Here is a 53,410-nt window from a genome sequence, read left to right as displayed (position 1 = left end):
AGACAAGACCTCTTGTGCAGCCTTTTCTCTCTGTGCGGACATTTTTCCCATTAAGCTCATCCTCCTCCATGTATTAAGTCTACATTTTCGTGGGGAGGGCTCCAACTTAATTAGGGGGCTGTGGAGACACCAGGCCCGTCTACCCTCGCACTAGCTCATTGTGGTCAGTTTTTCGCCTACATTTAGCCCTTTTACCCTCGCGGTGGCCCATTATGGTCGGTTTTTCACCTACATTTAGCCCTTTTACCCTCGCGGTGGCCCATTATGGTCGGTTTTTCACCTACATTTGGCCCTTTTACCCTCGCGCCAGCCCATTGTGGTCGGTTTTTCGCCTACATTTAGTAACGGTCGGCCGGTACTGTGTTGTCTATCGCCCTGTTCGCGTTATTAACGCCCTCATCGCACCGCACATAGCAGTAACGAACGGACGGCTACCGCTGGAAGCCCGCAACTTGATTGGAGCCACCTTCCCGCCTCATGCGGGTAACTCATAAGTTCAGCTTATCTTAGTTAATAGTTGCCGATTAGCTTAACAGGCCCGGCAGCGGCCAAGCCGTGTCTCAGTGTCTGGCAACTGCGCACCCTAGCGGCATGCATCAAGGTATATTATCCCGGATAATATGCCTGTGCAGCTCTCAGCTATCATCCCCGCCGCTCCAGCGGCAGGCGCACCCTTACCGCCGTACCCTCGCCGGGGCGGCTTAAGGCGCTGATCGTGCCGCCGTGAATGTCGACGATCTTCTTGGCGAGAGACAGGCCCAGCCCGCTGCCGCCGCCGCTGGCGCTGCGGGCCTTGTCGGCCTTGTAGAAACGCTCGAAGATGCGCGGCAGATCTTCCTCCGCGATGCCGATGCCGGTATCGCAGACCTCCGCTTCGGCGGAGTCTCCGTCCCGCCGCAGCCGTACCGTAATGTGTCCGCCCGGCGGCGTGAACTTGATGCTGTTATGCAGCAGGTTCGTCCAGACCTGGCTCAGCAAATCCTGCACAGCGGGTACCGCAAGCTCCTCCAGCTCCGCCTCCACCTCGATGTCCTTGCCGAGCCATTGCGGCTCGCAGGCCAGAATCATATCCCGCAGCTGCCGGTCAAGCCGGTAGGTCTTTATTTCGAGCGGGGCGCTTTCCGCCTCCAGTGCCGACAGCTTGAGCAGGTTATCGCCAAGGCCCGACAAGCGGCTTCCCTCCGCTTCGATAATGTCGAGGTAATGGCGCTTGGTCTCCGGGCTTAGATCCTCCCTGCGCAGCGCACGGGCAAAGCCGCGGATCGAGGTCAGGGGCGACTGGATTTCATGCGAGACATTCGAGATGAAATCCTGGCGCATGGTCTCCATCCGGCTCAGCTCGCTGGCCATCTCGTTGATGCCCTCCACAATTTCGCCGAACTGGCCGTAGCGCTTATCATTTTGGAGGGCGACCTGGAAATCCCCCTTGGATATTTGCCGGATCGCCGTAATGATCGGGATATAGAAGGCGCGTTCTTTGCCGCGCGTAGCAAAGGCGATAATTCCGGCGCCAACAATCAGCAGCACGAAGTGTCCCACCATCACCAGCAAATACGCATTATATGCCGAGAGCTGCCAATGATAATGCTGAATCAGCCACTCCACACCGAAATAAGAGCCGTTCCACAATAGATATAAAAGGGCGCTCCAGGCCATTACACCCAAGGTCGCTTTGATTACCATCTGCAGTCTGGTCATTCCGTGTTGCCCTCCAGCCGGTAGCCCAGTCCGCGGATTGTGCGGATGCTGAAGCCGTATTTCTCCTTCGGAAAACGCTCGCGCAAGCGCCCAACATGCACGTCCAGCGTTCGCTCGTTCCCCTCGTAATCATAGCCCCAGATTTCCTCGATCAGCCGGTCACGGGTCAGCGTCTGGCCGGGGTAGCTCGCCAGCTTGAACAGCAGCTCGTATTCCTTCAGCGGAAGCGTCATTTCGCCATATTCCGAGGAAATCTCGTAGGTCTGCCGGTTCATGCGCAGCCTGCCGACAGTGACGCTCTGTGCAGCCGAAATCCGGTACCGCTTCAGCAGGGCCTTGACCCTTGCCATCAGCACCGGAGGTTCAAAGGGCTTGACGAGATAATCGTCTGCCCCCAGCTCAAAGCCCTTCACAATTTGCGTGGTCTCGCCTTTGGCTGTCAGCATAAGAAGGGGAAGATCATATTTCTGCCGCAGCGCCCGGCACAGCTCCCAGCCGTCCATCTTCGGCATCATGATGTCGATAATCGCCAGATCCGCCCCCTTCTCCTCCATCAGCGCCAGCGCTTCTCTTCCATCGGCTGCGGCAAGCACTTCATCCATGCCCTCCGCCTTCAGGAACACCTCCACCAGCTCGCGGATATGCGGATCATCGTCCACTACGAGTATTCTAGCCATCTTCTGTCCCCTCTTCTCACCGACTTCTCAGGATAATCCTGCAGTTAGTATACTTCCGCCATTTAAACGGAAGTTAAACTGCCGGACGGGCTCCCGCTTCAATTCCCCGGCCCTTCTAACCTCATGCGCACCAGCTCTAAATCCTCCGGTCTGTTCACATTCAGCAGCGCCTCGGCAAAAGCCTGCCGCTCACCCGGATATTCGCTCTCCCGGAGGTAATGGACTGCAAGCTCCGCCAGCCAGTCCATTACCCGCAGCCGGCCGCTCTCCAGCGCCGCCGTAAGGCCGGGGAGCACGCTGCGGTGATATAGCCCGATGAGCGGCTGCACCCGTCCGTCTTCGCCGGCCGGAACGACTGCCTGGAGCCCGGCCCGGCCGCGGGCCAGCTCCAGCATGCAGTGCAGCAGCTCCTCCGGCACAAGCGGGAGATCGCAGGCCAGTACAGCGATCCATTCGGCGGATGCGGGCGCGGCAGTGAGCGCAGCCTGGAGTCCGGCCAGCGGTCCAAGTCCCGGGTAGCGGTCCGGAACCTGCGGAAGTCCCAGGAAACGGTAGCCCTCCCGGACCTCCGGCCCGCAGGCGATCACGACCGGCCCGGCAACCCGCGACAGAACGGACACGCAGACGGCTAACAGCGGGCGGCCTCCGGCCTCCAGCAGCGCTTTGTCTGTCCCCATGCGCCGGGAGGCGCCGCCGGCCAGAATTACACCTGTTATCTTCATCTTTGCCCACCTCTTTCCCATTGATTTGTAAATCTCCACAAAAGTTGGTTTGTATCCCTTTACAACAAATGATACAGTGAAGGAAGCAGGCATGTTTAGCGGCAGACATATAATATGAAATGCACGGCATCTGGCAGAAAGGAGTGCCTAATTTGCGGGCGAACCTTGATAAGCAGCCTTCTCTTCCTTCACTGAAATGGTTCAACTTCTTCGTCTATGGAACTGTCGTACTCTTTACCAGCTTCTTTCCGCTGTACCTGCAGGATGTCGGAATGAACAAGCTTGAGATCGGAAGCGTCATGTCGGTCGGGGCGCTTGTGTCGATTATCGCCAACCCGTTCTGGGGTATCTGGAGCGACCGCTACCAGAATCTCCCGCGGATCGTTCTGATGATGCTCACAGGCACGCTGGTCTTGTCGCAGCTGGTGTTCCAGGCCCATACATATGAGATGGTGTACGTTTCCATCCTCTTTTTTTATTTCTTTCAGGGACCGTTGTTCGCACAGAGCAACACTCTGATTCTAAGCTATATTGAAGGGACCCGCCACGGCTTTAATTCCTTCCGGGTCTGGGGCTCGCTCGGCTGGGCGCTCACGGCGATCACCGCCGGTCCCATTATCGAATGGGCGGGCGTATCCGTGCTCTCCTATCTGTTCGCGGCGCTGCTCTGCGCGGCCATGCTGGCACTGGTGGCATTGCCGAAGCTGAAGGCCTCAATTGGAACCGCACCGCTGCCCTTCCGGGGACTGCAGCAGCATTTCCGCCACCCGTTCTTTCTGGGCTTCATCTTCTTCGGGATGCTTGTGGCCTTGCCCAACACGATGAACAATACCTTCGTTTCACTGTATATTACGGAGCTTGGCGGCAGCAAATCAATTATCGGTCTAGCTGTCTTCCTCTCCTCGATTCTGGAGTACGGCGTGCTGCTCCTCTGCGGACGGTATTTGAAGCGCCGGATTTCTGTGCTGCTCGGCTGGCTGGCGCTGGTCAGTGCGCTGTTCGTCCTCCGCTGGTGGCTGATGGCCGGGGCGACCACGCCGCTTAGCGTCGCTTTCATTCAGATTTTGCACTGCATTACCTTCGGCGGCTTCTTCTATGTCGGTACCCAGCTGACCATGCTGCTCGTTCCCCGGCCGTACCGTTCCTCGGGACAAGCCCTGTACACCCTGTGCTGGAGCGGCGTGTCCGGCATTCTCGGCGGCATTCTCGGCGGCTGGCTGTATCAGTATCTGGGGGCACAGAATATGTACCTCTCCGCCGGCTTCCTCACCCTGATCGGGACCCTGGGCTTTGCCTTTATGTGGCTGTTCGTCAGCCGCGGCAGCTACCATCCGCCGGCCGAGACGGAGGAAGATGCCCTGCTGCAGCACCCGGCTTCCAGCAACTAAGCACCTCAAATAACACAGGCTTGGCTCCATCCGTAAGGAAAGAGCCAAGCCTGTTGTTTTTGTTGCTTTCTTATTCCGCAGAGGTTTCCCGGGGTCCCCGCAAAGTATTTGGAATAATCCTCAGAGGTTCACTTCACTTTGTGGGGTTATTTACGGGGTTTATTTCCCGGGCTGAAACGAGCTTTTGAGAGACACGACCAGATTGAACACCGGCTGTCCCGGCGTCGAGTACTTGCTGTCCACATTGAAATATCCGTGGCGGAAGAACTGGAACTTGTCCTGCGGCACGCTGTCCTTCAGGCCCGGCTCCACGAAGCCGTGCAGAATCTGCAGCGAATTCGGATTGAGCTGGTCGAGGAAGCTAGGCTCCGGCTTGCCCTCGGCAGTCTCCAGACCCTCAACCTCGGCGTCGCTGTCGGCCTCTTCGGCCGAGATCAGCGGCTCATAGAGACGGAATTCAGCCGGTACAGCCTGGCTGGCGTCCACCCAGTGGATGGTCCCCTTTACCTTGCGGCCGGTAAATCCGCTGCCGCTGCGCGTCTCGGGATCATAGGTGCAGTGCAGCTCCACGACTTCGCCGTTCTCGTCCTTCACAAAGTCGGTGCATTTAATGAAATAGGCGTTCTTCAGGCGCACTTCATTGCCGGGGAAGAGCCGGAAATATTTGTTCGGCGGATTCTCCATGAAGTCGTCACGTTCAATATAAATTTCACGCGAGAACGGAATCTGCCGGTTGCCCATCTCCGGATTCTCCACGTTGTTCTCGATTTCGAAATATTCGGTCTGCCCTTCCGGGTAATTGGTGATGACGACCTTCAGCGGCCGCAGCACGGCCATCGTCCGTGGCACTGTCAGCTTGAGGTCTTCACGGATGAAATGCTCCAGCATTTGCAGATCGACCAGGCCCTGGCTCTTGGAAATCCCCGTCTCATGCACGAAGCTGCGGATTGCTTCCGGCGTATAACCGCGGCGGCGCAGTCCGGAGATCGTCGGCATGCGCGGATCATCCCAGCCGTCCACATGGCCTTCATCGACGAGCAGCTTGAGCTTGCGCTTGCTGGTCACCGTCTGGGCCAGATTGAGGCGGCCGAATTCATATTGATGCGGCTCGGCTTGCATGTCGCATTCGGCGATGACCCAGTCGTAGAACGGACGCTGATCCTCGAACTCCAGCGAACAGAGGGAATGGGTGACATGCTCGATTGCATCCTCCAGCGGATGCGCGAAGGTGTACATCGGATAGATGCACCAGGCATCTCCCGTATTATGATGATGCGAATGCGTAATGCGGTAGATGACCGGATCACGCAGGTTGATATTCGGGGAGGACATGTCGATTTTGGCGCGGAGCACCTTCTCGCCGTCCTTGAACTCGCCTGCCCGCATCCGGCGGAACAGGTCCAGATTCTCCTCGATGCTGCGCTCACGGTAAGGACTGTTTTGGCCCGGCTGGGTCAGGGTGCCGCGGTATTCACGGATCTGATCAGCGGTAAGGTCATCGACATAAGCCTTGCCCTTCTGAATCAGCAGCTCGGCGCGCTCATACATCTCTGCGAAATAATCGGAGGCGAACCGCAGCTCTTCCCATTCGTAGCCGAGCCACTTCACATCCTCCTTGATGGAATTTACGTATTCCGTATCTTCCTTCAGCGGATTGGTGTCATCGAAGCGCAAATTCGTCTTGCCGCCGAACTCATCGGCGAGTGTGAAGTTGATCCAGATCGCTTTGGCATGTCCGATATGTAAATAACCGTTGGGCTCCGGCGGGAAGCGGGTAACAACTTCCTTGACTTTGCCCGAGCGGAGATCTTCGGTGATGATATTCTTGATGAAATTGGAGGGGGTAACACGGTTCTCCACAGTGATCAACCTTTCCTTCTGTAATATTATTGCCCCTAACGTGTGAGCATGCTTCCTATTAATATACCCGTTAAGCGTGGAATGTTCAATAAAATGGCAGGGGCGATGTCGCCGCAGCTTCCCTTTGACTTCGCTCCGGGCGATGGAGTAGCATGGGAATCATACAGGCTTGACGTATCATTCGTATCATCCGCATCATCCAACAGGATTGTAAAGGGGAGATTGGCATGAAGCCCATGAAGCTGCCCAGAGAGCAGCGCGAGCGGATTACGGAGAATATCCGCGCTTATTTTGAAACCGAGCGGGGAGAAGAAATCGGCGCACTTGCGGCCGATAATCTGCTGGAATTCTTCCTGCAGGAGCTTGGACCGCATATTTACAATGGAGCGCTGGGCGATTGCCGCACCATGGTGCAGCAGCGGATGCAGGGCCTGGAGGAAGACCTCTACGCCCTGGAATGGCGCAAGCGTTAAGCACTGCCGGACTGACCCTGAGGAGAGGAGACAGACCGCCTTGTTCTATTATGCCATTGATGATGATCTGGCACTCAAGCTGCTCATGCCGGATCATGCCCGCCCCATGTTCGCCTTGGTGGAGCGCTCGCGGCCACGGCTTAGACGCTGGCTCCCCTGGGTAGACGGCGTGACTGAAGAGTCGCATATCGCCGTCTTTGTCAAGAATGCCATCAAGCAGGGGACGGATAACGGCGGCTTCACCGCCGGCCTGTGGGTCCGGGGTGAGCTGGCCGGCATTATCGGCTTCCATGAGATCGACTGGCACAACCGGTCGGTAGGCATCGGCTACTGGCTTGGCGAAGGCTATGAAGGCAACGGCTATATGACCAGTGCCTGCCGGGTCTTCATTGATTACGCCTTGCTTGAGATGGAGCTGAACCGGGTCGAAATCCGCTGCGCCACCGCCAACAGGTTCAGCCGGGCGATTCCCGAGCGCCTGGGCTTTATCTTCGAGGGCGTCATCCGTGAGGCGGAGAAGCTGCCGGACGGATATGTGAACCATGCCGTCTATGGCCTTCTCCGCAGTGAATGGAAGAGGATCGGCTGATAGCAGCTTAAACAGCAGCACAAACCCCCGGCATACCCGTGCCGGGGGTTCTGGCGTTTGCCGGCCTGACTTTGCCGGATGAGCGGCATCTGCCCGCTTCCTATTCCCGCTCCAGCCAGCTCTTGAAATCGTCGCGCGTGCTTTGCGCAAGTGTGTCCAGTTCGGCCAGCTCCGCCAAGCCCTCTTTCTCCCGGCGTCCGTGCTGCATCATATGCAGCACGCGTCTGACCTTGTGGCTGCCCGCACCGCTCTCCTGCTTAACTATTGTGTCTCCGGCAGCAATGGCCCCTTCCCGCAGCACGCGAAAATAGAAGCCGCTGTAGCCCGTAGACAGCACTTTGGCCGGCATATCGGCTGCACCGTGCTTTTGCGAGAGCTTGAAGCAGGGGAACCTGGGCTGGCTTACCTGCAGCAGCGCCGTGCCGATCTCGTATACGTCGCCGATACATACCTCGGTCTCCAGCAGCCCGCTGACCGTAATATTCTCGCCAAAGGCGGAGTATTCCAGTTTTTTGCCCAGCTGCTCTTCCCAGTAAGCATAATGCTCGATTGGATACACACAGACAGCCTTGTCCGGCCCTCCGTGGTTGACCAGATCAGCCTGCCCGTCGCCAGCAAAGCCTTCCGCACCAAGAGATACCGCGCCTTCTACGGGCTGTTTATAAATTCCGGTCTCCAGCGGCTTCCCCCGGTAGTCCACGGTGATAGGCTTTCCTACATTAAGCGAGATCACTTCCATCTTCATTGCCTCCTGTCAGCATACAGTACATGAACACCTCATCGACATATTGGCCGCCGAGATAAAATTCCTCCCGCAGCCGCCCCTCCTCGGCAAATCCGCATTTACGGTAAAATGCCATGGCGGGCGCATTGCTCGACAGCACCCGCAGCCGCAGCTTGCGGATGCCGTTCTCCGCCGCATGCCGCTTGATCGCGGAGATCAACGCCCTGCCCACACCCCTGCGCTGATAGCGCGGATGCACGGCGATATTGATCTCGCAGACATGCCGGTGGCTCTCCATTCCGGTCGGGCAGCCGAACCCGACATACCCGCACAGCTCACCGTCCTGCAGGGCCACCAGCTGCGACCCCGGCGGCGCATGCAGCAGATAATCCTCCCGCGACCGCCACATCAGCGGTCCCGGCGTCGTCTCTTCGGTCCAAATCATATGATCAAGCATGATCAGCTCCCGGACATCTTTCATTTCCGAGGGGCGGATCGTAAGCGAGCCCTTATTGATCTGTTGCATTTCTTTACACTCCTTGCCTTGCCTCTTCATCGTCTCCGTACAGGCCGCTGCTGCGCAGTGTGTGCCCGACTGTCAGGCTGCACGCTGCTCCAGTACGCGGGATGAACGATTGATATAGGCATGAATCAGGAAAAAGCCGACGGACAGCACAGCCATCCCGCAAGCCAGCCAGCCGGTCGGAGCAAGGCCGCCCCGGTCAAACTGGATGCCCATGAGGTAAGGCCCGATAACCCGGCCCACGGCACCAATGCCCCCGCTTAACCCCAGATAGAACGGCGCGCTGCGCCCCGCATGATCAGAGATAAAGGCCGGCGTCGCGGGCGAGATCAGCATTTCGCCGAGCGTGGCCAGCAGCATGGCCAGGAACAGGCCGGCATAACTTGGCATCAGCAGAATAACGGCATAACCGCTTAAGTAGAAGACCGCACTGGCCGTCATCTGCGAGGTAGCCGTCGCGGCGAACCAGCGTTTGATGAGGCTGATAACCGGCTGTGCGGCAAAGATCAGAATCCCGTTCAGCGTCCACAGGAAGCCGTAAGTCTGCTTCGGCCAGCCTTCCGAGATGATATACGGCGATACTCCCGTATTCCAGATGGAGTTCCCGACAAGCAGGAACATCGACCCGATGGACATGTACAGATAGATACGCGTGTGCCCCATCAGTTTCCAGCCTGAAGGGCCGGGCTGCGGAGCTTTCTTCGCCGCCGACTGTTCCTGTGGAGCGGACGTCCCGACCTTCCGCAGGTAGAACAGGAAGAAGACCGCAAATACCGCTGACGTCACGCCATTCAGCACAAAGCTCAGCATGTAGTTGCCGAGGAAGCCGCTAAGGGAGGTGCCCAGTGCAACCCCGATGTTGTTGGCGACATAGATTATATTAAATAACTCTCCGCGCCTTTCGGCAAACCGGAAGCCGACAAACCCCTGGATCGCCGGCAGCGACAGTGAGTTGAACAATCCCACCAGCCCCATAGCGGCGATGAACAGATGCCAGTTCCCGCTCGCCGCCGGAAGGGAGAACAGCGCCAGCGCATTGAGAGCCAGGGCGCCGACAATCAGCCGCTGGACGCCTACCTTATGGTACAGCGAGCCGCCAAGCAGCTGTCCGGCAATTCCGCCAAGGGACTGGATGAGCAGTACAATGCCGGCATCCTTCATGCTGCGGCCGAGTTCATCGAATACGTACATGGTTACGAGGGGCCACATCAGCGCACTGCCGGTGGCATTAATAAGGCTGGCAATCAGGAATACCTTGATTTCCCTTGGATAAGCTTGTAAAAAACGCATGACTCCTCTTTCATCCCCTGTTAATTGTATGTCATTAATTCCATCCAGTATCCGTCTTAAGCAGGGCCAAGAGCAAGCATATGCACTAACGCATTATCGCGTTGCAAGAATATATACTTCTGATTCTAGCACTGATCCGCCGTGATGTCTTGTCCGCCGGTTAGCCGGACCTCCACGGTAGTGGAGAAGAAGGTCGCGCCGCTGCCCATATCGCTGAGCCGGTCCGGTGTCAGTACGTTCACCCGCCGTCTGAGGCCCTCGTCCTCCCACCACAGCCCCTGGCTGATAACGGTGCCGGGCAGCATACTCTCGGTGACCGACGCCGTCAATGAGATGGAACCCCGGCCGTTATAAACGGCCACCTCAGCGCCGTCAGTTATCCCGCGCGTCTGCGCATCCGCCGGATGAATCTGCAGCAGCGGACGCTTCTCCAGCTTCTGGTGCCTCTCCACATTGGCGAAGGTGGAGTTGAGGAAGTTGTGGTTCGGCGGCGACAGGAACATCAGCGGATAATCCGCCCCGGCCTTCGGCCGCCGAACTCCGTCGTACCCCTCCGTTAGAGGGGTGTAGGCTGGCAGCGGCGGCAACCCATCCTTCTCCATGGCTCTGGAGTAGAGCTCGATTCTGCCCGAAGGCGTGGGCAGCGACTGCAGGAACGACGCCTGCGGCGCCATATCCAGCTTCACGAACCGCTCCTTCTGCAGCCGCTCCAGGGAGACGCCGTTCAGATAAGGATTGTCCCTATAGTCGAGTGCCTCCCGGATCATTTCCTCTTCGGTTTGTCCGAACACCGCCGGATCGAAGCCCATCGCCTGTCCGAGCATCCGGAATACCCCGGCATTGCTGCGGCACTCCCCCGGCGCTTCCAGCACCGGCTCCTGCAGCTGTATATAATGATGCCAATAGGAGCTGTACAGGTCCGTATTCTCAAAGCTGGAGGTTGCCGGCAGTACAATATCGGCGTAGCGGGCAGTGTCGGTCATGAACAGATCGTGGACAACCGTGAACAGATCCTCCCGTGCAAAGCCCTGCCGCACCCTCTCCGCATCCGGAGCAACAACCAGCGGATTGCTGTTGTAGACGAATATACTCTTGACCGGATTCTCCTTCCATCCCAACGCCTCGCCGATCCGGTTCATGTTCACCGTGCGTATGCCTTCAAGCGGCTTAAGATCGGGCCGTCTCAGCGCTTCTGCATCGGTGGCCGAATAACCGCTGTTCGATTTGTAGGCGCCGCCGCCCTGCTTGCTCCAGGCGCCGACCAGCGCCGGCAGGCAGACAATGGTACGCACATTCATGCCGCCGTTATCATGGTGCTGCAGCCCGTTGCCGATATGAATATACGGTGCCCGTGCTTCCCCGTACATGCGCGCGAGCCGCTCAATATCGTCCACGGCCAGCCCCGTAATCTCTGCCACCCGCCCGGGCGGATATTCCCGCACATGCTCTCTCAGCTGCTCATGGCCGGTCGTATATGCTGCAAGGAAGTCCTCGTCGGCCAGCCCGTCGCGGAACAGAATGTGCATCAGACCAAGCGCCAGCGCGGCGTCCGTTCCGGGATACAGCGGCAGGAACCAGTCTCCCCACCGGGCCGTCCGGTTACGGTGAACATCAATAACCACAACCTTGGCACCGCGTTTGCGCGCTTCTTCCGCATAGATGACCTGATGCATATTTGTGCTGACAATATTGCCGCCCCAGACAATAATCAGGTCAGCATGCACGGTGTCCTCCGGGCTTGTCCCTCCGTTGAACCCCATGGTATACTCCCAGCCGGCCGTTCCGGCTGCGCTGCAGATGGTCCGTTCCAGTCCGCTAGCTCCGAGTGCATGAAAGAACCGGCGGTCCATTCCTTCTGCGGACAACAGGCCCATATTGCCGTAGAAGCTGTACGGCAGGATGCTCTCGGCACCATATTCAGCTATGAGCTGGCGAAACCTGCCGGTGATCTCCGCCACCGCTTCCTCCCAGCTGATCCTCTCAAATGTCCCTGCACCTTTAGGGCCGGTGCGCCGGAGCGGGTAGAGCAGGCGCTCCGGATGATGAACCCGGCCGGCCATATTCCGCACCTTGTTGCAAATGGCGCCCCGGGTCACCGGATGCCCGGGATTGCCCTCGACCTTGCTGATTGTACCGTCCTGAATATGCAGCAGCAGGCCGCAGGTATCCGGGCAATCCAGCGGGCACACCGCCGGAAATATGCCGTCTTTGTTCTGGATCATGGCGCTGTCCCTCCTTGGCTCTCTTCAATAATTCCATTGTATAACCCCCGGCGGAAGCCGTAAAGAAAACTGCCGGCTCCAGGCTGTTTCGCTTCTGTAAAGCCCGGGTAATAGAGCATATGAAACACTCCCTATTAAATTCGCCGTGAATCCGATTTCGTTCCCCCGAACCGGATATGCACGGCGAATTTTGTGTTACAGCGCTTATCTTCAGCGCTCTCCATAACGCCAAGAACCCCGAATCCCCTCCGGTCCGCAGGCCGGGGAAGATTCAGGGTTCTCAATCTTTTGCTTATTCAGTTGCTTATACAGAAGCAATGCTACGCATGTTTCTTCAAGCTGGCAGCCGGAATCTCCGCAGATGCCGGTGCAGCGGCAGGCGCGTTGCGCAGATAAGCCATATAGTACGCAAGGGCGACGAAGATCGCTCCCCCTGTAAGGTTGCCGAGCCAGACAGGCACGAAATTGGCGAAATATTGTGCCCAAGTGAAATGCCCTTCAAAGATTGCCGCGGGGATAAGGAACATGTTGGCCACAACGTGCTGGAAGCCAATGGCGACGAAGGCCATGGTCGGGAACCAGATGCCGAGAATTTTGCCGCTGAAATTGTCTGCCCCGTAAGAGAGCCACACGGCCAGCGCCACCAGCCAGTTACAGCCGATGCCGGAGACAAAAGCCTGCAGGAATGTCACATCAATCTTATGTTCCGCCATGTCGATCAGCTTCTCCAGGTACACCCCGTCCGAGGTCAGTCCGACCACATGCCCGAAGAAATAAGCGACGAACAGCGCACCCGCCAGATTGCTGAGTGTAATGAGCACCAGATTCTTGACGACATCCATAAAGGAAATCTTCTTCGCCAGAAAAGCCAGCGGCACCGCCATCATATTGCCGGTCAACAGCTCTCCGCCGGCCAGCAGCACCATAATCAGTCCGACCGGGAAGACCGCGGCCCCGATAAAGTTGGCGATGGAGCCCCATTCCGCCGGAGCACCGGCGATGACGCGAATATCGAGCAGGAAACCGAGTGAGATAAATGCTCCTCCCAGAAATCCGAGAATCAGGACGGCTGCAAGCGGGTTATGGACTTTCTTGATTCCGTTCTCGACCGTCACTTCCGCAATCTGCTGCGGTTTGTTATAAGCCATGATTCCTATCCCCTTCAAATACTTAAAATTTGTTCCTTTATGCCCATTGTACCGCCATCCCCGCTGTAAGTACGTGATAATTATCACTTTAAGAAAGGGGTCGTGAAATTTTTCACTGACATGTCAAAATTAAATATTCCGTATTTACAACAGGATGCCGTTTTATAGATAAAGGAAACTTTTTGATATAATTCCCACATTAAAGGCAAGTTAATAGAGTATAAAAAAGATAAATAGGGGCAAGCGCTGAACCCACAATGTGGATTGCCGCTTGCCCCTTAGTTCCCAATGCTTATCTCCATTTTATCTGGATCTTTCTTACAATGTGTATATTCCCCCTATGGCTATAGAAATCTGCAGCATCCCGTATTCAAGAAAACTATGACTTTGACTCCCTTGACGGTGTCGATAAAATTAATCTGATTGAAATCGTTTAAAAATCAAAATTGTCCGGGTCCGGCCCCACACGCAGATTTTGATTCAGTGCATCAATGCGTCCCATGTCCTCCGGCGAAAGCTCGAAGTCAAAAATACGCGAGTTTTCTATAATCCGCTGCTCCTTGGTTGATTTCGGAATCGTGATTACACCCTGCTGCACATCCCAGCGCAATATAATTTGCGGAACGGTTTTGTTGTATTTCTGGGCAAGTCCGGTGAGCACCGGATCGTGCAGGAGTTGGCCCTGCATTAATGGAGACCAGGCCTCCAGCTGGATGCCGTTCGCCCGGCAGAAGGCTTGAAGCTCCTTTTGTGTCAGGCGCGGGTGGTATTCCACCTGGTTGACCATCGGTTTGACGCTCGCGTCCTGCAGCAGGTCCTGCAAGTGGTGAACCTGAAAGTTGCTCACGCCGATCGCCCTTATTTTTCCCGCCGCATACAGAGTCTCAAGCGCCCGCCAGGCCTCCTTATATTTGCCCGCTACCGGCCAGTGGATCAGGTATAAGTCCAGGTACTCAATCCCCAGTCTCTCCAGGCTCGCTTCATAAGCGGCAATCGTTGACTCATAGCCCAGATCTGCATTCCATACTTTGGACGTTATAAACAGCTCACTTCTGGATATCCCGGCAGCCTCTATTCCTTCTCGGATAGCTTGTCCGACCCCGGTCTCATTCCCGTAAATGGCGGCTGTATCGATACTGCGGTATCCGTGCACAATGGCTGATTTCACAGCCTGCACCAGCTCAGGTCCTTCCTCCACCTGGAATACCCCCAATCCGAACCAGGGCATTTCCACACCGTTATGCAGCGTTGCTGTATCTTGTAAACTCTTCATCTCTTTATTCCCTCCAGTTAAAATATGATGAACTACCAGCCCTTCGCTTCAAGCTGCCACTTGCTCCGAATGCTGTTCTTTCCGCTCAAGCGACCGGCTCCAGCCCGTCAGAACAACAGCTCCCAGCACCATAACGGCGCCGATCCAGGCGGTATGAATCAGCCCTGCGGAACCGGCTGCAAGCCCTCCCAGGTAGGAACCCAGCGCAATTCCGGCGTTGAACGCCGCAATATTAACGGCCGATGCCACATCTACCGCAGCAGGAACATAGCGCTCTGCCAGCATAACGACATAGACCTGTAACCCCGGCACATTCATGAAAGCCATGATTCCCATGAAGAAGATGGTGATTAAGCCAGCGATTTTGAAGGGTGCCGTAAAGTACAGGACCAGCAGGATAATCGCCTGAACCATAAACATGTAGAACAATGCGTTAACCGGATTGCGGTTCGCCAGCCTTCCGCCGATCATATTCCCGGCCGCAATCGCCAGGCCGTAAACCAGCAGAATGACGGCCACCGTATTCTCCGCAAAACCGGTGATATGCTGCAGCAGCGGGGATAAATAAGTGAAGACCACAAAGGTTCCTCCATACCCCAATGCCGTGATGGTGAAGATCAGCAGCAAGCGCCCGTTGGCGACTAACCGGAGCTGATCCTTAAGAGCCGTACGCTTGCCTCTGCGCAAATCGCTCGGAATCAGCATCCCATTCGCAAACAGTGCCAGCAGTCCGGCAGCGACGATCACGAGGAAGGCCAGCCGCCAGCCAAACTGCTGTCCGATGAATGTCCCGAAGGGTACGCCTGTAACGGTGGCTACGGTCAGCCCCGTGAACATAATGGAGATCGCCGTCGCCCTCCGGTTCTCGGGCACCAGTTCAGCGGCAATCGTCGAGCCGATCGACATGAAGACCCCGTGCGCCAAGGCCGAAATCACCCGTGCCGCCAGTAACACTCCGATATTGGGCGCTCCTGCAGCGATGCTGTTTCCGATGATAAAAACCACCATAATCCAGAGCAGCAATGCTTTACGCGACATCCTGGAGGTCACGGAGGTTAAGACCGGCGCCCCGAAGGTGACGCCTAGCGCATATAAAGAAACCGTTAATCCGGCGGTTGTAACCGATATATTCAGATCCTCCGCCATCAAGGACAGAAGTCCGACGCTGATAAATTCGGTAGTACCGATGGCGAATGCACTTACTGCCAAAGCAAGCAAGGCGAGGGTGCTCCGCTTATAATCTGAAGCCATTGTTCCTTCCTCCTAACATTGAATACTGCCAAACCCGGCGGCAAATGCTATTATGGGATATAAAATAGATAAAGAGAAGTACGCACTTTAAAGTGATATAGGTACCTATAAGTACTATAGGTACTTTTTAGTGCCCCTGCTTTAGAGGAGGATATTACTGTGCAGCCAAAGAAATACAACATATCCGTAGAAGCCACCCTTGAGGTTATCGGGGGCAAGTGGAAATGCGTGATTCTGTGCCATTTAATGCGCGGAAAGAAACGCACCAGCGAATTGAAGCGGCTGATGCCGAGCATTACACAAAAAATGCTGACCCAGCAGCTGCGTGAACTGGAAGAAGACGGCGTCATTAACCGGGTCGTTTACAATCAGGTCCCGCCCAAGGTGGAATATGAATTAAGCGAGTACGGGCAGGGGCTGGAAGGGATATTGAACTCCCTTTGCACCTGGGGAGAGAAGCATATTGCCAAGGTTTACGGCAATACCTTCGATATGCTGGAAGAGGGCATACTGAATGATCATCTCAAGCAGGATTAACAGCCGGGAAACTGGAGGGGTTATATGCATACCGATTTGGAGCAGGATCAGGTTAGAGTTACAGGTACATCTTTTTTTAAAAGAATAATGGTCCCTGTAATCACTGCGGTTATTATCGGGATACTGATGGGCTGGGCGGCGAAGCTGGTGGACAGGCCGGGCATCACTCCATTCTTTGATGACCTGGGAGGCCGGCTGGGGATATGGGTATTTACTGCGGCGCTTCTCGCGGTGTTCAGTTATTCTCCCAAGCTGGCGGCGGTGAGGGTATTCGCTTTTTTCGCATCAATGCTCACGGTTTATTATCTGTATACCACGCTTGTACTGGATTTTTTCCCGGCGAGAGAGATTCTCTTCTGGGGAATATGTTCTGCGGTGTCCCCGGTTTGCGGTTATTTGATGTGGTACGCGCGCGGAGGAGGCGGCTGGTTCGCCCCTGTTGTATCGGCCCTGCCCATAACGGTATTGTTGGCGGAAGGGTTTGAGCTGCGCCACGCTTATTTGCCGGTGCACTACCATTACTACTTGATTCCATGGCTTATGGCCGTCTATCTGCTCATGGCTGCCGCGTTATTGCTGATTATCCCGAAACGCAAAACGCAGTCACTGATTGTTCTGCCGATAGCGCTATTATTAGCTTTGATTATGATCAGCCTTGATCTGCTCGGTGCGCTCTTTGGCGGTATGAACGGTGTATTGTGAGCGGAGAAATAAGCCGATAAAACAAACAAGACCGGGGTGCCTTTGGCACTCCGGTCTTGTTACTGTTAACACTAATAAGCCTTATTAATCTACTTATGCATTTACCGGTTCTTTGGCGGCTGCGGGTTTGGGCAGTGCGGCCAATCCGGCGGTGTTCAGGAAGTTCCACGGCTTGTTGTAATGCGGCTGGAAGAAGAAATCAATGAAGGCCAGCTGGTCTACCGTCATTTTGTTCTGGATGCAGACCGAGATGGTGTTGATCGACTGGGTCAGGTCCATTTTGGACATAATCTGCGCACCCAGGATGCGGCGGGTCTCCCGCTCGTAAACCACCTTCAGCTGCACTTCCTCGTAGGTCGGCATAAACTCCGGCCGGTAGTTGTCGGTAATCATTACGCTTTCGGCGTCGATTCCCTCTGCCTTGGCCCCTTCCACGGTCATGCCGGTGCCGGCAATATTATCCTCGTAAATCTTGATGCCTGAGGTGCCCTGTGTTCCCATATAAGGAATCGTGTTGGCTACCAGATTGCGCGCTACCAGCGTGCCCATCCGTACGGCGTTGGTCGCCAGTGGAATGTAGGCATTTTTGCCGGTCGGATTATAGTGGATCGCACAGCTGTCGCCGGCGGCAAATACGTCAGGTACGCTGCTCTGCATGTAGTCATTAACGATAATCGCCCCGTTCGGAAGCATATCGACCTGGCCCTTCAGCAGCTCTGTATTCGGACGGAAGCCGATGCAGAGGATAACCAGCTCGGTCTCGTGCTCGCCCTTGTCTGTAATGACCTTGGTAACCTTACCGTTCTCCCCGGCAAAAGAGCTCACCTTCTGGCCCAATGCCAGCTTAATGCCATGATCCTCCAGCGAATGCTGGATGGGTGCTGTAAACTCAGCGTCGAGATATTTGCTCAGAATGCGGTCTTCGGCGTCGATCAGTGTAACCTGCTTGCCGTTCATCTGGAAGGCTTCGACAAGCTCTACGCCGATGTAGCCTGCGCCAACTACAGTGATATGCTTGACCTGCTGCGCTTTCTCAATAATCGTATTGGAATGGCTGTAGTTCTTCGACAGCAGAATGCCATCCAGATCCATGCCTTCGAGCTTTGGGATAATCGGCCACGAGCCTGTAGTCATAATCAGCTTGTCATACGTATCTGTAAGTTCCCGGCCAGTGTTCAGGTCACGGGCTTTTAATGTTTTGTTTGCAGTATCGATGCTGGTGACTTCATGGCGCATCTTGGTGGTAACGCCGAGCTCAGCCAGCTTCTCCGGCGAGGAGTAGAACAGCCCCTGCGGGTCTTTGACCACACCGCCCACATAAAGGGCGATGCCGCAGGACAGGAACGAAATATTGTCATTGCGCTCGTACACCGTAATTTCGGCGTCCGGGTAAAGCTGTGCGGTGTTGACGATGGCTGCGGTTCCGGCATGGGTACATCCAATGACTGCTACTTTCATGATTTCTTCCTCCTCCAATTGGGTGAAGCTCTTATATTTGTGGTTGGATAATTGTGATTAATTTCACTTTATACATTGATTATATTGTGACTTTTATCACATTACAAGCACTTTTGTGATTTTTCTCACATTGTTCACATTTTACTCACAGGTTCCGCTTATTGCTGCTTGGCTTAGGATTCCCCGCTGCTAAGACATTATGACTTCCGGGTGCAGGAAGGTGGAGGAAGGGCGGCGGATGGCGAAGGGCGGGGACGGCGGGATAGCGGGATGAGGTGTACCTGAGATTCGTACGCGAAAAAAAAAAGCGGGCCTCTGTCCAGAGGCGCCGCTTTTGCACGTATTGTAAGTCCATTTGTGGTGCGGTAATCGCACTGTGTCTGTTAGTCTCGCCAGAACCAGGCAATCGGTCAAATAAGGTCTGTACGGTCCGCTAGCATCATCATCAACTGCATCATCAACTGCATCATCAACTGCATCATCAGCAGTAGTTGCAGCGAGGCGACAGCTCTACTCCAGCCCGTGGATCACTCCGTCTTCATCGATCCGCAGGCCTTCGGACGCCGGCTTGGCCGGAAGCCCGGGCATCGTGACGATGCTGCCGGTGATGACGACCGCAAAGCCGGCCCCCAGCGACAAGGTGATGTCGCGCACGCCCATTGTGAAGCCCTCCGGTGCGCCAAGCAGCTTCGGCTGGTCGGAGAAGGAATAGGGCGTCTTGGCCATACAGACCTGCAGATGCTGCAAGCCAAGCTTCTCAATGACGGCAAGGCTGCGCTTCGCCGCCGGGGAGAAGGCCACCCCGGACCCGCGGTATACTTCAGTGACGATCTTGTTGATCTTGGCCGGAATATCCAGCTCATCCTCGTACAGCGGGGTATAGCGGCTCCCGGCTCCGGCACCAAGCAGCTTCACCAGCTCGCCCGCCAGCTCCGCTCCGCCCGCGCTGCCTTCCGCCCAGACCTTGGATACGGCGCAAGGCACGCCAAGGCGATGGCAGGCTGCCCGCACTTCTTCGATTTCGGCAGGGGCGTCGCCTTCGAAATGATTAATGGCCACCAGCACCGGCACCCCGAATTTGCGTAAATTCTCGATATGGCGCTCCAAATTCGCCATCCCGGCAAGCAGTGCCGGCCGGTTGCCGGCATAAAGCTCCTCTTTGCGGACGCCGCCGTTATATTTCAGCGATTTCACCGTCGCCACCAGCACAGCCGCATCCGGCGAGAGCCCGGCCTGGCGGCACTTGATATCCATGAACTTCTCCGCGCCGAGATCGGCGCCGAAGCCTGCTTCCGTCACCACAACTTCGCCCAGCTTCAACGCATACCGCGTGCCGATGACGCTGCTGCAGCCGTGGGCAATATTGGCGAACGGACCGCCATGAACGATAACCGGCGTTCCTTCCAGCGTCTGCACCAGATTCGGCTTCACCGCTTCCTTCAGCAGCACTGCCATCGCCTCTACGGCGCCCAGATCGCCCGCGGTCACCGGTCGGCCGAGCTGGTCATAGCCGATCAGCATCCGGCTGAGGCGCAGCTTGAGATCCGCGAGGTTCTCGCAGAGGCAGAGCACCGCCATAATCTCCGAAGCGGTGGTAATCTGGAATCCGCTCTCGCGTACCGTGCCGTTGCCGTCGCCGAGGCCGGTTACAATGCTGCGCAGACTGCGGTCATTCATGTCCATGACCCGCTTCCAGACGATCCGCTGCGGATCGAGGCCCAGCGTATTGCCCTGGAACAGATGGTTGTCGATCAGTGCCGCCAGCAGATTATGCGCTGAAGTCACCGCGTGGATATCGCCGGTAAAATGCAGATTAATCTCGTCCGCAGGCACAATCTGCGCCTTACCGCCCCCTGTCGCGCCGCCCTTCATGCCCAGGCATGGACCCAGCGACGGCTCGCGCAGGGCAGCCACCGCCTGAACGCCTGCAGCATTCAGCGCCTGGGCCAGTCCAATGGTCGTAAGCGTCTTGCCTTCGCCGGCCGGGGTCGGATTGACTGCGGTCACCAGAACGAGCTTGCCGTCCGGTTTGTGTTCAAGCTCATCCCATAGAGACGGGGAGAGCTTGCTTTTATATTTGCCGTACAACTCCAGGTGTTCCTCCGCGATTCCTGCTGCCGCAGCCACCTCTGTAATTAACCTCATGCCTCAGTAAAACCTCCTGCCGTTATTATCCTGTCTCCGTGCCGTCTTTATGTATAACTCCCTGCCGGAGCAAAGGATTCCTATTCAAAGAATACCCGGTCTCTGAAAAGCGTCAAGGAAAATTTTCATAATTGTCGACCGGACTATTTATGGAGTACAGCCTGCAAACACTTCTATTTCAAAAAAACCTCCCGGCAGCACCCGTAAATAACCGGGCATGCGGAAGGCTTCTCGGAGAAAGTCCCTTGCTGCGATCCTTAAACGGACCGGATTTATAGCAGGGACTCAATCAGGGTTCTCATCGTTTCAGGCGTTTCCCGCGGCTCTACCCGCACCACGACACGGCCGCTGCGGTCTACAAGAAACTTGGTGAAGTTCCAGGCGATGTCGCTGCTCTCACCCGCGCCCGGTTGCTGCTGCTTCAGATAATTGAAGAGCGCACTGGCCTCCGGCCCGTTAACATCGATTTTGGCAAAGACAGGGAAGGAAACTCCGTAGTTGATCTGGCAAAATTCAGCCGCTTCTTCGCTGCTCCCGGGCTCCTGGCCGCCGAATTGGTTGCAGGGGAATCCAAGCACCGCAAGCCCGCGGTCTCCGTATTCCTCATAAAGCTTCTGCAGCTCTCCATATTGCGGCGTTAATCCGCACTGGCTGGCCGTATTAGCAATTAACAGCACCTTGTCCCGGTATTCGGATAAAGCAATTTCTTCCCCCGCCGGGGTTACCGCAGAATAACCGTAAATCGACATCTCTGTTCCTTCCTTTCCGTTGTGAGAATAGCCAAGCACAAGAAGCCGGCATCATCCGGCTCTCCCCATCATTTTACCTAATCACAGCTAAAAGTTAAAATTTGCATCAATTCAGGCAATCTATGCATCTAAACCTCCGGCATGGTCGTCCGGAAGGCTCAGGCTACTCTCCGGATTAACGTTCCTGCAGCCCGCAAGCCTTCGCAATCAGCCGCAGGCAGTTCAACCGGTCTTCGAACGAGTGCATCGGCACCGAGAACATAATCTCTTCACAGCCATACTCTGCCATCATCTGTTCGAATTGCCCCCGGACATCCTCCGGTGATCCAAGCACCATCTGCAGCCGGTTCTCCGCAACGCGGAAACGGTCATAGGGCGTATAAGCATAATTAAGCGCCGCATCTATGGGCGGCGTGGGAAAGGACTTGTGCTCTTTCTCCAGCAGAACCAGCGACAGATCGATGCTGGCAGCCAGCCGGTCCGCTTCTTCGGCGGTCTCGGCACAGGATAGATAGACGGCTACAATGGAATGCGGGGCCTCCCGCTCCGTTCCCCGGAAGCCCGTCCGGTAGGCCCCCAGCGCCTCGGCGATTCCTTTGCCGTTAATGAAGCGGGCAAAAGCGTACCCGGTGCCGAATTTGGCGGCGAGCGCTGCGCTGTCTCTGCCGGCTCCCAGCAGCCACACCTCCGGCGAGGTCGGAACATCCGGAGTCGCCAGCAGACCGGCATAGGGATGCGGCTTTACCGGGCCCCCTTTGAAATAGGCAAGCAAATCAGCGATTTGCTCCTCATAAAGACAGCTCCCTTGAATCCGGTGCTCCTGCAGGGCATGTACCGCCAGCGCTCCGCCTCCCGGCGCCCGGCCCAGCCCCAGGTCGATTCTCCCCGGGTAAAGAGCTTCTAGCACCCGGAAATTCTCGGCTACTTTATAGGCGCTGTAATGGGGCAGCAGCACAGCGCCGGCCCCGATACGGATCGAGGACGTCACTGCGGCCAGATGGGCGATCAATACTTCGGGACTGGTTCCCGCCAGACCCGGCGCTGCGTGATGCTCCGACACCCAGAAGCGGTGGTAACCGAGCCGGTCCGCCTCGCGGGCGAGCGCGGCCGTCTGCGCCAGCGCTTCGGCAGGCGTATTCCCCTCTGAGACAGGAGACTGGTCTAGAATACTGAGTTTCATGGCAGAAGCAACTCCTGTCGGCAAATTTTGAATCCCGGATGCTCACCATTATACCACTGCAAGCTTAACCCACGCTTGTCCGGAATGCCAAATAACCCCGCAGGGCGGGGTTTGGCGGACGGTTGTCCGTGTTTTGCAGGATATAACCTCGGGCATTCAACATTTCACCAGCCTGCCGGGTAACCGAAGCTTCCTCTCGTCCTGGCAACAAGCTATCCTGTCCGGCAGCTTCCTTTAATTCAGTACCAGCTTCACCAGCATATGTGCCAGACGGTGGCGTTCTTCCTTGTTGCCGACCTTCCACAGCTCCAACAGCAGCTTCTCCTCGCTGCCCCGCGGTTCTTCATAGGCAGCCAGGTAATCGGCAATCTTCTCTGCAACGACAGCGAGCTGCTCTTCGCTTAGTCCGATTTTTTGGGCCAGTTGAACGCGCTTCCGCAAATATTCCTTAAATTCCGTAAAGTTGCTCAGAATCTGTTCCCGCTGCTTAGGATCAATGCGTTCCAGCGCATCATTGACTCTGCTTACCGTAACATCTCCGTCCTTGCTGACAACATGGTTATGTTCAGACATAAGAGCCAGCCTCCTCTTTGACTAGTGGGTTTGCTAGTACTTAACCGGGCATGGAGAGCCTGAATCGCTGTTGTCTTGGATGAGCCTCCCGCAGCCGACCTCCTGCTCTTGCGACTGTGTACAGCTTGCCACACAAGTGCCCGGGCTATAACGTACAGGAACGACACTAAGTAAACGGGTAAGAAGCCCTCTGGCAACAGCCCGGTCACAGCTGCCTGATAACAGCCAAAAGGCCGCCCCGGCCGTTAATATAGCGGGTACGGGGCAGCCTTGATCATCCATCGCCGGTTCAGTTGCTGACCGGTATGGCATCGTAGTATTCTTCCAGCGTAATCCCCTTACTCATAACCTCTTCGGCAATTTCCTTGCCGACATAGCGGATATGCCAAGGCTCATATTTATAGCCGGTAATCGATTCTTTACCTTCCAGGAAGCGGATTATAAAGCCATGTTCCTGCACATGCTGGGCCAGCCATTCCGCTTCCTTGGTGCCGGCGAAGCAGCTCTCCGCCGCGCATTTGCCATCGCTGCCCGACACATCAATGGCCAGACCTGTCTGATGCTCGCTGTGTCCGGGCACTGCGCTGTAGGTGCGGGCCTTCTCCTCGCCGTCGCGCTTCACATAGTTGTTGAACAGCACAGTCTGTGTAGACTGCGAGCGGTAAGCGGAAACGCCGGCCAAGTTAACGCCGTCCTGCTTCGCAGCCGCGAACAGCTCCTCCAAAGCATGCGCCGCTGTCTCCCGCATCATCCGTTTCTCGATCTTCTCGCTGAAGATGAACGGCACATCCGGATACACCAGATCCTCGGGCTTGTAGTTGTCCGGCAGCTTGTACTGCTTGTTGACAAGCACCGTCAGGCTGTCCGGCTCTGCGGCAGTCTCGACGGCACCGCCGCCGCCGGGAGCCGCAGCAGGCGCTTCGCTCGGCTCCGTGGACGGCTGAGGCGTCTCTTCCGGCGAAGCGGCTGACTCGGCCGGCTGCGAGGCTTCCGGAGACGGCACATCGACCGTGCCGCCTCCCTGCGCCGGATCGGCCGGGGCTTGTCCATCCTCCAGCTGCGGCGCCTGCGAGGCGGAAGCCCCGCTGTCCGGCGCCGCAGAAGGCGCCGTATATTTACCGATTCCCCACCCGGCCGCTATGACAACGATGAGCAGAATCACGATCCATCCCTTTTTAGACATCTTGCCCACTCCCTCTCCTCTTGCTGATGCTTCTCTCTATATGGCTTTAGACAAGCCTGCGGCGGAAAAGGTTTCACCTCTCCCCAAAACAAATGTTACCACAGGTCATCCGGCGCGTGCGCGCCGCAATGCCCCATGGTAACAGGTGCGGGTCATTCTGTACAGTTCCTTTATCTGCCCCGGCCACCGCGGCGGCCGCCTGAGCTGTTGTCGCGGCCGCCGTTTCTGCCGCCGCTGCGCCCGGCACCGCCGGTACCGCCGCCGGGCTTACCGCCCTTGGCCGGCGCGGCCTTGCCCTTGGACGGGCCGTACTGGAAGGCCGGCCCGTCCTGTCTGCCGCCGCGCGGGCTGGCGGCCTCCCGGCCCTTCGGCGCGGAGCCTGCCGCGCCGCGGTTACCGCCGGCCGACCGGCTGCGGCCGGCCTTCTCTGCAGGCGCGCCCCAGCCGCCTGCTTCCTTGCTGCGGCCGCGACCGTCCGGCCGCGACCCTGCAGCGGCGCGCGGCGCTCCGCCGCTGCGTCCCTGCCCGCGCCCGCCGGAGCCTCTGCGCTCCGGCGCGTTGTCCTGGCGCGCTGCGCGTGCGCCGCCGCCCGGGGCGGAGCTGAATTCGCCGTCGCCGAATTCATTCTTCTCGTAGCGGCGACGTTCCAGCCGCTGGGCCGTCTGGCGCTCGATGTCTTCGAGGCCCGCGCGGTCGCGCGGGGAGGCGAAGGTGATCGCCAGCCCTTTGCCGCCGGCGCGGCCTGTACGGCCGATCCGGTGAATGTAGCTGTCCGGGTCGAGCGGCATATCGTAATTGAAGACATGCGTTACACCTTCCACGTCCAGGCCGCGTGCCGCCACATCGGTCGCGACAAGAAGCTGCAGCTTCGCCTCACGGAACCGCTTCATGACCGCTTCCCGCTTGGCCTGCGACAAGTCGCCGTGCAGCTCATCGGATGCATAACCGGCGGCCTGCAGCGCTTCATTCAGCTTCGAGACCCGGCGTTTGGTCCGGCAGAAGATCATCGCCAGATACGGCCGGTCCCGCTCGATCATCGAGATCAGCGCCTCCTCCTTGTTGCGGTCGGAGCATTCCACCACCTGCTGGCGGATATTGTCCAGCGGTATCGGGGAATTGCCCTTGATCACGATATCCAGCGGCTCCTTCATATAATTGGCGGCCAGCCGTTTGATCGCATCCGGCATAGTCGCCGAGAACAGCATCGTCTGGCGGCGGTATGGAACGGCTGTAATAATCGTCTCCACATCCTCCAGGAATCCCATATGGAGCATCTGGTCGGCTTCGTCGAGCACAAGCATCTTCACGCCGCTCAAATCCAGCGTCTCACGCCGCAGATGATCCAGCAGCCGTCCCGGCGTGCCGATAATCAGATGCCGGCCGCCTTCGAGCTTGCGCAGCTGCTTCTCCACATCCTGCCCGCCATACACGGCAAGAATCTTCACTCCCGTATGCCGCGCCAGCTTGCGGGCCTCCTCGGTAATCTGCAGCGCCAGCTCACGCGTCGGCGCCAGAATCAGCGACTGCGGATACGCCTGCTCCACCCGGATCTTGTCCATAATCGGCAGAAGAAATGCCAGCGTCTTGCCCGTACCCGTCTTGGCCCGGGCAATGACATCGAGCCCTTGCACCACCGGCGGAATCGCCTCCGCCTGCACCGGAGTCGGATTAACGATACCCTGACCCTTCAGCAGGCCGGTCAATGTTTCCGATACTCCCAAATCTTTAAATCCCGGCAATTGGTCCACCTCACTCTTTCCTGATTGAATATTCCTACATGCTGCCCTTGCCCATCCTCATTCCATTTATAAGCGGAATTAAGCCCTGCAAAATGAAGCCTTGCATTCGCCGATTCAAATCCTTTGCGGGGCTCACCAGGTTCTATGACATCGTACGCCGATAGATCAAACAAAAGCGGAAGAACCCCGTCGCCGGAATTCTTCCGTCCCTACGTGCCGGCCCTGTCCCGTGAATCGCGCGGCCAATGTTCAGCTACAGGGGCAGCAGCGATCCTCCGGACGAGACAGGCGGCTCTCTCATTTGCATTCCACACTCTATATAGACCAAGACAGTCCCACGGCAAACAGCCGGTACAGCAGCCTTTGCAGGCATTCTTCACCATTGTACTTGATCGCGGCCGTTTTGTAAGCAGGCCGCAGAAGAATTCCCGGTGCCGCTGCATCCGGGCCGGGCTAGAACCGCCCTGACTTGAAGATGGAATACAGGAGCCACAGGATCATCAGCAGCGCCACGACGGAACCGATTTCCACCGTCGGGAAATCCCACAAGAGCGACGGCTCGCCGCGCAGCGAGGACCCGATAATCAGCCCGGCCATAATGATCGAGAAGGCCAGCAGCACGATACTGAAGGATAAACGGTTGCCGACACGGCTGAACTTATGTTCAAGATTCTTAAGCTCCGGCAGGCCAACCTCCACCTTCAGCTTGCCCTTGCTGAGAAGCTCGGACAGCTGGCGCGCCTGGCCCGGTAGCTCCACCAGCGTCTCGGCTAAATCAGCTACCCCGCCGAGCAGCTTGCGCTGCAGCCGTCTGCCGCTGAAGCGTTCCTTCACCAGCCGCCGTCCGAAGGGCTCGGCCATCTGCACGATGCTGAAGGCCGGGTCAAGGCTGGCGACGACTCCCTCCAGCGTCAGCATCGTCTTGCCGAGCATTGCCAGATCCGGCGGAATCACCAGCCTGTGCTTGCGGGCGATGCCGAACAGATCGTTCAGCGCCTGGCCGATGCTGACCCGCTCAAACGGAATATCGTAGTATGCCTCGCGCAGCCGGTCCATATCATCATGCAGCGCTGCCCGGTCCACTTCTCCCGGAATCACACCCATGCGCAGAATCGCCCGCACCATGGAATCGGTATTTCTGCGCATAAGGGCGATTACCAGCGCCGACAAGGCATCCTTCATCTCCTCGCTGAGACGTCCGGCCATACCAAAGTCGATCAGGGCCAGCCTGCCGTCCTCCAGCAGCATGACATTGCCCGGATGGGGATCGGCATGGAAGAACCCATGGATGAAGATCTGGTTCAGCATCATCTCCACCAGCCGCTGGGCAACATCCCGCAGCTTCATGCCGCGCTGCAGAATCGCTTCTCGGTGGTTCAGCGTGAGGCCCTCCACGTACTCCATGGTCAGCACCCGCGCCGAGCTGTAATCCCAGTAAATCTCCGGAATGTGCACGCGGTCCTGCTCCGTCAGCTGCGCCGCAATGCGTTCGGCATTGCGGCCTTCCTGCCCGTAGTCAAGCTCAGCCAGCAGAGCACGCGAGAATTCCTCGGCCATCCGGGCTAAGCCATATTGCTTGGCCCAGTCCAGCTTGCGCTCGGCCAGCACGCTCAGGTCATGGAGAATCTCCAGATCCCGGCTCATTGTGCGCATCACGCCGGGGCGCTGAATTTTGACGGCAACAGGGGTTCCGCCATGCAGCACCGCGCGGTGCACCTGGCCGATGGAAGCGGCGGCAATGGGCACATCCTGGAAGGATTCGAAGATTTCGTCGACAGGCAGCTCCAGCTCCTGCTCTACAATGCTCCGGGCTGTCTCCGCCGGAAAAGGGGGCACGCTGTCCTGAAGCTTGACCAGCTCCTGTATGATCGAGTCGGGCAGCAAATCCGAACGGGTACTGGCCAGCTGGCCCAGCTTGACGAAGGTCGGACCCAGATCCTCGAGCACGCGCCGAATCCGCTCTGCGAGGCTCACACTTTCGTGAATCTCCTGCTTGATGATCCGGCGCGGCAGAGACAGCAGGTGATGCAGTCCCATTTCCTCCACCATATAGCCGAAGCCATGGCGCATCAGCGCCATGGCAATGGTCCGGTACCGTCCGGCATGTCTGATTCGCACCGCCATTAGTCGGTGCGCGTATCCGTCAGAGGCTCTTCCAGCGGAGCGGCGGGAGTAGCGGGAGCATCGCCCTCCAGTTCGGCTACGCGGGACTCCAGTGTGGCGATCCGCGCTTCCAGCGCGGCGATATCACTGTGCAGCGGCACCTTCAGCTCTTTAAGCACTCGCTGCACCTGCTCTTGAACGGCCGTCTTGAACTGACCGCGCTCTTCCTCGCCCCGCTCCACCAGCCGGTCGACCAGGGCTCTGGATTCCGAAGGGGCCAACTCCCCCTTCTTCACCAGCTCATCCACGACCTTCTCGATCTTTTCCTTACTGACCACGGTGAGGCCTACTCCCAAAGAGATTGCTTTCTTGAACAAATCGCTCATGGCTCAATCCTCCCATTTTCGGTTATGGATAGAGTATACCCCTTGTCGCCGCAATTCTCAAAAATCGGCGTTACCGCGGAATCCGTGCTGCCCAGGTTGCCGCCTGCAGAATCAGCTGCCTCACCGCTGGATGGCGGAAGGTCGGCTCATGATGACCCGGCATCAGATAGACTACGCGACCCTGTCCATAGCTATGGCACCAGGCTGCAGGCTGACGCCCTTGCTCCGACTCATATTCGAGCAATACTGTTTTTTCGGTAAACGGATCAAACTCAAAGCCGTAGGGTTCCTCATCCAGCTCAAAGTCTGCCATCCCCTCGGTAATATCATGCTCCAGAACATTGAATTTTAATGTCGTATAAGGCGGATGTCCGGTAAATTTGCCGCCGATCAGCTGGGCCAGCTCATAGCGCTTGGCCAGGGAGATTCCGTTATGCAGCACGATCAGCCCCCCGCCGCCGCTTACGTAGCTGAGAAGCCCGGCCGTCTGCTGCGGAGATACCGTCTCGTTCCATAATTCATTATAGGCGATACATAGATCATAGCCGGACAAATGCTCGCTCAGCAGCAGCTTCTTGTTCTCGGAGCACTGCACAGTGAGCAGCTCGCCCAGAATTTCCCCGATTTGCAGGTCCACGCCCTGCAGCGGATGAAAACGGGGATGGGTATAATCGCCCAGAAGCAGGCATTTTCTCTTATCCATGGATGTCCCTCCTTGTTTCTTGTCACAATAATTGCCGTATGTTGCTACTATTCTAAGGAAAACTCACGCCAATGTCCATGACCGGCGAACAATTCCAGCCTTTGAAGCGAAGCTGCCGCCTGCCTATGGCAGATCTTCTTACTTGCCGATATCGTCCTCCAAAAAGCAATCCCGCCCGTTACCAACGGGCGGGATATGGCGAAGCGGCAAATCAACGTTGTGCGGCCACGTAACGGCCCAGCTCGACGAACATGCTGCCCATCCGCTCATGCTCGGGCGCTACGATGCGCGAGATGCCTTCTTCCTTAAGCGATTCGGAGGTGATTCTGCCGACGGACACGGCCAGTACCTTCTCCTCAAAGGCAGCGACCAGCTCCGGCAGGCGGCCCTGTTCACGGGCATACTGGGCCAGAAAGCGGAACTGGGGCGCACTGGTAAACGCCACAGCGTCCACTTCAGCGTCAAGAATCTCCTGCAGCAGAAGCGCCAAGGCGCCCGGCTCCGGCGGAGTATGCCGGTAGGGCTGGACCTCACGCACCCGTGCTCCGGCCTCCTGCAACCATGCGACGATCCGCGGAGCGGATTCGCCGTGCAGCTGCAGGATGACCTCCTTGCCGCGCAAATCCCAATCCGCCAGCCCGCGGAGCAGTCCCGTGGTGCTTCCGTCATCATCCCGCACCACCGGCACCAGGCCTCTCTTCTTCAGGGCGTTCACGGTCTTGTATCCCCGGGCGGCAACCGGCGCGCCCGAGAGCACCTCCAGAAAACGGCCAGCCAGCCCCATCTGTTCAGCCATCCCGAACAGCGCGTCCAGCCCCATACCCGTCGTCAGAATCGCCAGATCGGGAGGATGGTCCGTCCAGTCGGCCAGTCCTTCCCGGAGCGCATCATCATCCAGAAATACCGTACCCTGGGCCGGGCGGTGGAGAGCCGTTCCACCCATGTTCTGTACCAGCTTGGCCATTTCCTCCGCTTTGCGCGGTCCGGCCAGGGCAACGGTCAATCCCTTCAACTGCTCTGCCATTAGCCTTCCTCCCTGCTCGTTTTGTCTATCAGTATACCGGGAACCCGCCGGCAAAGAAAAGCCTCTGCAGCAAATTTTAGCCCGCATGTAACTGTGCTGCCGGAGAGTGGCTACTGAGAGCGACGAATGGGTCCACATCTGGCTGTGCTGCCGCACGGGTCCACGGGTCCACGGTTCTCGGGTTCTCGGAGCAAGGGAGCTCAAGCTGCCGCAGACCAAATAAGCAGAGCAGCGTTACTCCGAGAACCGGGGAGTCGCTGCTCTGCTACTATTCGTGTCAATTCTTCTCGGTGATCTGCCTGACTAGGGAGAGGGCTTCTTTGGAGCAGTCTCATGCCCGCAGGCCTTCGTCTTCATCCGTCCTCCGGTATCCGGAAAATGGCGGCTTCGGAGCTTAATTGGCGGCTTTGGCCTTGCAGGAAGGGCAGACTCCGCCAAACACGACATGTGCATGGGAAATTTGATAACCGGTCTCCTCAGCGACACCCTTCATCCAATCCTGCGGCACATGGGTCATTACCTCATCGACGGCTCCGCAGACCTCACAGATAATGTGCTGGTGGTCATCAAGGCGCGCATCATAGCGGCTGGCGGCTTCGCCGAGCTTCAGCTCCCGGATCAGCTGCTTATCGGCAAGATAGCGCAGTGAGTTATATATGGTTCCATAGGCCAGGTTATGCCCCTGCTCCATCAGCCGGTTCATGACCTCAGCCGCAGTGGGGTGGTCGTGTGAATTGCGGACGATATCATAAACGGCTTGACGCTGGGAGGTCAAATTCAGACTTTTCATCAACATCATCCTAACTTGCTTTTAGATCAAGTATAAATCTTAATGCTACCTGAGTCAATGCACCCGCTTACTCGATCATACCGGAGTACTTTACTTCAACCTTTGGCATGACCTCGAAACGGATGCGAGGAACCATCCGCTCCCACTCCTCCAGCTCCGACTCATTGTTCCAGTGACGGGCGCAGTAATGCAGCCCCCAGCCGAAAGGGTCGAGGCCGGACTGCTGCACCTTAATCAGCAATGCCTCCACGCTTGCGCGCAGCTCTTCTCCGCCAGAACTGGAAACCTCCTTCAGCATGCGGTGATTCACCTCGGTTAAGGTACTGTTCTCCTCAATGATGCCTTTGATTTTTATGTTATACCGGATCACGGGCTCCCCTTGCCGCATGATTATTTGGTAACTGGAGCTGCTGGTCTCGGTATAGTATTGAACCTTTCCTTCTTGTACACGCGCCGGCAGATTGGTCCGCAAATCCTGGCGCGTCAGCAGGTTAAAGAGCCGGGTCTCATCCGCTGTCAGCACCAGACTGACCTTGCTCTTGTCGAGCACAGCGACTTTATCGATCAGAAATTGATCTTTGCCCTTGGCCTCGATGACAGGCAGTACAGGGTCGACTCCCTGCTCATACACCCTATTCACCAATTCGAAGGCATACACGCTAGTGATAAACGGCGACTCCGTTCCCTGGCCGCTCATGGCCACGATCAGCGAGTTGGACGGAATGCGCTCGGAAGGGGGTTTGATTTCCAGCACCTCAAGGGCTCCCGGACGGCCGATGGCAAAATTCAGAATCAGCTGTATATCCCGGCGCCGAATGGCCCAGTCCAGCACATGCCTGATATCTTTGGCGGCCAGCCCTTCACCTAAAACAAGCGATTTGCAGTGTACGTAATCCAGTTCCTTCTCTACCCTGGATTTCATCCGCCGGAGCGCCTCCGAAATACTGGTCGACTCTTCGGTCAGGATCTGCATCTTCTCATCGATCTTGGATACATCCCCTTGGGGAAGAGCCAGCTTCAGGCTGACCTTGAAGTTCCCTTCCCTCTCCCCCTGATCGATGCCGATGGCCACCACAAAGATCCGGCGGTCAATGTCCTTGTATTCACAGCCTGTGCACAGGAGCAGCAAAGCGATCATTGCACACAGAAGCTTCTTCATAACGCCCTTCTCCTCTTAACGGCATAGCAATACAGCAGCAGCAGCAGGAGCGCAACCTCGCCATACCAGCGAACATCCAGAAAGATGACACCGAACTGGTTAAGCTCGTATTGATCCAGATGCATCAGTGAGAATGCGGCGGCACAAAAAGCAGCGAGAATAAAGCCCTCCTGCCAGAGACGGACACTGGACGATTTACGTTTTTTGGGTACGGGAAACAAGGCGAGCAGCAGCTCTTTTCCGACATGCCAATGGATAACCACACTGACCAGGGATAATGGAAGATAGGCCATATAAAATATAAACAGCATCCGTTCAATCAGAAAAGTCTCTATGCGGATACTGTCAGCCGTTGAGAACCAGGTATAGATGTGCTTGCCGACTCCGATCGTGCCGAAATAGCCGATCGGTACCAAGAAGGACAGCAGTAGTATGATAAAACCTTGCACCGCAACTATAACGATGTGGAGCGGCTTCAGCTTCAGCTGGTGGAACAACCGGTTAAATATGGCCATATTGATGTACCCGCTGAACGAAAAGGTCGCCGCCAGAAAGCTGTTCCAGTTGGGAGTGTGCAGCGAATAGGTAAAGGTCTGAAGCACCGCGTCCCAGCTGAAGGCCGGGTTCACTACAGCTTTGAAGGTGGCATATACAATCAGCGGCAAACTGATTGCCAGCATCATCTCCAGACCGTACAGCAGCGAAAGCGGCTCCATGCGCACACTGAAGCAGACCACCACGAGAAAGCTGAGGAGGACGATCAGAGGCCTGGTATCCGGGCTGATGAAGCGCAGGGTAATATCAACAAAAGACAAAAGGGTGATAAGGCCCGCGGTACACCAAAGCAGCCCGAAGATAACAAGCAGCGGCGGGACCGTAAATTTGGGCAAAGACGCGGCAAATATCTCGGGCACACCTTTGCCGGGGAACTTGCGGATGACCGCAGTGAACATAAAGGTAATCAAGGTTCCCGATAATACGGCCAGCGGAATCGCTGCCTGGGTACCTGTAAACCGGCCGTCAATCAGCTCTCTGGGCACAAAAATGATGATATTGATCAGACTATTCATCAGAATGAGCCAGATATAATAACGGTTCTGAGTCACTTGCTCCCGCCCCTCTTCCTGTTATCCGTACCGAGGGAGTCCAGTACAAACAACTTGAAATAGGGCTGTCCAAAGCTGCGCTGGCTGCAGAGGTACATCGTGAAGCCTACCAGACAGCAGACGACGCCCACGAGCCCGGCGGTGGCGGAAGCCAGTATAAAGAAATATTTGAGTACCCGGATTGAGAAGCTCATCATATTCAGCGGAATCATGAAGTTTGATATAGCCACCGCCGACACCAGAATAATCATGATATTGCCGACCAGCCCCGCCTCCGTCGCCGCCTGGCCGAGAATCAGACCGCCGACGGTGGTAGCCGTAGGGCCGATAGCCTTTGGCAGCCGCAAGCTGGCCTCGGTCAGAAATTCCATCATCAGCAGCATGATCAGCACTTCCACGAAGGATGGGTAAGGCACCGTCGCCCGGCTTCCGGCGATCAGCAGCGCAATCTGCACACGGACGATTTCCGGATTGTACGAGGTAAAGGCCACATAGAGCGCCGGCAGCCACAGCGTCATAATGACGCCGATAATCCGCAGCAATTTCAGAAAGCGGCCGGCAATGGGCAAGTGAATTTTGTCATCCATGGCCGTGAAGAAATCGTTGAAGATGACCGGAAGGATAACAGCGTAGCCTGTTGTGTCGAGCATGATGACCACTTTGCCTTCCGCCAGATTGAAGACCACCCGGTCAGGTCTCTCGGTCACAATGGTTTTGGGAAAGATGCGGATTTTATCCCCGCATAAATACTTCTCCAGCTCGCCCGCTGCCTGCAGAATATCAAGCTGGAGTGCGTCCAGTCTGTCCTTCAGTTCGGCCAATACCTTGTGGTCCACCCGGCTTTCGTCATACAGAATGGCCGTTTTGGTCCGGGATACGTTTCCTATAACCGCCGTTTCCATCTTTAATTGCGCAGATTGGTAGCGCCGCCGGATCAAATTCATATTGACCTCCAGATCCTCGCTCAGCGCATCGGACGGACCTTGGGAGACACTTTCGGTAATCGTTTCGCGGACACCGGCGGATTGTGCCTTGGGTACCTCGCAGATGATAAGCCTGCCATCCTTTTGGACACAGACACCGCCGGCTAGTACCAGCTCCAGTGCCTGTTTCCGGTCTACTTCTGTATGGCTTCCGGGAGAACAGGCGAGATATCTGTAATAGGCCTCGCTATTATCCATCTCGTAATAAGGCGCAATGATTGCCCGGCCGATGGCTTGGCCGTCGGTTACGCTTTTCACGTACAGCAGTTCTGTTTCATCGTCAGAAGTCTGCAGGGTCCGGTACTCCAGATCGGCGAAACCGCTCAACTGTCCCTTGATCCATTCCAGTGAAATGTCGGAACGATCCCCTTGCCCTCCCATAGTGCGCCCTCCTTCTGACCGGTCATAACCGGAAAGCTGACCTTATTTTGGCATCCTACCGTTCATTTCATGCACCGCCGGGACATCAAGTTTCTTTTTCGGGGAGAGTGGTAATAAATGAGATGATAATAGTACAGATGGAGGGATAGTCAAATGAGTTCGACGAACAGGCTGCCGCAGGAGCTTCCACAATTTCCCGAGTCGTTATGGAGAGACAGCACTGAGCTTCCTTCCTTTCCGAAGCTTACGGAGGATCATGTTACGGATGTCGCCATCGTGGGCGGAGGCATTACGGGAATCACCACAGCCTATCTGCTGGCCAATGCCGGATACAAGGTTACGATATTAGAAGCCGGTGAACTGCTTGCGGGCACTACGGGCTTTACCACCGCCAAGATCACGCCCCAGCACGGCCTGATTTATCAGGATCTGGTGAAGCATTTCGGCGACGAGCAGGCCCGGATGTACTACCAGTCCAACCATGAGGCGCTGGAGTGGATTCTGTCCACCGTTTCCGGGCTGGGGATCGATTGCGGACTGGAACGCGAGGCCGCTTATCTCTATGCCGACCAGAATGATGCAAAGACGCTCAAGAAGCTGGAGAAGGAATTCGAGGCCTATGAGAAGCTGCGGATTCCCGGTGAATGGCTGGAGCATCTTCCGCTGCCGCTGTTGATTGACGGAGCCATTAAGCTCCCGGCCCAAGCCCGGTTTCATCCGCTGCATTATCTGAAGGCGCTGCTTCAGGAGGTACTGGACAAAGGCGGAACCGTATTTGAGCACACTATGATCGGAGAACAGGTGGACAAGGACGGAGGGCTAACCCTCCATACCGAGGGAGAGGATTACAAAATCCGCTGCCGCCATGCCGTTTCCGCCTCGCATTTTCCATTCTATGATGGCGGAGAGATGTACTTCTCGCGCCTGCATGCCGAACGTTCCTACTGTCTGGCCGTCCTGCCGGAGACCGATTTCGCCGGCGGCATGTACCTGAGCGCCGGAAGTCCCACACGCTCGCTGCGCGCCGTGGAATGGCAGGGACAGAAGCTGGTCATTGCCGGCGGCGAGAATCACAAGACCGGCCAGGGCATATGCACCTACGGGCACTATGAACGGCTGGAGTCCTTTATCGGCGAGCTCCTGGGCATCCGCGGCATTCCTTACCGCTGGGCGACGCAGGACCTGATAACGATGGATAATGTGCCTTATATCGGCAAGCCGAAGGAGGATGAGGAAATCTACATTGCCACCGGCTTTGCCAAATGGGGAATGACGAACGGCACACTGGCTGCACGGATGATTGCCGACGGTATTATGGGCAAGGACAGCCCGTACACGGAGCTGTATGACCCGTCCCGCTTCAAGGCCAGCCCCGGCATCAAGAATTTCATCGTTCAGAATGCTAACGTCGCTAAGGAGCTCGTGAGCGGCAAGGTGGAAATCGTGCTGAAGAAGCCACGCGAGCTGCAGCCGGATGAAGGCGCAGTCGTCTTCCATGACGGCAAACGGCTAGGCGCATACCGCGATCCCGAAGGCGAGCTGCACCTGGTGGACAGAACCTGCACGCATATGGGCTGCGAAACCGAATGGAATGACGGCGACCGCTCCTGGGACTGCCCTTGCCACGGCTCCCGCTTCTCCGTTGACGGGGATGTACTCGAAGGCCCGGCCACCGTTCCGCTGACCCGGATCGAACCATAAACACAGCCGTATACGCAGGGGAGAGGAAGCTTCATTCCGCTCCCCTCTTTCGTTGTTGGCCCCGACGCAGGTTAAGACCGAAAAAGAGAATTCGGAATAGCTATGGACTACCGTCCGTTGTTTGTTGTCCTCTGCCCGTTCCCCGATTTTCGATTTCCGATTTCCGATTTCCGGATGAATACCACTAATTGCTGTAGAATTTGCTAGAAGCCGGCTCTGTATAGTTATGACGAACGAAAGGCACCCCTGTTCGCAGACTGTAGTTGGATAATCGCCACTTAATCTGACCTGTATGGAGGATAATCACAGACTTAATTGGATATTCGCCACTTAATATAGGCAAAAATAGCATTCTCCTCTATATCGACCAATCTAAGTGGCGATAATCCAATTAAATGGCTAAAATCCGTAACGCAGGCCGAAATAGTGTGCGAAAATCGAACTAATCGCAGTGAACGATATACTTTTCAGCAGCTTAGAACGATGACAGCTCGTGCTGGCGCTCTCCTGTTCCGTACTTCCCCTCAACACTCCCATCTCTTTGTGTTGTTCTTTTTGTTCAACTTATATAGAGCAGGGCATACCGATATCCCCTGACACTTGCCTCATTCTCGCAATAATTTCCTCAGAACAAATCAAAAAAAGTAATATACTCCATTGTAATTTACTGGATATGTAGTACCTTGTAATTAGCCACATTTCGGAAACGTTCCCGAAGTTTATTGAAAGGGCTTACTTCATAGACTTTACAGTAATTCTATCTATGGAATGGAGGTTGCTTGGTGTGACGACATCATCTCCGGATATTATCCAGGCTGCCGGACTCTCCCGTACCTTCGGCAAGGGAGCCGGCGCAGTGACGGTGCTGAAGCAGGTCGACCTGTCTCTGCCGTCCGGCCAGCTGATCGCCTTCAAAGGAAGATCCGGCTCCGGCAAAACGACGCTCGTCAACCTGCTGGGCGCGCTGGACCAGCCGACGGAAGGAAGCATTCTGTTCGACGGACGGAACCTTACCGGACTCCCGGAACGCAGACGGGATGAAATCCGCCGCAGCGAGATGGGGCTGGTCTTCCAGTCCTTCGCGCTGATTCCCTTGATGACGGCGCTTGAGAATGTGGAATTCATGCTGCGCATCGCCGGTTACCCGGCTCCCGAACGCCGGTCTGCCGCTTCAGCCGCTCTGGAGCAGGTTGGCTTGACGGGACGCATGCACCATCGCCCCTTTGAGCTCTCGGGCGGTGAGCAGCAGCGGACGGCCATCGCCAGGGCGATTGCCCATAAGCCGAAGCTGATTCTCGCCGATGAGCCGACAGCGGAGCTGGACAGCCGTACCGGGCTGACCATCGTCAAGATTTTTCGCGATCTGGTGCAGCAGGGCTTGTCGGTTATTCTGACCACCCATGATCCGGCGATTATGGAGATTGTAGATCAGGTTCATGAATTGGAGGATGGTCAAATTGTCGCAGCCCGCTAAACGATTCGCCGCCCTGACCGGCGGCCTGCTGCTGGCCGTATCGCTCTCCGGCTGCTCCCTGCTCCCGGCAGAGGATGCCGAGCTGCAGCCCCCCCTGGTCAAGCCGGCCCAGGAGAATTACCGGACGGAGGCCGCCAGGAAAGGCACAATCACCAAGGAGCTTGGCGGCAACGGCAATTTCGTCTCCGTCTTGACGGAAGCTGCCCAGTACACAGGCCAAGGCGGCCGCATCGACAAGATCGACGTCAGCGCCGGAGACAAGGTGAAGAAGGGCGATGTGCTGGCCCGGCTTACCCTCGACGGGATGGATCTGCAGCTCAAGGAACAGGAGCTGGCGCTTGAACGCGCCAAGTATGCTTACAAGAACACACCGAAGGGGGATGCCGATGCCCGGCGGATCGCCTCCCTGCAGCTGGAGATTGAAGAGCTCAAATATAAACGGCTGAAAGCCCAGTTCGACAGCAAGATTCTTACCGCCGCTATCGATGGACAGGTGACCTTCGCCGAGTCCCTGAAGGAAGGCGATCCTGTTGAGCCCTACCAGACTCTGGTCATGATCTCCGACCCGACCCGGCTGCGCCTGGCCTTATCCATTGATCCCGGAACCGATCTCAGCAAGGTCGATGTTGGTACGGGCGCCGAGGTAACCATCGACAAGAAGGCGTATGCCGCCAAGGTTGTCCAGACCCCGGGCTCCGCCCCGGCTACCCTTAACAAAGAGCTCGCAGACAAGAATGCCCGGACGATCTATCTCGATGTCGGAGGCCTGGCAGGCGATGTGGAGATCGGCTCCCTGGCTGACGTACGGATCATCACCCAGCAGAGGGAGGATGTCATTATCATTCCCAAGAACGGCCTGCGCAGCTATATGGGGCGTACCTTCGTACGTGTCCTGGAGGAAGGCAACCGCTTGCGGGAAGTCGATGTGGAGGCCGGAATCACCGGTTCAACCGAAGTGGAGATTGTGAAGGGACTGGAAGAAGGCGATGTGATTGTGCTGCAATAACGGCGAGCAATGGCCGCTGAAGGGAAGGTATACATGGCCCTGTTAACGATGATTTTCCGGAGAATGATCAACAATAAGTGGCTGGTGCTCAGCCTGTTCACCGGCATGGTGCTGACTACCGCACTGGTTAGCACTATGCCGGTCTATTCCGAGGCCATCCTCTCCCGCATGCTCGTGAAGGAACTGGAGCAGCTCCAGAAGGACAGCAACAAGTATGCCGGGACTTATTACGCCAAGGTTATGTTGGCTGATGAAGATGCGCAGAAGCGCATACAGACACGGGAAGCGCTGGATTCATACATGCACGGCAAAGGGGCGGCAGGCTTCGGGCTCCCGGTCCGCGAGCTGGTGTCTGAGGTCAGTCTGAAGATGCTGGATGTGAGTGTGGCCGGACGGGAAGAGACCCAGCGCCAGAAGCAGACCGGCGGAATCCGCAGCGTTGCCGGACTCGCTGATCATGTGAAGCTGATTGACGGAAGACTGCCCCTGGCGCAACCGGACAGCGAAGGCGCTTATGAAGTCATGGTAACGCAGCGCACACTGCAGAAGCTGGATTTCGTCCTGGGCACGGCGATAACACTCGATGATGACAAACGCAATGTTCATATCCGCATTCGCCCAGTCGGCGTCTTCGAGAATGCACGTGAGGATGACTTGTTCTTCCGCACACCGGGCCTGAGCGATTTCAACAATATGTTCGTCATGAACGACCAGCTGTTCCAGGCCGAGCTGGAAGCCGGACGCCTGACAGATCTCTCCTCGGCAAGCTGGTATGTGGTCATGGATTATACCCAGATGGAAGTAAGCAATATCGCCCCTTTCCTCGCAGCGAACGAACAGGTCCAGCAGGCGATTTATGCCCGGGTGCATCCATATCAGACCTCGATTGAGATTCCGGCGGCGACCACGATCGAGCGTTATTTCGAACGCTCGCAGCAGCTGGACCGGCTGATGTGGTCGTTGAACGTGCCTGTGCTGATCATGCTTGGCTTCTACATGTACATGGTTGCGAATCTGACGGCCGAGCGGCAAAAGAACGAAATCGCCGTCCTGCTGAGCCGGGGGGCTGCGCGCTGGCAGGTGGTTTCAGCCTTCGCCGCCGAAGCCCTGCTGCTCAGCGCAGCGGCGCTGCTCTCCGGCCCCTTCCTGGCCCTGCTGCTTACGCGGATGCTCGGGGCATCCAGCGGGTTCCTGCAGTTCGTCCGACGCTCCAGCCTGCCGGCGCATGTCGATGCCGCTGCCTTCGGTTACGCGGCAGTTGCGGCGGCACTCTGCTTCGCGATGTCCCTGATCCCGGTTATACGGGCATCACGGGTCAACATCATCGCCCATAAACAGCAGGCCGCACGCCGGCACAATACACCGCTGTGGCACAAGTCCTTCCTGGACCTGCTGCTGCTTGCCGTCTCCTTCTATGGATTGTACACCTTCGGCAACCGGCAAAAGAATCTGCAGGAGCTGGGACTCGCCTCGGACGCGCTGCAGATTGATCCGCTGCAATTCGTGGTGCCGGCGCTGTTCATCCTTGGCGGCGGACTGCTGCTGCTGCGGCTGTACCCTCTGCTGCTCAGGCTTCTGTACAGGGCCGGACGGAAGTGGTGGCCGCCTGCCTGGTACGCCACACTGATTCAGGTGGGCCGGGCCGGCAGCCAGTATCAGTTCCTGATGATTTTCCTCATCATCACGCTGGCCACGGGTGTATTCAGCGCCGGTGCCGCCCGGACGATCAACAACAACATGGAGGAGCAGATTCGTTACAAGAACGGGGCGGAGTTCGTCCTCACAGCCAAATGGCCGAACGATGCCCCTGTGGAGGGCGCTGCCGGGCCGTACGCGGAGGCCGCCGCAGCAGAGGGTCCGGTTCATTATACAGAGCCTCCATTCGACCCTTATCCGGAGCTTCCGGGCGTGGAGCATGCTGCCAAGGTATTTATTAAGGAGGATGCGGAGTTCACCGCAGGAGAAGGCAGAGGCACAGCCAGGCTGATGGGCATCGACACCGATGACTTCGGCCGCACCGCCTGGTTCTCTCCGCCGCTGCTGGAGCGGCCGCTGGCCGACTATCTGAATCTGATGGCACCGGATTCCCGTGCCGTGCTGGTCTCGGAGTCCCTGGCCGGGCAGAACGGGCTGAAGCCGGGTGACTCGCTGTCGATCAGCTGGGACGATTACAGCTCCCAGTCGTTTGTCGTCTACGGCATTCTCCCCTATTTCCCGACGTTTAACCCGCTTCCGCCCGCCGGGTCCGTTCAGGCCTCCGGCGATTCCGAGGAGCCGGCCGGACCGATGCTTATTGTCGGGCATCTGTCGCAGATTCAGCTCCAGCTTGCGCTGGAGCCCTATCAAGTATGGCTGAAGCTGAAGCCGGGTGCGGATACCGCCGCTTTCTATGCAGGGATAGAGGAGGAGAAGCTGCCTCTGACGGGCATCACCAATACCCGCGAGGAGCTGGTCCGGCTCAAGAACGATCCGTTCCTGATGGCGGTTAACGGAGTGCTGACGCTCGGCTTTCTGGTCTCGGTGGCCGTCACCTTTGTCGGCTTCCTGCTGTACTGGGTCCTCTCGCTTAAAGGCCGGACCCTCCAGAACGGCATTATGCGGGCGATGGGCTTATCGCTCCGCCAGCTGATCGGAATGCTCGCCCTGGAGCAGCTGTTGACCTCCGGCATGGCAGTGCTGATCGGCGCCTTGACCGGCAACATCGCCAGCCGGCTGTTCGTGCCGAACTTCCAGATCGCCTTCAATCCCGGCAGCCTCGTTCCGCCGTTCCGCGTCATTCTGGCCGCCGGCGACTTCGCCAGACTTTATGTTATTGTCGGATTCACACTGCTGCTGGGGCTGGGCATTCTGGGATATATGCTATCCCGCCTGCGCATCCATCAGGCATTGAAGCTGGGGGAGGATTAGACGATGATTCAATGCGAAGGACTGGTCAAAATCTTCAAGGCCGCAGACCTGGAGGTATTTGCCCTGCAGGGGCTTGACCTCGAGGTGCAGACGGGCGAGCTGATGGCGATCATCGGCAACAGCGGCAGCGGCAAGTCCACTCTGCTGAATATGCTGGGCGGTCTGGACCGTCCCTCGGCGGGCATGCTGACCGTAGACGGAAAGAACATGCTGAAGATGAGCGCCCGGGAGCTCGTCCGCTACAAACGGGAAAGCGTAGGCTTCGTATGGCAGAACAATGCGCGCAATCTGATTCCTTATCTGACCGCGCAGGAGAACGTGGAGCTGCCTATTCTCCTGCGCGGGCGGCGGAAGAAGCAGCGCGCAGCCGAGCTGCTGGAGGCCGTCGGGCTCAGCCACCGGCGGCACAGCCGGCTCCAGCAGCTCTCCGGCGGGGAGCAGCAGCGGGTGGCGATTGCCATTGCCCTCGCCAACAGCCCGAAGCTGCTGCTGGCCGACGAGCCGACCGGGTCGCTCGATACCCGCATGTCGGAGCAGATACTCGATCTGTTCCGCGAACTGAACCGGACCATCGGAATTACGATTGTTATCGTGACTCATGACCTCCAGCTCGCCCGCAAGGTCGACCGTGTCGTGTCCATCCGTGACGGCAAGACCTCCTCGGAGATGCTCCGCCGCATCTCTTACACGGAAGAGCTGGAGGCGCTGGAGCGGGATATGGAAGCGGCGGCTGCCGCGGAGCAATCCCATGTGGAATACGCCATCCTGGATAAAGCCGGCCGCCTGCAAATTCCGGCGGCTTATCTGGAATCCATCGGAGCGGGCGATACCAATAAGGTCCGCCTGGAGCTGGTGGAGGGAACGATCGTCATGACGCCGGGCGCCGCCAAGAAGGAGCCGGCAGCGGACTGACCGGTGCGGACGCCGGACAAGAGAAGGGGATGCCCATGCAGCCAGTAACTGGCCCACGGGCATCCCCTTCAATGTTGGGCCGGGTGAACATCCATTATAGACTGCCGAACTGATCAGCAGTCCATATCGGAAGCTTTCACCTGCCATCCTTGAATTTATTTCATCTTGCGGTACGCTTCAGGCTCAGCGTTCCCCGGGTGCAGGCTGCGCCTGCTCCACCTCATGGTGCTTGCCCGGCCAGAAGGCATGACGGCCCAGCAGCACCGTAATCGCCGGCACCAGGAACGGCCGGACGATGAACGTGTCCAGCAGCACGCCGATGGCGGTGATGATACCGAACTGCACCAGCACCTGGATCGGCAGCGAGGCCAGCACGGCGAAGGTGCCGGCGAGAATAATGCCGGCGGAGGTGATGACCGCACCGGTCTCGTTCACCCCTTCGGCGATGGCCTGCTTCAGCGGCATAATCTTACGCTTTTTCCAAATGTTCGAGATCATGAAGATGTTGTAATCCTCACCCAGCGCCACCAGGAAGACGAAGGAATACAGCGGAATCGCCCCTTGGATAGCATCTGCGCCGAGCACGTAGTGAATGATCACCCAGCCCAGGCCCAGCGCCGAGAAGAAGGACAGAATGACAGTCGCCACCAGATAGATAGTAGCGGTGACCGACCGCAGATAAATCAGCAGCAGCAGTGTAATCAGGGCAATAACGACGGGGATAATCAGGTCGGTATCCCGCTCGCCAAGCTCCTTCGTATCATATTGGGTGGCCGTCTGCCCGCTGACCCACACACTCTCGTCCGGATCGGAGATACCGGCATCAATCAGTGCCCCCTCCGCCGTATCCAGCAGTGCCGGAATATGGTTCATCGCCTCCAGAGAGTACGGGTTCTCCTTGAATTCAATATCGTACCCGAGAATATTCTTGTTGACCGCGCCCTGCTGCGGGTCCGATACGGTATCCACATAAGACAGTCCGGAGAGAATCACCTTCATGTCTTCTCCGTCCACAAGGCCTTCCGTGTCGAGCATCAGCTTCGCCGGAGCCAGCTCTCCAGGGGAGAATTGTTCGCCGATCAGCTCAAAGCCCTGGCGGGATTCCATATCCTCGGGGAACGAGGACAACAGATCATAAGTGAATTTGATGCCTGTCGAGAAGGAAGCCAGCACCCCGAGCAGGACGACGGTAATGCCCACAATCGCCCAAGGCCGGGATACCACCAGTTGTCCGATGCCCTTCTTGCGGGGCTTCGGCTGCGGAGCCGGCTTACCCTTGGCCCGTGCACGCTCCGCTTCCATCTCCGGTGTACGCGGAATGAACGGGAAGAAGGACGTTCGTCCGAAGATCGCGAGCAGCGCCGGTACCAGCGTCAGACTTGCGATGCCCATAATCAGAATCGACAGGCTGAACGGCACGGCGAAGCGGTGATATGCCCCGTATTTGGCCAGCAGCAGGGCGAACAGTGCCATTACCACAGTGAAGCCGCTCATGGCAATGGCGCCGGAGGCCTGGGAGATTGCGCCGAGCAGCGCGCGGCCCTTGCTCTCCTCCACCTTCAGCAGCTGGCGGAAGCGGGCGATCAGGAACAGGCAATAGTCCGTTCCGGCTCCGAACAGGAGCACCGTCATAATTGAAACCGCCTGCGAATCGACGGTAATCCAGCCTTCCTGGGCCATCTTGCCCAGCACCGGGCTGACGGCCAGATAAGCAAAGCCGACCGCTACCAGCGGAATCAGCGCCAGAATTGGCGAGCGGTAGATGAGAAGCAGGAACACCAGCACCAGCAGCACCGTAGCGATCAGCAGGGCTACATCGGCATCCTCGAACAGTCCGGTGGCATCAATGGAGATGCCGACCGGTCCGGATACGCGCAGGCTCAGCTCACTGCCGTCCGCCGGAGCGGAGGCCGGGTCGCTTCCCGTCGTCTCCTTGATCCGTTCCTTCAGGTCAGACACCGAATCTCCAAGCTCACCGCTGTCCGCCGACTTGTCGAACAGCACCGGTGTCACCAGGGTACTGCGGTCCTCCGACAATGACGCCTGCAGCGCCTGCGGCGGCACCTGGCCGAGCGGCGGCACGAAATTCTGGTGCATCAGCGGCTCTTGCTCCAGGCCGCCATAAACGGCAATGATATGTAATAAATCCTGTTCAGACAGTCCGCCCTCCCGGTGCCATACCAGCAGGGCCGGTACCCCGCTTCCCGCCGGGAATTCCGTCTCCGCCACTGCGGAAGCCCGTACCGACTGCGCATCATCCGGGAGATTCTGTGCGTTGTTAATCACCTGCGAATTGACGGATGGCCATACCATAGTCAATACCGCAATGACGGCGATCCATATTCCAAGCGTAACCCACTTGGTCTTGCTGCCTGCCACCCATTTTCCGTAGCCTGACATGGTTTCACTCTCTCTTTCCCCTACCGCGAATCCCAAATGAACCGCGGGTCATTTTTTATCCTTATCATATATACCCTAAAAATTTTAGGCAAATCTTTTTTTCAGAAACAAGTAAAAATAATCGTTACAGCTACCAAAAAACACCCCTCTGCACGGTCCAGCCAAGTCGGCTAAATATGCAAAGGGGCGTTCTGTTGCCGCACTATTCAATTACAGGATTGCCCGTTATTGGCGCTCTTAACCCACATCGGGCAGGTCGCCGTCAGAAAATTGGCTGTTGTACAGATCAGCATAGAAGCCTTCCTGCGCCAGCAGCTCTTCATGCGTCCCCTTCTCGATAACGCTGCCCTTGTTCATCACAAGGATGAGATCGGCATCGCGGATCGTCGAGAGGCGGTGGGCAATCACAAAGCTGGTTCTGCCGGTCATCAGCGCCTTCATCGCTTTCTGGATCTGCACTTCCGTCCGGGTATCGACGCTGCTGGTTGCTTCGTCGAGGATCAGGATGGACGGGTCGGCGAGGATGGCCCGGGCGATGGTCAGCAATTGCTTTTGACCCTGGGAGATATTCGAAGCTTCCTCATTGAGCACCGTGTTGTAGCCAAGCGGCAGGGTCCGGATAAAATGATCGGCATGGGCCGCCTTGGCGGCCCGCACCACGTCGGCTTCCGTCGCCCCTTCACGCCCGTAAGCTATATTCTCCATAATTGTGCCGTTGAACAGCCAGGTATCCTGCAGCACCATCCCGAATTTGCTGCGCAGCTCGCCGCGCTTCATCGCGGTGATGTTGACTCCGTCGATCAGAATCTCACCGCCGATAATTTCATAGAAGCGCATGAGCAGATTGATCAGCGTCGTCTTGCCGGCACCGGTCGGTCCGACAATGGCGATAGTCTGGCCAGGGCTGACTTCAATGTTCATATCTTCGATCAGCGGCTCATCTTCCTTATAGCCGAACTTCACATGGCGGAATTCCACGCTGCCTTCCTCGGCAACAGCCGGACGTCTGGCGGAGGACTCCACTTCCGGAACTTCCTCTTCTTCATCCAGCAGCTCAAACACCCGCTCTGCGGAAGCAACCGTCGACTGGATAATGTTCGCGATATTGGCCGTTTGCGTAATCGGCTGGGTGAACTGGCGCGAATATTGGATGAACGCCTGAATGTCACCGACCTCGATGACCTTGCGGGTCACGAAGATCCCGCCGACTACGCAGACCAGCACATAGCCCAGGTTGCCGATGAACATCATCAGCGGCATGATCATCCCGGAGATGAACTGGGATCTCCAGCCGGAATTGTACAGCTCTTCATTGATTGCCTTGAAATCATCCACCGACTGCTTCTCGCGGCCGAAGGCCTTGATGATCCGGTGGCCGGTGTACATTTCCTCAACATGGCCGTTCAGCTGGCCCAGGGATTTCTGCTGGCTGATGAAGTAGCCCTGCGAACGCTTCGTGATCAGCATAATAACCACAAAGCTCAGCGGCAGGGTGACGACGGTAATCAGCGTCAGCCACGGGCTGATGGTCAGCATCATCACGATCACGCCGACCAGCGTTACGATGGACGTAATCAGCTGTGTCAAGCTCTGCTGCAGCGTGGTGCTGATGTTGTCCACATCATTGGTCGCCCGGCTGAGAATTTCCCCGTGCGTCCGCGAATCGAAATATTTCAGCGGCAGGCGCTCCAGCTTGTGATTAATCTGCTCGCGCATATCGAACACAACCTTCTGCGCCACGCCGGACATTACGTATTGCTGTACATAGCTGAACAGCGCGCTGAACAGATAGAGGAAGCCCAGCAGAATCAGAATTTGATTGATGTATGCAAAATCAATCTTCGCATCCGGAACTCCCGTCAGCATGCCGTACGCGCCCTCGAACAGCTTGGTGGTCGCCTTCCCCATGACCTTCGGGCTGAAAATATTAAAGACCGTACTGGCAATCGCCGTGATGAACACGATCAGCAGCTGCACCTGTTTCGGGCGCAGATAACGGATCAGCCGGCGCAGCGTTCCTTTGAAATCCTTGGCCTTCTCGGCCGGCATCCGCATGCCCGGTCCGCCCGGACCATGGCCGGGGCCGAAGCCGCCTGGGCGGCGCGGAGGACGCTTGAAGCTATTATTCGTTTCGCTCATGCTATCTCCTCCTCTGACAGCTGCGAGGATACAATCTCGCGGTACACTTCGCTGTTCTCCATCAGCTCCTGATGGGTGCCCATTCCGGCAATCTCGCCTTCATCCAGCACGATGATCCGGTCGGCGTCCATGACCGTGCTGACCCGCTGGGCGACGATGAGCACCGTGGCGTCGGTCGTTTCGCCCTTGAGTGCAGCGCGCAGCTTGGCATCGGTCTTGAAATCCAGCGCCGAGAAGCTGTCATCGAACAGGTAGACCTCCGGCTTGCGGACAAGAGCGCGGGCGATGGACAGGCGCTGCTTCTGGCCGCCGGAGACATTGCTGCCGCCCTGGGCGATCTCGGAGCCGAAGCCGTCCTTCATCGCCGAGATGAAATCATAGGCCTGGGCCACCTTGGCGGCATGAATGATCTCCTCTTCGGTAGCGTCCTCCTTGCCATAACGGATATTGTCATTGATCGTACCGGTGAAGAGCACCGCCTTCTGCGGCACATAGCCGATTCTTTGCCGCAGCTCTTCCTGCGTCATCTCGCGGACATCGACTCCGTTCACCCGTACGGCGCCTTCATTGACATCATAGAAACGCGGAATCAGGCTGAGTAGCGTCGACTTGCCTGAGCCCGTACCGCCGATGATCGCCGTAATCTCGCCCGGACGGGCACTGAAGCTGATCCCCTTAAGGGCCGACTGCTCTGCTCCCGGATAGGAGAAGGAGACATTGTCGAATTCGACGTAGCCGTGGTGGCCTTCGTTGCCATCTTCATTGGCTTGATCCTGCGCCGCTGCCGATACGGCTGCCGACGGGTCGTTAATCTCCGGCTGCATATCAAACACCTCATTGATACGCAATGCCGATGCCGAAGCACGCGGAATGAGGACGAACATCATGGATACCATAAGCAGGGAGAACATGATCTGCATCGCGTATTGAATGAAGGCCATCAGCGAGCCGACCTGCAGATCGCCGTCTCCGATCCGGATACCGCCGTAATAGAGGATGGCGATCATCGAGAAGTTCATCACGATCATCATGACCGGCATCAGGGCAGCCATCACCTTGTTGACACGGATGGCCGTCTCCGTCAAATCGCTGTTCGCCGCAGTAAACCGCTTGTTCTCGTGCTCGATCCGGTTGAAGGAACGGATGACGCGGATACCGGTCAAGTGCTCGCGCAGCACGCGGTTCAGCGTATCCAGCTTGGTCTGGATCGCCTTGAACAGCGGCAGCCCTTTGGTTCCGATGATTGCAATCGTCCCCACAAGCACCGGAATCACAACCACAAAGATCAGCGACAGCTTCGCATCCTCGGAGATCGCCATGATGATCCCGCCGATCATCATCATCGGAGCGCCGACCATCATCCGCAGCATCATGGTCAGGACGACCTGAGTCTGGGTAATGTCATTGGTTGTGCGGGTAATCAGCGAAGCTGTACCCAGCTTGTCGAATTCCTGCAGCGTGAAGTTCTCCACATGCTTGAACATCCGTTCACGGGTGTTCTTGCCGAACCCTGCGGCCACCTTGGCCGACAGAAAGCTGACGAGCACGGAGCAAACGGCGCCGCCTCCGGCCACCAGCAGCATGTAGCCGCCGATTTCCCAGATATAGGCGCGGTCCCCGTGGACAATGCCCTTGTCCACGATGTCGGACATCAGGGTCGGCAGGTACAGATCACCCATGGACTGCAGAAACACCAGAATCAGCACCGCCGCAATCGACAGCTTGAAGGGACCCAGTTGCTTAAACAATTTAATCAAATTTCTCATCTCCGTTCTTCGGTAACCGGTCTAAATGGGGCGGGGGATTATCCTTGATGAACTCGAAGACCTTCTGCAGCAGATCGGCCAGCTTGACGCTGTCCTCTTCTCCCAGATGCTCTACCAGCCTGTTCATCATTTCATCCCTGTCCTGCTTGACCTTCATCGTTACAGCTTCTCCGCCCTCGGTCAAACTGATGCGTACCACCCGGCGGTCCAGAGGGTCGGCTTGCCGTCGCACCATCTCCTTGGCCTCCAGGGTGTTGACCAACTGGGTCACGGTCGGCGGTGTCAGTCCGAGAATACGGCTGATTTCCGATACTTTCAGCCCTTCCTCAGAGAACTCCGCCTGATTGGAAAGACATATCATTAAAGTCATCTCACTGGGCTTGTGCCCTTCTGCAGTATGCTTCCAGCGCGCCTTATGCATCCGTCTCATCATGGCAATCAGCCTGCGTGCGACTGGATTGTCGTCGCTTGCGTTCCCGTTTACTCCAATGCCATCCACCTCATTTCATTAGGACTACTAAATATTAAACACTTTATTAATTAGGCTACCTAATTATAGGTACAGCATGATGGCATTGTCAAACAATGAATGCGCTATCAATTATTACGGAATCCGTAACGCTGCGTGAAGCTCCTGCCCCGGCACAATAAAAGGACCCCACCGAAATGGGGCCTATCTCATTATATTTGTATAATTAAGGGTTAGCACTAAATTACTGAATCAGGGCTTTGCCCCTGACACGATTGTGCTTGCGGCCCCGCAGATTCTCCATCATCTTGTTCTGCGCCAGCACAATATAGCTGTCCAGCCGCTGGCTGAGTTCAAGCACTGTGTTGTCGCTGAGACTCCGCTCCTTGGCCACTTCCAGCAACTGACTTCTAAGATGCTCTATCGTTACGAACAGCTCGTCCTCTCTGTAATCGCATCTGGCTTCATCGCGGGAAGGTTGGTATAGTTTCATGATCAGTCACCTGCCTCTTAAACTTTCTCTCCCTATCATACCGCCTGATGCCAAAAAACAAATTTTCAAAAAAAAGAAAAAAATGTCGTCTGAACGGGGAGCGGTATTACCTCGTCAAAAGCTACAGGTGGGGCAAATAACGTTCACCCAGCACCTTCATTGCAAACGAAATCCATTCACGGGCTGCAAAAGAGAGATAGCGGTCCCTGCGCCAGATCATGCCCAGCCGCCAGGGAATTACCGGTGCCGTAAGCGGAATGACGGCAGTATGCCGCGGGTCCATCTGGCGGCAGATCGTCTCCGGCAGCAGGGCGATGCCCATCCCGGCGGCGACCATCTTGCTGATCATATCCCACTGTGAGCTCTCATAGACCACCTTCGGCTGGAAGCCCGCTTTGACGCATTCGGTAATAATCCGGTCATGCAAAGTGAAATCCTCGCGGAACAGCACAAATTCCTCCTCGGCCAGCTCGCCCAGAGCGGCAACGGCGGCCCCGGCCAGCCGGTGGCCCACAGGCACCAGCAGCTGCAGCTTCTCTTCCACAAATGTAAAGCAATGAAACTTCGCTTCATCCGCCGGCAGCACAATAGCTCCGATATCAAGCAGCCCGCTCTCCACATCATCCTCGACCTTCTTGGACCCGTCTTCATGCAGACGGATGCTTACCTCCGGGTACATCCGGTGGAATTCCCCGATCACCGAGGGAAAGAAGCTTGCCCCCACCATCGGCGGAAGGCCGATCCGGATGTGCCCCCGCCGCAGCTCGCGCAGGCTGTCCAGCTCGGAGGACAGGCTGGCGAACGATTCGACGATATTCTGCGCCTTGAGCAGCAGGATCTCCCCCGCATCCGTCAGCCTGATACTCTTGCCCTCACGGAAGAACAGGTCGGCGCCAAGCTCCTCCTCCAGCCCCCGGATCATCTTGCTGATGGTCGGCTGAGACACAAACAGCGATTCGGCCGCTCTTGAGAAACTGCCCATTCTTGCCGTCTGCACAAAATATTGCAGCTGCCGTATATCCATAACTTGCGCCCCTATCTATAGACAAATGGAATGTCACCTATTCGTATTATTCATTTTACCTATGAAAATAATTGTTGTAAACTTTCATTACGATGAAAGGAGCGAAGCCTTATGAAAAAGATTGCCAAGGGCTTGCTGCAGATTTCCGGACTTACCGTATTCTCTATGCTGGTCAATGCCCTGACCCCTTATCTGCATATTCCCATTCCCGGCAGCATCATCGGGATGATCCTATTATTCCTGCTGCTGGAGAGCGGCATTGTCCGTTTGAACTGGGTGGAAGCCGGCGCGTCCTGGCTGCTGGCCGAGCTGCTGCTGTTCTTTATTCCTTCCGCCATCGGCGTTATGAAATACACCAGCCTGCTGGAGGCCGACGGTCTGCAGGTGCTCGCAGTGGTGGTTGTCGGAACCTTTGCCGTTATGGCCTGCTCCGGCATGCTTACAGGAGCCATTTATAAGTTAAAGGAGCGTCGAAGCCAATGATGACCAGCCTGCTTTTTCTCGGATTGACCGTGGCCGTCTATCTTCTGGCCAAACGGCTCTATGTACGAAGCGGGAAAATCTACTGCTCCCCGCTGATCATTACACCGCTCATCATGATCGGTATTCTGCTGTTCTCCGGAACGTCCTATGAAAGCTACAATGCGGGAGGCAAATGGCTGAGCGATCTGCTGCAGCCGGCAACGGTCGCCTTTGCAATCCCTCTTCATAAGAACTTCAAGGTACTGAAAAAACACGCCGCCGAAATTGCGGCAGGCGTGCTTACTGGAACGGTTACTGCGGTTCTCTCTTCCATGCTGTTGGCCAAATGGCTGCACTTAAGCGGAGACCTCGCAACCAGTCTTGTGCCTCGTTCGGTGACTACGCCGATCGCCATGAGTATCTCGCAGAACATCGGCGGCGTTCCCAGCATTACGGCGGTCTTTGTAATACTGACCGGTATCCTTGGAACGCTGATGGGGCCGTCCGTCCTGCGCCTCTTCCGCATTGACAATGAAATTGCGCGCGGAGTATCGCTGGGAACCGCCGCGCATGGGACAGGAACCTCCAAAGCCTTCGAGCTGAGTTCGCTGACCGGCACCATCTCCAGTATCGCGATGATTCTCACGGCGCTGTTCTCCATTGGACTGGCGCCTGCGCTTCTCGCGGTTTTCCTCCAACATTAGGCCGTTCCCGCGTGGGCCGCAAGACCCGTCCGGTCAGCTTAGCTGATCCGGCGGGTCTTTTTTTGCGGCTTAACATCACTTTGTGGGGTTGTTATTGGAGCCCCCCAAAGTAGCCGGCATATGCTTCAGAGCTTCGCGTCACTTTGTGGGGTTTCTTTGCTTTGCTTATAGCTTTACCGGCAGCCCGCTTTGGGAAGACTCAAAGGCGGCGCAGGTCACCTTCAGGGTTCTGTAGCCATCCTCATAGTCACTGAGAATACGCGAACGATCGCCTGTCCGCACTGCATGCAGGAAGGCTTCGCTTTCCGCCGCGTAAGGGTTGCCTTCATTCGCGTATTCCGTGCTGTCGCCGCTCCGCACTTCCAGGAGACGCTCAGGATTCCAGTCAAGCAATCCGGCTTCATTGTAGAAGCTGAGCCCGATACGTCCTACCCCGTCGGGCAGCACGCAGGTATTGGAGATATTGGCCACAATGCCGCTCGCAAGCTTCAGCGAGACAGTACCGACGTCGGACACCGTCACGTTCTCATGGGCTTCATGCATAATGCGGTTGCCGAACAGCCCGTACACCTCCGTCACTTCTCCGGCGAGATAACGCAGCAAATCGACGATATGGGTCGTCTGCTCCGTAAACTGTCCGCCGGATTGCTCCTGATTACGCCACCAGGCCACCCCCGGCATACCGCCCATCCACTGGCCGACGATCATGCCCACCTTGTCCCCGGCAAGCGTCTCCTTCAGCCGCTGGACATTGTTCTGATAACGGAAATGATAACCGACCGAGGTCAGCAGATTGCGCTCCTTGATCTCCTGCAGCAGGCTGGCCGGGATTTCGGTGCTCGCCGCCAGTGGCTTCTCGATGAAGAAGGGGATGTCCCTGCGGATCAGCGCCCGTTCAATGGCCCCGTGCGCCTGCGGAGGCACGCACACGTAAACGGCATCCAGCTTCCCGGCGTCCAGCATCTCCGTAATATTCCCGTACCCGGCGGCTCCGTAATTGCGGGCAAGCTGCTCGCCCTTCTCCTTGCTGCTGCCGCACACCGCCGCAAGCCGGACATCTTCCATCCCGGCCAGCAAATCGGCATGCACCTTGGAGAACCAGCCTGTCCCTACCAATCCGATATTCAGTGTCATCTCCCTTACCTCCTGAGGTTTCATAGAATGAAAAGTCTGCCTCAATTATACGCGCTTACATCAGCCGATGGTAGCCGCTC

At 56.9% G+C, this 53,410-nt stretch carries 46 protein-coding genes (1 of these 46 running past the window's edge); 12 read left to right on the top strand and 34 right to left on the bottom strand.

The window, feature by feature from the left end; translation table 11 throughout:
- Positions 1–642: 642 nt before the first annotated feature.
- The 3 genes from F1379_RS13150 to mobA form a co-directional block, all read right to left on the bottom strand.
- Positions 643–1,698: a sensor histidine kinase gene (locus F1379_RS13150; protein WP_150270280.1), complete on the bottom strand. Its 1,056-nt coding sequence runs from the start codon at positions 1,696–1,698 to the stop codon at positions 643–645.
- Positions 1,695–2,375, bottom strand: a complete 681-nt coding sequence (locus F1379_RS13145) for a response regulator transcription factor (protein WP_150270278.1) — start codon at positions 2,373–2,375, stop codon at positions 1,695–1,697. The genes F1379_RS13150 and F1379_RS13145 overlap by 4 nt, the downstream gene beginning before the upstream one ends.
- 98 nt (positions 2,376–2,473) lie before the next feature.
- The gene (mobA, locus tag F1379_RS13140) at positions 2,474–3,097 is read right to left on the bottom strand and encodes a molybdenum cofactor guanylyltransferase (protein WP_162551153.1); all 624 of its coding nucleotides are present in this window, start codon (positions 3,095–3,097) and stop codon (positions 2,474–2,476) included.
- Positions 3,098–3,240: 143 nt separating this feature from the next.
- Here mobA and F1379_RS13135 point away from each other — a divergent pair, with 143 nt between their 5' ends.
- Positions 3,241–4,485 carry an MFS transporter gene (locus F1379_RS13135; RefSeq protein ID WP_239004659.1) on the top strand — a complete coding sequence of 415 codons (1,245 nt, stop codon included), beginning with the start codon at positions 3,241–3,243 and terminating at the stop codon, positions 4,483–4,485.
- A gap of 159 nt (positions 4,486–4,644) precedes the next feature.
- Here the strand turns inward: F1379_RS13135 and F1379_RS13130 are convergent, their stop codons facing one another.
- Positions 4,645–6,345: a glutamine--tRNA ligase/YqeY domain fusion protein gene (locus F1379_RS13130; RefSeq protein ID WP_150270323.1), complete on the bottom strand. Its 1,701-nt coding sequence runs from the start codon at positions 6,343–6,345 to the stop codon at positions 4,645–4,647.
- A gap of 227 nt (positions 6,346–6,572) precedes the next feature.
- Between F1379_RS13130 and F1379_RS13125 the strand changes: the two genes are divergently transcribed.
- Positions 6,573–6,818 (top strand): DUF2164 domain-containing protein, encoded by a 246-nt coding sequence (locus F1379_RS13125; protein WP_150270271.1) that lies wholly within the window; start codon positions 6,573–6,575, stop codon positions 6,816–6,818.
- A 40-nt stretch (positions 6,819–6,858) separates the two neighbouring features.
- On the top strand, positions 6,859–7,407 hold the full coding sequence (locus tag F1379_RS13120; protein ID WP_150270268.1) for a GNAT family N-acetyltransferase: 549 nt from the start codon (positions 6,859–6,861) through the stop codon (positions 7,405–7,407).
- A 100-nt stretch (positions 7,408–7,507) separates the two neighbouring features.
- Here the strand turns inward: F1379_RS13120 and F1379_RS13115 are convergent, their stop codons facing one another.
- The 7 genes from F1379_RS13115 to F1379_RS13085 all read right to left on the bottom strand — a co-directional run bounded on the left by F1379_RS13115 (position 7,508) and on the right by F1379_RS13085 (position 15,838).
- Positions 7,508–8,152, bottom strand: a complete 645-nt coding sequence (locus tag F1379_RS13115) for an MOSC domain-containing protein (protein WP_203457091.1) — start codon at positions 8,150–8,152, stop codon at positions 7,508–7,510.
- Positions 8,127–8,657, bottom strand: coding sequence for a GNAT family N-acetyltransferase (locus F1379_RS13110; RefSeq protein ID WP_150270264.1), 531 nt, complete (start codon positions 8,655–8,657; stop codon positions 8,127–8,129). The genes F1379_RS13115 and F1379_RS13110 overlap by 26 nt, the downstream gene beginning before the upstream one ends.
- A 72-nt stretch (positions 8,658–8,729) precedes the next feature.
- On the bottom strand, positions 8,730–9,944 hold the full coding sequence (locus tag F1379_RS13105) for an MFS transporter (protein WP_150270262.1): 1,215 nt from the start codon (positions 9,942–9,944) through the stop codon (positions 8,730–8,732).
- Positions 9,945–10,069: 125 nt separating this feature from the next.
- Entirely contained in the window at positions 10,070–12,166 is a 2,097-nt protein-coding gene (locus tag F1379_RS13100; RefSeq protein ID WP_150270260.1) for a molybdopterin-containing oxidoreductase family protein, read from the bottom strand.
- 320 nt (positions 12,167–12,486) lie between these two features.
- Positions 12,487–13,314 carry a formate/nitrite transporter family protein gene (locus F1379_RS13095; protein WP_150270258.1) on the bottom strand — a complete coding sequence of 276 codons (828 nt, stop codon included), beginning with the start codon at positions 13,312–13,314 and terminating at the stop codon, positions 12,487–12,489.
- Between the two features lie 433 nt (positions 13,315–13,747).
- Positions 13,748–14,587 carry an aldo/keto reductase gene (locus F1379_RS13090; RefSeq protein ID WP_150270255.1) on the bottom strand — a complete coding sequence of 280 codons (840 nt, stop codon included), beginning with the start codon at positions 14,585–14,587 and terminating at the stop codon, positions 13,748–13,750.
- Between the two features lie 48 nt (positions 14,588–14,635).
- Positions 14,636–15,838 carry an MFS transporter gene (locus tag F1379_RS13085; protein WP_150270253.1) on the bottom strand — a complete coding sequence of 401 codons (1,203 nt, stop codon included), beginning with the start codon at positions 15,836–15,838 and terminating at the stop codon, positions 14,636–14,638.
- Between the two features lie 159 nt (positions 15,839–15,997).
- On the opposite strand from F1379_RS13085, the gene F1379_RS13080 reads away from it, so the two are divergent.
- Entirely contained in the window at positions 15,998–16,375 is a 378-nt protein-coding gene (locus F1379_RS13080; protein ID WP_150270251.1) for a winged helix-turn-helix transcriptional regulator, read from the top strand.
- A 24-nt stretch (positions 16,376–16,399) separates the two neighbouring features.
- On the top strand, positions 16,400–17,077 hold the full coding sequence (locus F1379_RS13075; protein ID WP_150270249.1) for a hypothetical protein: 678 nt from the start codon (positions 16,400–16,402) through the stop codon (positions 17,075–17,077).
- A gap of 93 nt (positions 17,078–17,170) precedes the next feature.
- Here F1379_RS13075 and F1379_RS13070 read toward each other — a convergent pair whose 3' ends face one another.
- The 15 genes from F1379_RS13070 to F1379_RS13000 form a co-directional block, all read right to left on the bottom strand.
- A complete protein-coding gene (locus F1379_RS13070) occupies positions 17,171–18,535 on the bottom strand; it encodes an FAD-dependent oxidoreductase (protein WP_150270247.1) in 1,365 nt (454 codons plus the stop codon).
- Between the two features lie 510 nt (positions 18,536–19,045).
- On the bottom strand, positions 19,046–20,680 hold the full coding sequence (locus F1379_RS13065) for a formate--tetrahydrofolate ligase (RefSeq protein ID WP_150270245.1): 1,635 nt from the start codon (positions 20,678–20,680) through the stop codon (positions 19,046–19,048).
- Positions 20,681–20,952: 272 nt separating this feature from the next.
- Positions 20,953–21,429: a glutathione peroxidase gene (locus tag F1379_RS13060; RefSeq protein WP_150270243.1), complete on the bottom strand. Its 477-nt coding sequence runs from the start codon at positions 21,427–21,429 to the stop codon at positions 20,953–20,955.
- 175 nt (positions 21,430–21,604) lie between these two features.
- On the bottom strand, positions 21,605–22,609 hold the full coding sequence (locus tag F1379_RS13055; protein ID WP_150270241.1) for an LLM class flavin-dependent oxidoreductase: 1,005 nt from the start codon (positions 22,607–22,609) through the stop codon (positions 21,605–21,607).
- A gap of 234 nt (positions 22,610–22,843) precedes the next feature.
- Positions 22,844–23,182, bottom strand: coding sequence for a DUF3243 domain-containing protein (locus tag F1379_RS13050; protein ID WP_150270239.1), 339 nt, complete (start codon positions 23,180–23,182; stop codon positions 22,844–22,846).
- A gap of 289 nt (positions 23,183–23,471) precedes the next feature.
- On the bottom strand, positions 23,472–24,365 hold the full coding sequence (locus F1379_RS13045; protein WP_150270237.1) for a M15 family metallopeptidase: 894 nt from the start codon (positions 24,363–24,365) through the stop codon (positions 23,472–23,474).
- A gap of 170 nt (positions 24,366–24,535) precedes the next feature.
- On the bottom strand, positions 24,536–26,104 hold the full coding sequence (locus F1379_RS13040; protein ID WP_203457096.1) for a DEAD/DEAH box helicase: 1,569 nt from the start codon (positions 26,102–26,104) through the stop codon (positions 24,536–24,538).
- A 453-nt stretch (positions 26,105–26,557) separates the two neighbouring features.
- The gene (locus F1379_RS13035; RefSeq protein ID WP_150270232.1) at positions 26,558–28,228 is read right to left on the bottom strand and encodes an ABC1 kinase family protein; all 1,671 of its coding nucleotides are present in this window, start codon (positions 28,226–28,228) and stop codon (positions 26,558–26,560) included.
- Entirely contained in the window at positions 28,228–28,593 is a 366-nt protein-coding gene (locus F1379_RS13030) for a phasin family protein (protein ID WP_150270230.1), read from the bottom strand. Before F1379_RS13030 ends, F1379_RS13035 begins: the two co-directional genes overlap by 1 nt.
- Positions 28,594–28,663: 70 nt before the next feature.
- Positions 28,664–29,296: a ThuA domain-containing protein gene (locus F1379_RS13025; RefSeq protein WP_150270228.1), complete on the bottom strand. Its 633-nt coding sequence runs from the start codon at positions 29,294–29,296 to the stop codon at positions 28,664–28,666.
- 211 nt (positions 29,297–29,507) lie between these two features.
- Positions 29,508–30,320, bottom strand: coding sequence for a uroporphyrinogen-III synthase (locus F1379_RS13020; RefSeq protein WP_150270225.1), 813 nt, complete (start codon positions 30,318–30,320; stop codon positions 29,508–29,510).
- A gap of 394 nt (positions 30,321–30,714) precedes the next feature.
- On the bottom strand, positions 30,715–31,110 hold the full coding sequence (locus F1379_RS13015) for a Fur family transcriptional regulator (RefSeq protein WP_150270223.1): 396 nt from the start codon (positions 31,108–31,110) through the stop codon (positions 30,715–30,717).
- A 67-nt stretch (positions 31,111–31,177) separates the two neighbouring features.
- Positions 31,178–32,269, bottom strand: coding sequence for a Ger(x)C family spore germination protein (locus F1379_RS13010; RefSeq protein WP_150270221.1), 1,092 nt, complete (start codon positions 32,267–32,269; stop codon positions 31,178–31,180).
- Positions 32,266–33,375 (bottom strand): SLC5/6 family protein, encoded by a 1,110-nt coding sequence (locus F1379_RS13005; protein WP_150270218.1) that lies wholly within the window; start codon positions 33,373–33,375, stop codon positions 32,266–32,268. The genes F1379_RS13010 and F1379_RS13005 overlap by 4 nt, the downstream gene beginning before the upstream one ends.
- The gene (locus F1379_RS13000; protein ID WP_150270216.1) at positions 33,372–34,739 is read right to left on the bottom strand and encodes a spore germination protein; all 1,368 of its coding nucleotides are present in this window, start codon (positions 34,737–34,739) and stop codon (positions 33,372–33,374) included. Before F1379_RS13000 ends, F1379_RS13005 begins: the two co-directional genes overlap by 4 nt.
- A gap of 153 nt (positions 34,740–34,892) precedes the next feature.
- Here F1379_RS13000 and F1379_RS12995 point away from each other — a divergent pair, with 153 nt between their 5' ends.
- The 5 genes from F1379_RS12995 (at position 34,893) to F1379_RS12975 (ending at position 42,739) form a co-directional block, all read left to right on the top strand.
- The gene (locus tag F1379_RS12995) at positions 34,893–36,440 is read left to right on the top strand and encodes an FAD-dependent oxidoreductase (RefSeq protein ID WP_150270213.1); all 1,548 of its coding nucleotides are present in this window, start codon (positions 34,893–34,895) and stop codon (positions 36,438–36,440) included.
- A gap of 784 nt (positions 36,441–37,224) precedes the next feature.
- Positions 37,225–37,914, top strand: a complete 690-nt coding sequence (locus F1379_RS12990) for an ABC transporter ATP-binding protein (protein WP_239004658.1) — start codon at positions 37,225–37,227, stop codon at positions 37,912–37,914.
- Positions 37,889–38,920 carry an efflux RND transporter periplasmic adaptor subunit gene (locus F1379_RS12985; RefSeq protein ID WP_162551152.1) on the top strand — a complete coding sequence of 344 codons (1,032 nt, stop codon included), beginning with the start codon at positions 37,889–37,891 and terminating at the stop codon, positions 38,918–38,920. Before F1379_RS12990 ends, F1379_RS12985 begins: the two co-directional genes overlap by 26 nt.
- Before the next feature lie 33 nt (positions 38,921–38,953).
- Entirely contained in the window at positions 38,954–41,827 is a 2,874-nt protein-coding gene (locus tag F1379_RS12980; RefSeq protein ID WP_162551151.1) for an ABC transporter permease, read from the top strand.
- Between the two features lie 3 nt (positions 41,828–41,830).
- On the top strand, positions 41,831–42,739 hold the full coding sequence (locus F1379_RS12975; protein WP_150270204.1) for an ABC transporter ATP-binding protein: 909 nt from the start codon (positions 41,831–41,833) through the stop codon (positions 42,737–42,739).
- Between the two features lie 183 nt (positions 42,740–42,922).
- On the opposite strand, the gene F1379_RS12970 is transcribed toward F1379_RS12975, so the two are convergent.
- The 6 genes from F1379_RS12970 to cidR all read right to left on the bottom strand — a co-directional run bounded on the left by F1379_RS12970 (position 42,923) and on the right by cidR (position 51,030).
- Positions 42,923–45,139, bottom strand: a complete 2,217-nt coding sequence (locus F1379_RS12970; protein ID WP_150270202.1) for an MMPL family transporter — start codon at positions 45,137–45,139, stop codon at positions 42,923–42,925.
- 237 nt (positions 45,140–45,376) lie between these two features.
- Positions 45,377–47,278, bottom strand: coding sequence for an ABC transporter ATP-binding protein (locus F1379_RS12965; RefSeq protein ID WP_150270200.1), 1,902 nt, complete (start codon positions 47,276–47,278; stop codon positions 45,377–45,379).
- Positions 47,275–49,035: an ABC transporter ATP-binding protein gene (locus tag F1379_RS12960; protein WP_150270198.1), complete on the bottom strand. Its 1,761-nt coding sequence runs from the start codon at positions 49,033–49,035 to the stop codon at positions 47,275–47,277. Before F1379_RS12960 ends, F1379_RS12965 begins: the two co-directional genes overlap by 4 nt.
- Positions 49,028–49,477, bottom strand: a complete 450-nt coding sequence (locus F1379_RS12955; protein WP_150270195.1) for a MarR family winged helix-turn-helix transcriptional regulator — start codon at positions 49,475–49,477, stop codon at positions 49,028–49,030. The genes F1379_RS12960 and F1379_RS12955 overlap by 8 nt, the downstream gene beginning before the upstream one ends.
- 280 nt (positions 49,478–49,757) lie before the next feature.
- Positions 49,758–50,006, bottom strand: a complete 249-nt coding sequence (locus F1379_RS12950) for an aspartyl-phosphate phosphatase Spo0E family protein (protein WP_150270192.1) — start codon at positions 50,004–50,006, stop codon at positions 49,758–49,760.
- Between the two features lie 121 nt (positions 50,007–50,127).
- On the bottom strand, positions 50,128–51,030 hold the full coding sequence (gene cidR / locus F1379_RS12945) for a cidABC operon transcriptional activator CidR (RefSeq protein WP_150270190.1): 903 nt from the start codon (positions 51,028–51,030) through the stop codon (positions 50,128–50,130).
- A gap of 111 nt (positions 51,031–51,141) precedes the next feature.
- On the opposite strand from cidR, the gene F1379_RS12940 reads away from it, so the two are divergent.
- Both F1379_RS12940 and F1379_RS12935 read left to right on the top strand, forming a co-directional pair.
- Complete coding sequence (locus F1379_RS12940) at positions 51,142–51,513, top strand: CidA/LrgA family protein (protein ID WP_150270189.1); 372 nt, start codon at positions 51,142–51,144, stop codon at positions 51,511–51,513.
- Positions 51,513–52,196: a CidB/LrgB family autolysis modulator gene (locus tag F1379_RS12935; RefSeq protein WP_150270321.1), complete on the top strand. Its 684-nt coding sequence runs from the start codon at positions 51,513–51,515 to the stop codon at positions 52,194–52,196. Before F1379_RS12940 ends, F1379_RS12935 begins: the two co-directional genes overlap by 1 nt.
- A gap of 165 nt (positions 52,197–52,361) precedes the next feature.
- Here F1379_RS12935 and F1379_RS12930 read toward each other — a convergent pair whose 3' ends face one another.
- Together F1379_RS12930 and F1379_RS12925 are read right to left on the bottom strand one after the other, a co-directional pair.
- Positions 52,362–53,330: a Gfo/Idh/MocA family protein gene (locus F1379_RS12930; RefSeq protein WP_150270187.1), complete on the bottom strand. Its 969-nt coding sequence runs from the start codon at positions 53,328–53,330 to the stop codon at positions 52,362–52,364.
- A 55-nt stretch (positions 53,331–53,385) separates the two neighbouring features.
- Positions 53,386–53,410: the 3' portion of an ATP-dependent DNA helicase gene (locus F1379_RS12925; protein ID WP_150270185.1), read on the bottom strand. The gene runs 2,282 nt beyond the window's last position; the window shows 25 of its 2,307 coding nt (coding positions 2,283–2,307); its start codon lies beyond the right edge, outside the window; the stop codon is at positions 53,386–53,388.

Origin of the sequence: Paenibacillus tepidiphilus, assembly GCF_008635795.1 — a bacterium.
Classification (GTDB): domain Bacteria; phylum Bacillota; class Bacilli; order Paenibacillales; family Paenibacillaceae; genus Paenibacillus_AQ; species Paenibacillus_AQ tepidiphilus.
Note: the sequence above shows the minus strand (reverse complement) of the source record. Positions and strands in the feature narration are given on the sequence as shown.

Bases quoted from the DNA above. Each gene is read 5' to 3' on its own strand.
- F1379_RS12965 (WP_150270200.1), bottom strand. From the start codon at position 47,278: ATGAGCGAAACGAATAATAGCTTCAAGCGTCCTCCGCGCCGCCCAGGC.
- F1379_RS13125 (WP_150270271.1), top strand. From the start codon at position 6,573: ATGAAGCCCATGAAGCTGCCCAGAGAGCAGCGCGAGCGGATTACGGAG.
- F1379_RS13010 (WP_150270221.1), bottom strand. From the start codon at position 32,269: ATGAAGAAGCTTCTGTGTGCAATGATCGCTTTGCTGCTCCTGTGCACA.
- F1379_RS13045 (WP_150270237.1), bottom strand. From the start codon at position 24,365: ATGTCTAAAAAGGGATGGATCGTGATTCTGCTCATCGTTGTCATAGCG.
- F1379_RS13035 (WP_150270232.1), bottom strand. From the start codon at position 28,228: ATGGCGGTGCGAATCAGACATGCCGGACGGTACCGGACCATTGCCATG.
- F1379_RS13000 (WP_150270216.1), bottom strand. From the start codon at position 34,739: ATGGGAGGGCAAGGGGATCGTTCCGACATTTCACTGGAATGGATCAAG.
- F1379_RS13115 (WP_203457091.1), bottom strand. From the start codon at position 8,152: ATGAAGATGGAAGTGATCTCGCTTAATGTAGGAAAGCCTATCACCGTG.
- F1379_RS12970 (WP_150270202.1), bottom strand. From the start codon at position 45,139: ATGTCAGGCTACGGAAAATGGGTGGCAGGCAGCAAGACCAAGTGGGTT.
- F1379_RS13020 (WP_150270225.1), bottom strand. From the start codon at position 30,320: ATGGCAGAGCAGTTGAAGGGATTGACCGTTGCCCTGGCCGGACCGCGC.
- F1379_RS13065 (WP_150270245.1), bottom strand. From the start codon at position 20,680: ATGAGGTTAATTACAGAGGTGGCTGCGGCAGCAGGAATCGCGGAGGAA.
- F1379_RS12955 (WP_150270195.1), bottom strand. From the start codon at position 49,477: ATGATGAGACGGATGCATAAGGCGCGCTGGAAGCATACTGCAGAAGGG.
- F1379_RS13025 (WP_150270228.1), bottom strand. From the start codon at position 29,296: ATGGATAAGAGAAAATGCCTGCTTCTGGGCGATTATACCCATCCCCGT.
- F1379_RS12995 (WP_150270213.1), top strand. From the start codon at position 34,893: ATGAGTTCGACGAACAGGCTGCCGCAGGAGCTTCCACAATTTCCCGAG.
- F1379_RS13075 (WP_150270249.1), top strand. From the start codon at position 16,400: ATGCATACCGATTTGGAGCAGGATCAGGTTAGAGTTACAGGTACATCT.
- F1379_RS13030 (WP_150270230.1), bottom strand. From the start codon at position 28,593: ATGAGCGATTTGTTCAAGAAAGCAATCTCTTTGGGAGTAGGCCTCACC.
- F1379_RS12975 (WP_150270204.1), top strand. From the start codon at position 41,831: ATGATTCAATGCGAAGGACTGGTCAAAATCTTCAAGGCCGCAGACCTG.
- F1379_RS13050 (WP_150270239.1), bottom strand. From the start codon at position 23,182: ATGTCTGAACATAACCATGTTGTCAGCAAGGACGGAGATGTTACGGTA.
- F1379_RS13090 (WP_150270255.1), bottom strand. From the start codon at position 14,587: ATGAAGAGTTTACAAGATACAGCAACGCTGCATAACGGTGTGGAAATG.
- F1379_RS13095 (WP_150270258.1), bottom strand. From the start codon at position 13,314: ATGGCTTATAACAAACCGCAGCAGATTGCGGAAGTGACGGTCGAGAAC.
- mobA (WP_162551153.1), bottom strand. From the start codon at position 3,097: ATGAAGATAACAGGTGTAATTCTGGCCGGCGGCGCCTCCCGGCGCATG.
- F1379_RS13085 (WP_150270253.1), bottom strand. From the start codon at position 15,838: ATGGCTTCAGATTATAAGCGGAGCACCCTCGCCTTGCTTGCTTTGGCA.
- F1379_RS12935 (WP_150270321.1), top strand. From the start codon at position 51,513: ATGACCAGCCTGCTTTTTCTCGGATTGACCGTGGCCGTCTATCTTCTG.
- cidR (WP_150270190.1), bottom strand. From the start codon at position 51,030: ATGGATATACGGCAGCTGCAATATTTTGTGCAGACGGCAAGAATGGGC.
- F1379_RS12980 (WP_162551151.1), top strand. From the start codon at position 38,954: ATGGCCCTGTTAACGATGATTTTCCGGAGAATGATCAACAATAAGTGG.
- F1379_RS13055 (WP_150270241.1), bottom strand. From the start codon at position 22,609: ATGAAACTCAGTATTCTAGACCAGTCTCCTGTCTCAGAGGGGAATACG.
- F1379_RS12930 (WP_150270187.1), bottom strand. From the start codon at position 53,330: ATGACACTGAATATCGGATTGGTAGGGACAGGCTGGTTCTCCAAGGTG.
- F1379_RS12940 (WP_150270189.1), top strand. From the start codon at position 51,142: ATGAAAAAGATTGCCAAGGGCTTGCTGCAGATTTCCGGACTTACCGTA.
- F1379_RS13100 (WP_150270260.1), bottom strand. From the start codon at position 12,166: ATGATCCAGAACAAAGACGGCATATTTCCGGCGGTGTGCCCGCTGGAT.
- F1379_RS13015 (WP_150270223.1), bottom strand. From the start codon at position 31,110: ATGAAAAGTCTGAATTTGACCTCCCAGCGTCAAGCCGTTTATGATATC.
- F1379_RS13145 (WP_150270278.1), bottom strand. From the start codon at position 2,375: ATGGCTAGAATACTCGTAGTGGACGATGATCCGCATATCCGCGAGCTG.
- F1379_RS13110 (WP_150270264.1), bottom strand. From the start codon at position 8,657: ATGCAACAGATCAATAAGGGCTCGCTTACGATCCGCCCCTCGGAAATG.
- F1379_RS13150 (WP_150270280.1), bottom strand. From the start codon at position 1,698: ATGACCAGACTGCAGATGGTAATCAAAGCGACCTTGGGTGTAATGGCC.
- F1379_RS13105 (WP_150270262.1), bottom strand. From the start codon at position 9,944: ATGCGTTTTTTACAAGCTTATCCAAGGGAAATCAAGGTATTCCTGATT.
- F1379_RS13060 (WP_150270243.1), bottom strand. From the start codon at position 21,429: ATGTCGATTTACGGTTATTCTGCGGTAACCCCGGCGGGGGAAGAAATT.
- F1379_RS13070 (WP_150270247.1), bottom strand. From the start codon at position 18,535: ATGAAAGTAGCAGTCATTGGATGTACCCATGCCGGAACCGCAGCCATC.
- F1379_RS12950 (WP_150270192.1), bottom strand. From the start codon at position 50,006: ATGAAACTATACCAACCTTCCCGCGATGAAGCCAGATGCGATTACAGA.
- F1379_RS12985 (WP_162551152.1), top strand. From the start codon at position 37,889: ATGGTCAAATTGTCGCAGCCCGCTAAACGATTCGCCGCCCTGACCGGC.